51 protein-coding genes (1 of these 51 running past the window's edge) are annotated in these 57,671 nt (G+C 62.5%); 18 read left to right on the top strand and 33 right to left on the bottom strand.

Annotated features, from left to right (window positions below; translation table 11 throughout):
• The 7 genes from ltnD to GH665_RS26755 form a co-directional block, all read right to left on the bottom strand.
• Positions 1-488: the 5' portion of an L-threonate dehydrogenase gene (gene ltnD / locus GH665_RS26785; RefSeq protein WP_153140274.1), read on the bottom strand. The gene continues 403 nt to the left of window position 1, outside the view; the window shows 488 of its 891 coding nt (coding positions 1-488); the start codon lies at positions 486-488; its stop codon lies off the left edge, out of view.
• A gap of 68 nt (positions 489-556) precedes the next feature.
• A complete protein-coding gene (locus GH665_RS26780; RefSeq protein WP_153140273.1) occupies positions 557-1,261 on the bottom strand; it encodes a FadR/GntR family transcriptional regulator in 705 nt (234 codons plus the stop codon).
• 87 nt (positions 1,262-1,348) lie between these two features.
• The gene (locus tag GH665_RS26775; protein WP_153140272.1) at positions 1,349-2,695 is read right to left on the bottom strand and encodes a 2-hydroxycarboxylate transporter family protein; all 1,347 of its coding nucleotides are present in this window, start codon (positions 2,693-2,695) and stop codon (positions 1,349-1,351) included.
• Between the two features lie 40 nt (positions 2,696-2,735).
• Entirely contained in the window at positions 2,736-4,100 is a 1,365-nt protein-coding gene (locus GH665_RS26770) for a short-chain fatty acid transporter (protein ID WP_153140271.1), read from the bottom strand.
• Positions 4,101-4,166: 66 nt separating this feature from the next.
• A complete protein-coding gene (locus GH665_RS26765; protein ID WP_246216376.1) occupies positions 4,167-4,958 on the bottom strand; it encodes an amidohydrolase family protein in 792 nt (263 codons plus the stop codon).
• 67 nt (positions 4,959-5,025) lie between these two features.
• Positions 5,026-6,231: a CaiB/BaiF CoA transferase family protein gene (locus tag GH665_RS26760; RefSeq protein WP_153140269.1), complete on the bottom strand. Its 1,206-nt coding sequence runs from the start codon at positions 6,229-6,231 to the stop codon at positions 5,026-5,028.
• 44 nt (positions 6,232-6,275) lie between these two features.
• Positions 6,276-7,184, bottom strand: coding sequence for an HpcH/HpaI aldolase/citrate lyase family protein (locus GH665_RS26755; RefSeq protein WP_153140268.1), 909 nt, complete (start codon positions 7,182-7,184; stop codon positions 6,276-6,278).
• A gap of 104 nt (positions 7,185-7,288) precedes the next feature.
• Between GH665_RS26755 and GH665_RS26750 the strand changes: the two genes are divergently transcribed.
• The gene (locus tag GH665_RS26750) at positions 7,289-8,185 is read left to right on the top strand and encodes a LysR family transcriptional regulator (protein ID WP_153140267.1); all 897 of its coding nucleotides are present in this window, start codon (positions 7,289-7,291) and stop codon (positions 8,183-8,185) included.
• Positions 8,186-8,192: 7 nt separating this feature from the next.
• On the opposite strand, the gene GH665_RS26745 is transcribed toward GH665_RS26750, so the two are convergent.
• The 10 genes from GH665_RS26745 to GH665_RS26700 all read right to left on the bottom strand — a co-directional run bounded on the left by GH665_RS26745 (position 8,193) and on the right by GH665_RS26700 (position 20,787).
• A complete protein-coding gene (locus tag GH665_RS26745; protein WP_153140266.1) occupies positions 8,193-9,260 on the bottom strand; it encodes a LacI family DNA-binding transcriptional regulator in 1,068 nt (355 codons plus the stop codon).
• Positions 9,261-9,370: 110 nt separating this feature from the next.
• A complete protein-coding gene (locus GH665_RS26740; protein ID WP_153140265.1) occupies positions 9,371-10,696 on the bottom strand; it encodes an MFS transporter in 1,326 nt (441 codons plus the stop codon).
• Positions 10,697-10,765: 69 nt separating this feature from the next.
• Positions 10,766-11,500 carry a ribonuclease activity regulator RraA gene (locus tag GH665_RS26735; protein WP_153140264.1) on the bottom strand — a complete coding sequence of 245 codons (735 nt, stop codon included), beginning with the start codon at positions 11,498-11,500 and terminating at the stop codon, positions 10,766-10,768.
• Positions 11,501-11,517: 17 nt separating this feature from the next.
• The gene (araD, locus tag GH665_RS26730) at positions 11,518-13,317 is read right to left on the bottom strand and encodes an L-arabinonate dehydratase (protein ID WP_153142315.1); all 1,800 of its coding nucleotides are present in this window, start codon (positions 13,315-13,317) and stop codon (positions 11,518-11,520) included.
• A 230-nt stretch (positions 13,318-13,547) separates the two neighbouring features.
• On the bottom strand, positions 13,548-14,339 hold the full coding sequence (locus GH665_RS26725; protein WP_246216517.1) for an IclR family transcriptional regulator: 792 nt from the start codon (positions 14,337-14,339) through the stop codon (positions 13,548-13,550).
• Between the two features lie 129 nt (positions 14,340-14,468).
• Complete coding sequence (locus tag GH665_RS26720; RefSeq protein WP_153140263.1) at positions 14,469-16,010, bottom strand: AMP-binding protein; 1,542 nt, start codon at positions 16,008-16,010, stop codon at positions 14,469-14,471.
• A 26-nt stretch (positions 16,011-16,036) separates the two neighbouring features.
• Entirely contained in the window at positions 16,037-17,818 is a 1,782-nt protein-coding gene (locus tag GH665_RS26715; protein ID WP_153140262.1) for an ABC transporter permease subunit, read from the bottom strand.
• A gap of 17 nt (positions 17,819-17,835) precedes the next feature.
• The gene (locus GH665_RS26710) at positions 17,836-18,906 is read right to left on the bottom strand and encodes an ABC transporter ATP-binding protein (protein ID WP_153140261.1); all 1,071 of its coding nucleotides are present in this window, start codon (positions 18,904-18,906) and stop codon (positions 17,836-17,838) included.
• A gap of 11 nt (positions 18,907-18,917) precedes the next feature.
• A complete protein-coding gene (locus GH665_RS26705; RefSeq protein ID WP_153140260.1) occupies positions 18,918-19,979 on the bottom strand; it encodes an ABC transporter substrate-binding protein in 1,062 nt (353 codons plus the stop codon).
• A 46-nt stretch (positions 19,980-20,025) separates the two neighbouring features.
• On the bottom strand, positions 20,026-20,787 hold the full coding sequence (locus GH665_RS26700) for an enoyl-CoA hydratase/isomerase family protein (protein ID WP_153140259.1): 762 nt from the start codon (positions 20,785-20,787) through the stop codon (positions 20,026-20,028).
• A 309-nt stretch (positions 20,788-21,096) separates the two neighbouring features.
• Between GH665_RS26700 and GH665_RS26695 the strand changes: the two genes are divergently transcribed.
• Positions 21,097-21,921 carry an IclR family transcriptional regulator gene (locus tag GH665_RS26695; protein WP_028198265.1) on the top strand — a complete coding sequence of 275 codons (825 nt, stop codon included), beginning with the start codon at positions 21,097-21,099 and terminating at the stop codon, positions 21,919-21,921.
• Positions 21,922-21,963: 42 nt separating this feature from the next.
• On the opposite strand, the gene GH665_RS26690 is transcribed toward GH665_RS26695, so the two are convergent.
• The gene (locus GH665_RS26690; protein ID WP_153140258.1) at positions 21,964-23,265 is read right to left on the bottom strand and encodes an MFS transporter; all 1,302 of its coding nucleotides are present in this window, start codon (positions 23,263-23,265) and stop codon (positions 21,964-21,966) included.
• 108 nt (positions 23,266-23,373) lie between these two features.
• A complete protein-coding gene (locus GH665_RS26685; protein WP_153140257.1) occupies positions 23,374-24,564 on the bottom strand; it encodes a M20 aminoacylase family protein in 1,191 nt (396 codons plus the stop codon).
• A 130-nt stretch (positions 24,565-24,694) separates the two neighbouring features.
• Here GH665_RS26685 and GH665_RS26680 point away from each other — a divergent pair, with 130 nt between their 5' ends.
• The gene (locus GH665_RS26680) at positions 24,695-25,603 is read left to right on the top strand and encodes a LysR family transcriptional regulator (RefSeq protein WP_153140256.1); all 909 of its coding nucleotides are present in this window, start codon (positions 24,695-24,697) and stop codon (positions 25,601-25,603) included.
• A 7-nt stretch (positions 25,604-25,610) separates the two neighbouring features.
• Here GH665_RS26680 and phnN read toward each other — a convergent pair whose 3' ends face one another.
• Genes phnN through phnF form a run of 3 tightly spaced genes read right to left on the bottom strand, consistent with a single transcriptional unit; the run spans position 25,611 to position 27,681 of the window.
• Positions 25,611-26,201, bottom strand: coding sequence for a phosphonate metabolism protein/1,5-bisphosphokinase (PRPP-forming) PhnN (gene phnN, locus GH665_RS26675; RefSeq protein WP_153140255.1), 591 nt, complete (start codon positions 26,199-26,201; stop codon positions 25,611-25,613).
• A 2-nt stretch (positions 26,202-26,203) separates the two neighbouring features.
• Positions 26,204-26,926, bottom strand: coding sequence for a DUF1045 domain-containing protein (locus tag GH665_RS26670; RefSeq protein ID WP_153140254.1), 723 nt, complete (start codon positions 26,924-26,926; stop codon positions 26,204-26,206).
• Positions 26,923-27,681 carry a phosphonate metabolism transcriptional regulator PhnF gene (gene phnF / locus GH665_RS26665; RefSeq protein ID WP_025496563.1) on the bottom strand — a complete coding sequence of 253 codons (759 nt, stop codon included), beginning with the start codon at positions 27,679-27,681 and terminating at the stop codon, positions 26,923-26,925. Before phnF ends, GH665_RS26670 begins: the two co-directional genes overlap by 4 nt.
• A gap of 181 nt (positions 27,682-27,862) precedes the next feature.
• Between phnF and phnG the strand changes: the two genes are divergently transcribed.
• From phnG to GH665_RS26630, 7 genes are all read left to right on the top strand, one after another.
• Complete coding sequence (gene phnG, locus GH665_RS26660; RefSeq protein ID WP_153140253.1) at positions 27,863-28,348, top strand: phosphonate C-P lyase system protein PhnG; 486 nt, start codon at positions 27,863-27,865, stop codon at positions 28,346-28,348.
• Positions 28,348-28,971, top strand: a complete 624-nt coding sequence (gene phnH, locus GH665_RS26655; RefSeq protein WP_153140252.1) for a phosphonate C-P lyase system protein PhnH — start codon at positions 28,348-28,350, stop codon at positions 28,969-28,971. The genes phnG and phnH overlap by 1 nt, the downstream gene beginning before the upstream one ends.
• Positions 28,971-30,110, top strand: coding sequence for a carbon-phosphorus lyase complex subunit (locus GH665_RS26650; protein WP_153140251.1), 1,140 nt, complete (start codon positions 28,971-28,973; stop codon positions 30,108-30,110). Before phnH ends, GH665_RS26650 begins: the two co-directional genes overlap by 1 nt.
• Positions 30,107-31,030 carry an alpha-D-ribose 1-methylphosphonate 5-phosphate C-P-lyase PhnJ gene (locus GH665_RS26645; protein ID WP_153140250.1) on the top strand — a complete coding sequence of 308 codons (924 nt, stop codon included), beginning with the start codon at positions 30,107-30,109 and terminating at the stop codon, positions 31,028-31,030. The genes GH665_RS26650 and GH665_RS26645 overlap by 4 nt, the downstream gene beginning before the upstream one ends.
• Positions 31,027-31,797, top strand: coding sequence for a phosphonate C-P lyase system protein PhnK (gene phnK / locus GH665_RS26640; protein WP_153140249.1), 771 nt, complete (start codon positions 31,027-31,029; stop codon positions 31,795-31,797). Before GH665_RS26645 ends, phnK begins: the two co-directional genes overlap by 4 nt.
• Positions 31,798-31,805: 8 nt before the next feature.
• Complete coding sequence (gene phnL, locus GH665_RS26635) at positions 31,806-32,573, top strand: phosphonate C-P lyase system protein PhnL (RefSeq protein WP_153140248.1); 768 nt, start codon at positions 31,806-31,808, stop codon at positions 32,571-32,573.
• Between the two features lie 119 nt (positions 32,574-32,692).
• A complete protein-coding gene (locus GH665_RS26630; RefSeq protein WP_153140247.1) occupies positions 32,693-33,826 on the top strand; it encodes an alpha-D-ribose 1-methylphosphonate 5-triphosphate diphosphatase in 1,134 nt (377 codons plus the stop codon).
• Between the two features lie 9 nt (positions 33,827-33,835).
• Here the strand turns inward: GH665_RS26630 and GH665_RS26625 are convergent, their stop codons facing one another.
• Positions 33,836-34,126, bottom strand: a complete 291-nt coding sequence (locus GH665_RS26625; protein WP_153140246.1) for a hypothetical protein — start codon at positions 34,124-34,126, stop codon at positions 33,836-33,838.
• Between the two features lie 143 nt (positions 34,127-34,269).
• On the opposite strand from GH665_RS26625, the gene GH665_RS26620 reads away from it, so the two are divergent.
• Positions 34,270-34,989, top strand: coding sequence for a glycosyltransferase family 2 protein (locus GH665_RS26620; RefSeq protein WP_153140245.1), 720 nt, complete (start codon positions 34,270-34,272; stop codon positions 34,987-34,989).
• A 44-nt stretch (positions 34,990-35,033) separates the two neighbouring features.
• Here the strand turns inward: GH665_RS26620 and GH665_RS26615 are convergent, their stop codons facing one another.
• The 6 genes from GH665_RS26615 to manD form a co-directional block, all read right to left on the bottom strand.
• A complete protein-coding gene (locus tag GH665_RS26615) occupies positions 35,034-36,044 on the bottom strand; it encodes a lysylphosphatidylglycerol synthase transmembrane domain-containing protein (protein ID WP_167531011.1) in 1,011 nt (336 codons plus the stop codon).
• A 179-nt stretch (positions 36,045-36,223) separates the two neighbouring features.
• Complete coding sequence (locus GH665_RS26610) at positions 36,224-37,057, bottom strand: GntR family transcriptional regulator (RefSeq protein WP_153140243.1); 834 nt, start codon at positions 37,055-37,057, stop codon at positions 36,224-36,226.
• A gap of 80 nt (positions 37,058-37,137) precedes the next feature.
• Positions 37,138-38,430, bottom strand: a complete 1,293-nt coding sequence (locus GH665_RS26605; RefSeq protein WP_153140242.1) for an MFS transporter — start codon at positions 38,428-38,430, stop codon at positions 37,138-37,140.
• A gap of 111 nt (positions 38,431-38,541) precedes the next feature.
• On the bottom strand, positions 38,542-39,588 hold the full coding sequence (locus tag GH665_RS26600) for an L-idonate 5-dehydrogenase (protein WP_153140241.1): 1,047 nt from the start codon (positions 39,586-39,588) through the stop codon (positions 38,542-38,544).
• A 31-nt stretch (positions 39,589-39,619) separates the two neighbouring features.
• Complete coding sequence (locus tag GH665_RS26595; RefSeq protein ID WP_153142313.1) at positions 39,620-40,978, bottom strand: MFS transporter; 1,359 nt, start codon at positions 40,976-40,978, stop codon at positions 39,620-39,622.
• 92 nt (positions 40,979-41,070) lie between these two features.
• Positions 41,071-42,279, bottom strand: coding sequence for a D-mannonate dehydratase ManD (gene manD / locus GH665_RS26590; protein ID WP_153140240.1), 1,209 nt, complete (start codon positions 42,277-42,279; stop codon positions 41,071-41,073).
• A 239-nt stretch (positions 42,280-42,518) separates the two neighbouring features.
• On the opposite strand from manD, the gene GH665_RS26585 reads away from it, so the two are divergent.
• Positions 42,519-44,009 carry a mannitol dehydrogenase family protein gene (locus GH665_RS26585; RefSeq protein ID WP_153140239.1) on the top strand — a complete coding sequence of 497 codons (1,491 nt, stop codon included), beginning with the start codon at positions 42,519-42,521 and terminating at the stop codon, positions 44,007-44,009.
• Between the two features lie 48 nt (positions 44,010-44,057).
• Here the strand turns inward: GH665_RS26585 and GH665_RS26580 are convergent, their stop codons facing one another.
• A complete protein-coding gene (locus tag GH665_RS26580; protein WP_153140238.1) occupies positions 44,058-45,851 on the bottom strand; it encodes a diguanylate cyclase domain-containing protein in 1,794 nt (597 codons plus the stop codon).
• A complete protein-coding gene (locus GH665_RS26575) occupies positions 45,851-46,999 on the bottom strand; it encodes an ABC transporter substrate-binding protein (RefSeq protein WP_153140237.1) in 1,149 nt (382 codons plus the stop codon). The genes GH665_RS26580 and GH665_RS26575 overlap by 1 nt, the downstream gene beginning before the upstream one ends.
• Before the next feature lie 729 nt (positions 47,000-47,728).
• On the opposite strand from GH665_RS26575, the gene GH665_RS26570 reads away from it, so the two are divergent.
• Together GH665_RS26570 and GH665_RS26565 are read left to right on the top strand one after the other, a co-directional pair.
• Positions 47,729-48,511: an ABC transporter substrate-binding protein gene (locus GH665_RS26570; protein ID WP_153140236.1), complete on the top strand. Its 783-nt coding sequence runs from the start codon at positions 47,729-47,731 to the stop codon at positions 48,509-48,511.
• A 290-nt stretch (positions 48,512-48,801) separates the two neighbouring features.
• A complete protein-coding gene (locus GH665_RS26565; protein ID WP_153140235.1) occupies positions 48,802-49,917 on the top strand; it encodes a succinylglutamate desuccinylase/aspartoacylase family protein in 1,116 nt (371 codons plus the stop codon).
• An 81-nt stretch (positions 49,918-49,998) separates the two neighbouring features.
• On the opposite strand, the gene GH665_RS26560 is transcribed toward GH665_RS26565, so the two are convergent.
• Positions 49,999-50,805, bottom strand: coding sequence for a MetQ/NlpA family ABC transporter substrate-binding protein (locus GH665_RS26560; RefSeq protein ID WP_153140234.1), 807 nt, complete (start codon positions 50,803-50,805; stop codon positions 49,999-50,001).
• A 298-nt stretch (positions 50,806-51,103) separates the two neighbouring features.
• Here GH665_RS26560 and GH665_RS26555 point away from each other — a divergent pair, with 298 nt between their 5' ends.
• The 4 genes from GH665_RS26555 (at position 51,104) to GH665_RS26540 (ending at position 54,734) form a co-directional block, all read left to right on the top strand.
• Positions 51,104-52,267, top strand: coding sequence for a porin (locus GH665_RS26555; RefSeq protein ID WP_153140233.1), 1,164 nt, complete (start codon positions 51,104-51,106; stop codon positions 52,265-52,267).
• A 206-nt stretch (positions 52,268-52,473) separates the two neighbouring features.
• The gene (locus GH665_RS26550) at positions 52,474-52,863 is read left to right on the top strand and encodes a DUF6232 family protein (RefSeq protein ID WP_153140232.1); all 390 of its coding nucleotides are present in this window, start codon (positions 52,474-52,476) and stop codon (positions 52,861-52,863) included.
• Positions 52,864-53,014: 151 nt separating this feature from the next.
• Positions 53,015-53,368: a hypothetical protein gene (locus tag GH665_RS26545; protein ID WP_153140231.1), complete on the top strand. Its 354-nt coding sequence runs from the start codon at positions 53,015-53,017 to the stop codon at positions 53,366-53,368.
• A 262-nt stretch (positions 53,369-53,630) separates the two neighbouring features.
• On the top strand, positions 53,631-54,734 hold the full coding sequence (locus GH665_RS26540) for a hypothetical protein (protein WP_153140230.1): 1,104 nt from the start codon (positions 53,631-53,633) through the stop codon (positions 54,732-54,734).
• An 82-nt stretch (positions 54,735-54,816) separates the two neighbouring features.
• On the opposite strand, the gene GH665_RS26535 is transcribed toward GH665_RS26540, so the two are convergent.
• Positions 54,817-57,270, bottom strand: a complete 2,454-nt coding sequence (locus tag GH665_RS26535; RefSeq protein WP_153140229.1) for a glycogen/starch/alpha-glucan phosphorylase — start codon at positions 57,268-57,270, stop codon at positions 54,817-54,819.
• Positions 57,271-57,671: the final 401 nt, after the last annotated feature.

The following is a 57,671-nucleotide window of genomic DNA, read 5'->3' as shown; positions in this document are numbered from 1 at the left end:
CCCAGCCGATAGACCTTGGCGGCCATTGCGGCCAGCACGTCCTCACACGCGGCATAGGCCGTATCGGGCCCGGACGTCATCATCGTCATTTCGCCGGATGCGGCACGTGCGGCGCCACCGGACACCGGCGCGTCGAGCATCTGCAAACCGGCTGCTTCGATATGCTTGCCGAGTTCGCTCGCGAAGTCCGGCGCGACAGTTGCGCTCGCGATCACCACGCTGCCGGGTTTCATCGTGGCAACCGCACCTTGTGCGCCGAACAGCACCGCTTCGGTTTGGACCGCGTTCACGACCAGGGTGACGACCACCTCGCATTGCGCGCCAAGCTCGGCAGGCGACGCACAGCCGACACCGCCAGCCGCAACGAACGCTTGCAGAATTTCGTTGCGCAGATCGCACGCGTGGACCCGAAAGCCCGCGCGCAGCAGCGAGCGCGCGACGCCCATGCCCATCGCTCCGAGACCGATAACACCGACATTTCTGGACATGCGTGACCTCTAACCTGGTTAGCCCTATGCACCCCGATGGAGCCCAATCCGAGGCGCCTCAGTTCAGTTCAGCAGATACCCGCTTCCGCGAGCCGCCGTGCGGCATTGTTCATATGGGTGCTCGCCGCATTACGCGCCGCCGCAGGATCGCCCGCCCGGATCGCCGCGACGATGGCCGCATGCTCTTCACGCACCTGACGTGAGAAGTCGTCGCGCAGCGCCTCGTTGCGCCGCGTCACCACGGTGCCGGCTTCGAGGTACTGATTCAGGAAGATGAGCGTCTTGAGGAAATACGGATTGCCGGTGGCGACGGCGATAGCGCGGTGGAATGCGACATCTTCGGCGACACCGTTCTCGCCTTCGGCCACCGCTTCGTCGATCTTCGCGAGGGCGGAATCGATCGACATCATGTCCGCGTCGCTGCGGCGCAAGGCGGCTTCCGACGCAACTTCCGCCTCGATCGCCCGCCGCAGCGCGAGGATTTGCAGCACCGAGCCTGCTTCAACCGCTTCCGCATAGTCGATGCGCAGCGGCCGGATCGCGCCGTGCGCGGCGATGAACACACCACTGCCCTGGCGTGGCTCGACCACGCCTTCGTTCTTCAGCCGCGAAATCGCCTCACGGATCACCGTGCGGCTTACGCCGAACTGCTGCGCCAGCACCGCCTCCGTCGGCAGCTTGCCGCCACGCGCGAAAGTGCCTTTGTCGATCTGCTTGAGCAACTGCTGCGCGACGGTATCGCTCAGTGCGCGAACAGGAATCTTCTCGAACATGGATGTCCCGCTGGATCATGTTGTCGGGTCATCATACAAATTTACGAACTTGGCGGCATCCATGCAAACCCTGGGTTCGACTACGCCCTAGCGCAGATACGCGAACACGCCCAACGCGGTCATGACGGTAATCGCGCCACCGATACGCGTGGCAATCTGTGCAAACGGCATCAGTTCCATCCGGTTGGCGGCGGTCAGAATCGCGACATCGCCCGTTCCGCCCAGGCCGCTATGCGTTGCATTGACGATGGCCGCCTCGACCGGATACATCCCGACCAACCGGCCCACGAAAAACCCTGTCACCGTCAACGCCAGCACAGTGGAAACGGCGGTCACGATATTGACCCAATGAAAAGCCGTGACGATCTCGCCCCATGGTGTCATCGCGACGCTGATGGCAAACATCAGCGGATAGGTCACCGCCGTCGAAAAGAATCCATACATGAAGCGCGCACCGTTCCCCACGCGCGGCGACACCAGTTGAAACAACTGCGCCGCGACCACCAGCACGAGCATGACGACCGGCGCAGGCCAGTCGAACAACTGATGGCTCAACACACCAAGCAGATAGAACGCGATCGCCGTCGCACCTGCCGCCGCCACCGAACTCACATCGAATTCGAATCCAAGCGGCGCCCCGATGACCTCGCCATCGCCCGTCCCGTCCTTCGTCAGTTGGCCGTTGCCGGTCCACTTCGGCCGACGTGTGCCGAGATAGCTCAACAGACCCGCACAGCAGATCGCCGCAATATTGCCGAGCATGACTGCGGACAGGACCTGCGCAAACAGCGGGCCCTGCTCGACCCCCATGATCTGCGCATAGCCCGCCGACAGCGGAAGCGCGCCTTCGCCGACGCCGCCGGCCATGATCGGCACGACGACAAAAAAGAGCGCATGTTTGACGTCCATGCCAAGCGCCGCGCCGACGCCTGTCCCCACCAGCGCGGCCACCACCGAGCCACTGGCGAGCGGAATGAAGATGCGCACAAAGCCCTTGATCAGCGTACGGCGATCCATGCTGAGCACACTGCCCACGATGATTGCCGCGATGAAGAGATACAGGAAGTTGGATTGCTTCGTGAACTCGGTGACCGCCTTCACGACCGGTGCCGGCATCAGCTTGTAGTACACCAGCATCGAAGGAATGAACGCTGCAAAAATCGACGTGGCGCCAATATGGCGAATCCACGGAATACGCCTCGCCAGTTCAGCGCAAGTGAAACCGCCAACGGCAACCAGCGCAATGCCGGTAGGCAGATCGGAGGCCAGCTTGCCTCTCGCCGTCATCGCGGCCAGCACCGCAAGAAGCACGAAATACACCGGCACGGGGAGCGATCCGATGCGCGTGTCGAATAGCGCCCACCAGCGTTCTCTAAGTGTTCGCGCTTCTGAGCGCGTCCCGCCTGCTGCCTCGTGCGTCGTTACCGATTCCATTTGCCTGTCTCCGTTCATATCGTCTTATCCCGCCTGCCCCTCACGCCAGCAGCAGCAACGCAGCGCCGTAGATCACCGTCCCGACGAGGAACGTCATGACGGTAAAACCGAGCACGCGCTGCACGCCGACACCCGCCATTGCGACGACCGGCGCAGCCCAGAACGGCTGCATCATGTTCGAGACCTGCTCGCCCATGGCAACGGCCATCGTCGTGGCCGGCACGGACGCATGCAGTGCCACCGCGGCGGGCACGACAAATGGGCCCTGCACCGCCCAATGGCCGCCGCCGCTCGGAATGAAGAACGTCACGATCAGCGAGCAGATGTAACTCCAGAACGGCAACGTGTGCGCATTCGAAATAGCGATGAAGAAGTGTGAGATGACGTCCGGCAGTCCGGTGGCGTCCATCATCCCCATGATGCCGCCGTATAGCGGATACTGAAGCATCATCGAGCCGGTCTGCTTCGCTGCATTCTTCACTGCATCCGCGTAGGCCAACGGATATCCGTGCAGAATGACGCCGGCGATGAACATCACGAAGATCACTGCATTCACGCCTGAAAACGCAGTGTGCTGCACTTGCGCGAGCACGAGGAAAGCAATGCCGGCCGCGCCGATAAATGCGCTGCCCAGCCATGAGTGTTCGATCCAGCGCGCGAAACTCAGCGTGCCCTGCGGTTTTTCGCGCAGCGGCGCGTCCGGGTTCTTCTCCCTGTCGAGCGCCACGGCATCCTCGTCACGCGGCTTGAGCCAGGCCAGAACGAACGGCATGACGATCAGCATTGCGACAGTCGGAACCAGATTGAAGCGCGTGAAAACTGTCGCGCTGAACGGCAGGACTTGCCCGGTCAACTTCTGCACGACGTTCATCGCGCTACCGGGCGTCGCCTGCGCGAGTGCGATCGAACTCGAGATACCGCTTGCCCACACTACCCAGCCGGAAAAACCCGCCGCAACGATCCATGCGAAATCGACGCGCATGCGTTTAGCGACTTCACGGGCCAGCAAGGCACTCACGACGAGGCCAAGCCCCCAATTGCAGAACGACGCCACGGCGACCAGAACGAAGGTGAGCGTCGCCGCCTGAACCGGTGTACGCGCAATCGAAACCAGCGCCTTGAAGATGCGCTGCACCGGCGGCGCATGAGCGAACGCGTGACCGGTCACGAGCACCAGCGTAATCTGAAAAGCAAACGTGAGGATGTCGAAGAAGCCCTTGTACCAGCCGCCGACCAGACGCCCCAGGCTTGCATGCGGAGCGAAGAGCGCGGACAGCACCGCGACAATCGCGGTAATGAGTATGGCGAGTACGAATGGGTCTGGAATCGTGCGTTCGAAGAGGCTGATCGTCGCCTCGGTGAAGCGCGTCTTGCGCGCGGGTGCTGTTGCGGCGGCGGGTTTCATGGTTTGTCTCCAGATGTTCTCTGCGCCCGACGCGTTCTGTGCGCGTTCAGGTCGGCGGTTTCGTGTTCAGGTCGGGAAGCCGTAGAGTGTCGCGGCGTTATCGACAAGAATGCGGTGGCGGGTTGCCTCGTCATCGGCCCATGTGCCAAGCAGATCGAACAGCATGACGTCGTCCGGTTTGTCCGACTCGGTCGTGTGCGGCCAGTCACTGCCCCAGACCACCCTGTCCGGCAACGCTTCGATCCATGCACGCGCGCTCGCCGTGCTGTCGCCGTAGCCGCCGTTCAGACCGACAACAGAGTCGAGATAGGCGCCCGAGAGCTTGACCCAGACGTGACCGGCCTCGGCAAGACGCCGCACAACGGCGAACGCCGGGTGAGACGTGCCCTCCGGCAACGGCAAGCGCGCCAGATGATCGAATACGATCGTTGCGGGAAGCCGTTTGAGCATCGCCTGATGCTCGACGATCTGTGCAGCCGTCCAATGCAGTTGAACGTGCCAGCCAAGTTCTGCCACGCGGCGGGCTAGCGGCTCGACCATCTCGAAGCCGACAACGGCGTTGGCCGGCGCATAAAGCGTGAAGCGAATGCCGCGGATGCCGCCTTCGTGCAGCAAGGCCAGTTGCTCGTCGCTTACGTCGGGCCGCAGCACCGCTACACCGCGTGCGCAGTTCGGTCCGAGTTGAGCGATGGCGTCGAGTGTCACGCTGTTATCGGTGCCGTACGTGCGCGGCGTCACGACGACTGTCCGTTGCGTACCGATACGTGCCTGCACCTTGCGGTAATCGGCTACGCATGCGCCTTCCACGAAACCCGCAGCCGGTTCTCCCGAGAGGAAGCGGCGGTCGTAGACATGCATGTGGGAATCGCATGCGTCTCGTGGCGCTGCGAACCGAGGTTGCCGGACGTCCATGGCAGGCCCTCCTTCACAACACCGCGCGCGTGGCGCGCAGCGATGCGATCTGCGTGTCGGTCAGCCCGATGTCACTGAGCACCGCATCGGAATGCTGGCCGAACGCCGGCGCGGCAACCGGCTCGGGCCCCGGTGTCGCGCCGAAACGGATCGGATGCTTGAAGCCACGGTAGCGCCCGACGCCCGGATACTCGAAACTGCTCACCATGTCCTCGGCCACAACCTGCGGATTGTCGAACATGTCCTCGACGCTGCGCGCGGCCGCGCACGGCACGGCGTCGCCGAACAGCACTTCCCATTCGAGCGCCGTGCGCGCCTGCAACGCGGCGTGAAGCTTCGGCACGATCTCATCGCAATGAAGCGCGCGTTTGCGCACCGTGTCATAGCGCTCGTCCTGCGCAAGCGCTTCGAGGCCCGTCTTCTCACAGAGCGATTGCCAGAAATGCGGTGTATTCGCTGAGATATAAAGGTAACCCTCGCGAGTCGGATGAATGCCGGTGATACCGCCCGAGCGCATGTCACGGCCTACGTCCCTGGGTTCACTGTCGGCCCAGATCATGCGAGCCGATTGCATGGTGAGCGCACTGCGCAGCAGCGACACCCCGACGTACTGTCCCGCACCACTACGCTCACGCTCGAAAAGCGCGGACGACACGCCCGCCGCCACCAGCGCGGCCGCGTAGTAATCGACCACCGAGCCGTATAGAATCTCCGGCGGCCCACCGCGCTTGCCCTGCAAGGTGCACATACCGGTCATGGTTTGCAGCACCTGGTCGTAGCCGGCCTTCTCCCTGTTCGGTCCGGTTTCGCCGTAACCCGTCACCGCGCAGTAGATCAGACGCGGATTGATCTCACGCAGTTGTTCGTAGGCGATCCCGAGGCGCGCCGGCACATTCGGGCGGAAGTTGTGGACCAACACGTCGGCCGATTCGACCAGGCGCTTGAACACGGCGAGCGCGTCGGCCTGCTTCAGATCGAGAACAAGACCGCGCTTGCCGCGATTGACGCCGAGGAACGCACGACTTTCGGCTTCGAGCGTCGACGGATATTTGCGCAGGTTGTCGCCCGTGGGTGGCTCGATCTTGATCACTTCGGCGCCCTGATCGGCCAGTAGCGTGCAACCGTAAGGGCCTGCGATGTAAGCGCTCAGATCGAGTACGCGCACGCCCGCGAGCGGGCCGCGTGCTTCGACGGGCGATGGATTCGACGATCGTTGCATGGGTGACTCCGTGTATCTCCAGGGTTTCTCTACTCGCGCGCAAATCAGCGTGCAGCGTCCGCGCCCGCCAGCGTGGCGCGTTGCTGGCTCGTGAGCAACCCAAGGCGTTCGGCATTGCCGACCAGCACGCGGGCGCGCTCCACGAACGGCGGATCGATCATCCTGCCGTCGACCACGTACGCACCGAGCCCCTTGCTGTCCGCCTCGCGTGCCGCGTCTACAACGTGCACGGCGTGCTCGATCTCTTCGTCCGAGGGACGAAAAACCTCGTTGGCGATGGCAATCTGGCTCGGATGAATGCAGGTCTTGCCGAGAAAACCCAGCGCCCTTGCAAGCTGCGCCTCGGCGCGAAAACCGGCTTCGTCGCGGAGGTTGGCAAACGCCGAGTCGTACGCGAATACGCCGGCTTCGCCCGCGGCGACGCGCAGGCCGAACATCGCCTGCTGAATCGCGGCGGGCTCCCGGCGAGCCACGCCCAGCGGCTCGAACAGGTCGCCGAGACCCAATTGCAAACCGGCTACACGGGGATGCGCGCCGGCCAGTTCAGCGGCCAGGCGGAACGCTTTCGGCGACTCGATATTGAGTAGCAGCCGGACCGGTGTGGCAACGCCGTTGGCGCGCTCCGCCTGCTCGATCAGAGCAACGGCAGTGTGCACGTCAGCCACGCTTTCGGGTTTGGGAAGATTGATGAAATGCAGACCGGGTTGAACGACCGCTTCGATGTCGGCGCGGCAGTACGGTGTGTCGAGCGCGTTGACGCGCACGATCAGGACTTTGCTGTGGCCGGCGGCGGCGCCGGCGCACAGCAGATCGCGAAGCGCTGCACGCGCCTGCGGCTTGCGCTCGGCTGAGACCGCATCTTCCAGATCGAATGAGAGCGCGTCAGCCGCGCTCGCGAGCGCCTTGGCGAAGAGTTCCGGGCGCGACGCCGGCACGAATAATTTGCTTCTCATGTCTCCAGTCCTTCTTTTCTGCATGACCGGCAAGGAGTCTAAGTCTGCTCAGGATTTAGATAAACTATCCACCCCTATCTTTAAACGGTAGTAAATCTATCTTTATGGAAACCGATTTTCTTGCCAATCTGCTGCTCGTTGTGGATAGCGGTTCGATGGCCGAAGCGGCCCGCCGCGTGGGCGTGACGCCTGCCGCGGTGGCACAGCAGATTCAGTCGCTCGAGCGTGAGTTAGGCGTGCCGCTGCTGGTGCGCGCGGGGCGCACGGTCATTCCGACGGAAGCCGGGCATCGTGTGATCGAACGGGCGCGCGGCCTCGTTCGTGAATTGTCCGAGTTGAAAGCGTTCGCGCTCGAAGGCGAGGCCAGCGGGGAATTACGTATCGGCACGATCACCACGGCCCTACTCAGCCTGCTGCCCGATGCGCTCGCGAGTTTCGCCACGGCTTTTCCGCAAGCGAAGGTGCTGATTCGCGCGGGCACGTCGATGGAGTTGTACGACACGCTGCAACGCGGCGATCTCGACGTGGCGGTCTGCCTGCATCCCGCATTCGCGCTACCGAAGGCTTACGACTGGCATCTGCTGAGAGAAGAGCCGATCGTGGTCCTCGCGCCTGCGCGGCTCGCAAAAGACGACCCTCACGAACTGCTGCGCCGCGAGCCGTTCATTCGCTATGACCGCTCGCTCGGCGGCGGCAAGCAGGCGGACGACTACCTCCGCGGGGCGAAGATCGTGCCGCATGAACTGTTCGAACTGAATTCGCTGATGGCCATCGCGATGATGGTCGACCGTGGACTCGGCGTCTCACTCGCGCCCGACATCGTGTCGCCATTAACCGCCGGATTGGGCATCGCCAGGATAGCGTTGCCGGCGAAAACCGAACCGCGGCGCTTCGGGGTTCTTTGGCACCGGGCGTCGCCGAGAGGACGATTGATCGCGGGCTTCCTGCGCTGCGCGGATGAAAGCGTTGGAGCGGGTCAGGCAGGCGTGCAGATCAGGTAATGCCGCGTCAGGCCGTTTCGCGCTCGACGATCTGAAAACCGACGTCGGTCACCCTGGTGTTGCTCTCGCCGCCCAGACGATCGAGCAGGCAACGCGCGGCGGTGAGTCCGATGCGGGTACCGTCCACGCGCACGGTGGTGAGTTGCGGCGTGGTTTCGGCGGTGAATTCGAGGTCGCCGAAACCGCAGATCGAAAGTTGCGACGGCACGCTCAAGCCGAGCTGTTTGCTCGCGCCAAGCACACCGAGCGCCAGCAGATCGGAACCACAAAATACCGCGTCGAGTTGCGGCGCCTGTTCGAGCAGCGTCGGCAATGCGGCTTTGCCGAGCGCCACCGAACTCGGCGGCGACACCAGCACCTCGGCGACGTTGCGAATGCCCGCCTCTGCAAGCCGGTCGCGAAAGCCGTCGCGGCGTGCGCGTGCGCGCTCGTCGTTCGCCGACACGAGGCCGGGTGTCCGCACATTGCGTTGTAGAAAATGCCCGGCCACGGCGGCGCCGATCTGATAGTGCGAAAAGCCGACCAGCATGTCGATCGGCGTATCGGTCATATCCCAGGTTTCGACGATCGGCAGGCCCACATTGCGCAAGCGTTCACGCAAAGAATCCGTATGGGCAACCCCGGTCAGCAACACACCTTCCGGACGCCGGCTCAGCACCGCGTCGAGCAAGGCCTCTTCGCTCGAATCGCTATAGCCGCTCAAGGCCAGCAACACCTGATAACCGGCGCGCGACATGGTCTCGCTGAACACCTGGATCGTGGTGGAAAACAGCGAGTGGGAAATGGTCGGCACAATTGCCGCGATCAGCCGCGAACGCGCCGACGACAGACCACCCGCAAGGCGATTGGGTACATAGCCGAGCTTCTGCACGACCTGCCGCACGCGTTCAAGCGTTTCGGGCGCGACCGTCTCGGGGCTATTGAAAACGCGCGACACCGTGATCGGCGCGACGCCCGCCTGGGCGGCGACATCCGTGATGCGCAGACCCTTGGCGCCGCCACGCAAGCGTTTCGCTGGCGCCGCCGCCTCCGTCATATCGGGGCTGACAACGGCGGGAGGCTTGTGATTCGGCATGGCTCGGTGGCTAGGTGATGGTTCGCGCGTATTGTAGACCGCGATAGAGCGTCCGCAGCGAAACGCTCCAACGTGCCGGGCGTGCCGGACCGGAAGGACCCAAAGCAGGTCTACTCGGTCACGGGCAAATGGCTTTGCGCGATGGAGCCGCCTCGATTACGACGCAGGATAAACAGCGTGACGACGGCAAACACCAGCAGACAGGTCGCCGGAATCAGCATCGGCGTCTTCACGCTGCCCGTGGTTTGACGCACCCACGGCACCAGATTCTGCGCAATGAAGCCACCGATATTGCCGAGCGAATTGATCGCCGCGATGCCCGCCGCGGCACGCGCGCCGAACAGAAACTTTGGCGGCAGCGTCCAGAAACACGGGATCAGCAGATACATGCATGGCGCGCCGAAGCAGAGCGCGGCAAACCGCAGGGTATTGGTCGGCAGAAACACGGCGCTCAGGAAACACGCGACGCCAAGCAACGCGGACACAAGCATCGCGACGATGGCGCGATTGCCGCCGCGCAGCTTCGATGGCAGCCACGCCAGCACGACAGTCGCCATCAGCCAGGGAATGATGTTCAGCAAGCCGTTGGTCGTATTGCTGACGCCGAAGCCTTTCACCAGCGTCGGCAGCCAGTAGCTCACGCCATAGACGGAAATCGACAGCATCATGTAGTAGAGCGCCATGCCGATCACTCGCGGCTCGGTCAACACGCTCAGCAACGAGGCATGACCGGCGTAGCGTGCCTTCATCTGCGCGCGTTCCCCGTCGAGCGTGTCGGTGAGCCATTGTTTTTCGTCGGCGCAGAGAAACGCCGCCTGTTTCGGCGAAGCCGGCAGCAGGCGCAGCACGACGAAGGTCAGCAGAATCGACGGCAAACCGGTCACGATGAACACAAGCTGCCAGCCGTGCAGTCCCGCGAGGCCGCCCTTGTCGAGCAGCCAGCCGCAAATCGGCGCACCCACCATATTGCCCAGGCTGCTGCCGACGGTGAAATAGCCGAGCATGCGCACGCGATGCCGCGACGGAAACCATAAAGTCAGGTAGTAAATCACGCCCGGATACAGACCCGCTTCAGACGCGCCGAGTAGAAAACGCAGCACGTAAAACATCGTTGCGTTCTGCGTAAACGCGAGAAGTATCGTGACGATGCCCCACGTGAACATGATGCGCGCCATCCAGCGAGGCGCGCCGTACTTGTGCAGCAGCACATTGCTCGGCACTTCGAACAACAGATAGCCGATGAAAAACAGCGACGCGCCTAGCCCGTACGCGACTTCGGACAGTCCGAGACTGCCGAGCATCTGCAGCTTGGCAAAGCTGATATTGGAACGGTCGATATAGGCTACGAGATAGAGCACGCCGAGCAGCGGCATCAAACGGAGTGCCAGGCGATTGATCAGACGCGATTCGTCGACCGCCGGTGTCGTGATATTCACTATGTCTCCTGCGCTCGCGCCGTTCGCGCGAGCAATGGCTATTTGACGGCTCGCAACAGCGTCAGCGCGTTATTGTTTTTGTGCGCACCATTGCGCGTAAGCAGCCAGTGTTTCCTCGTTCGGCGGATACGTGCCGCGCAGCGGCCGGCCCTCTTCGATGCGCTGTGTGATGAACGCTTCAAGTTGCTCCTGCTCGGTGGCGTCACGGGCGATTTCAGTTGCCATTTCGCGCGGCACGATGACCACGCCGTCCACATCGGCCACCACGATATCGCCGGGATACACCGGCACGCCGCCGCAAGCGATCGGCACATTCATATCGACCGCATGGTGCCTCGCCAGATTCAGCGGCGCACTCGCGCCGGCACACCAGATCGGCAAGCCCAGTTCCGCGATCGTGCCACTGTCGCGCACCGGGCCATCCGACACCATGCCGGCCACGCCACGCCTCGCCAGACGCAGCGCGAGAATCGACCCCACCGACGCGACCGCGCGCTCGCCACGGCAGTCCTGCACCAGCACGCTGCCAGGCGGCGCCGTTTCAACGGCTTTGCGCTGCGGATGATCCGGGTCCTGAAACACGCCAACGTGGTCGATATCCTCGCGGGCCGGGATGTTGCGCAGCGTGAACGCCGGGCCGACCACATTGGGCGCGCCGGGCGCCGGTTTGACGAGTGGCGCGACGCCTTGCAGGAATACGTTGCGCAAGCCGCGCTTGAAAAGTTGCGTGGTCAGCGTTGCCGTGCTGACGTGCCGTAGCTGTTCGAGCGTGGCCTCGCTGATGGCGATGTCGGGTGTGGTCATGAAAAGTCTCGATCGAGTTAGTGGATTTCGGGTTCGGTGCGCGTCGCGGCCGGCGCGCCTGGCTCAACCGGCGCGGCGTGTGCCTGACTTTGCGGCGCGCCCAGGCTCACCGGTTCTTCAAGGAAGTCGAAGTCACAGCCCTTGTTGGCCTGCGTCACGTGCAGTTGATGCATCACGCCGAATCCGCGCTCGAACGGCCGCTTGGGCGGTTGCCATGCGGCCTTGCGCGCCGCGAGTTCCGCATCGCTCACTTCCACGTGCAAACGCCGGGCCGGCACGTCCAGCTCGATCATGTCGCCGTCCCTGACCAGCGCGAGCGGACCGCCCACGAACGACTCGGGCGCTACGTGCAGCACGCACGCGCCATAACTGGTGCCGCTCATGCGCGCATCGGAAATGCGCACCATGTCGCGCACGCCCTCTTTCAACAGCTTTTGCGGAATCGGCAACTGGCCCCACTCGGGCATGCCGGGCGCACCCACAGGACCCGCGTGCTGCAGCACGACCACCGAATCGGCGGTAACGACGAGGTCTTCCGAGTCGATGCGCGCCGCCATGTCGGCGTAGTCTTTGAACACCACCGCAGGACCACGATGTTTCTGCAGATGCGCTTCCATCGCCGCCGGTTTGATCACCGCGCCGTCCGGCGCCAGATTGCCGGTCAGCACCGCGAGGCCGTCGCTGGCGACGAGCGGATTGCTACGCTTGCGAATCACGTCGTCGTTGAATATTTCCGCGCCCGCAATGTTCTCGCCGAGCGTCGTGCCATCGACCGTCATCTGCGTGCCGTCGATCAGGTCGCCCAACTCGACCAGCAACGCACGCAGGCCGCCGGCGTAGAAAAAGTCTTCCATCAGATACTGGCCTGCGGGACGCAGATTGCCGAGCACCGGCGTGATGCGCGCCAGTTCGTCAAACCGCGCCGTCGTCAGATCGATGCCCGCGCGACGCGCCACAGCAACGAGATGGACGATTGCGTTCGTCGAGCCGGACATGGCCAGCACGGTGGTCACCGCGTTGTCGAACGACTTCGCAGTCAGGATGTCGGACGGTTTCTGATCGGTCCACACCATCTCGACGATGCGCTGTCCTGTCAGCGAGGCGAACTGCGCATGCCGCGAATCGACCGCGGGAATCGACGAGAAGCCGGCCAGCGTCAGGCCGAGCGCTTCGGTGGCGCTGGTCATCGTCGAGGCGGTGCCCATCGTCATGCAATGGCCCGGCGAGCGCGCAATGCCGCTTTCGATCCCTTTCCACTCTTCTTCAGTGATCTTGCCGGCGCGCAATTCGGCCCAGTATTTCCACGTGTCCGAACCGCTACCCAGCGTGCGGCCGTTCCAGTTGCCTCGCAGCATCGGCCCCGCCGGCAGATAAATGGACGGCAGATTCATGCTGATCGCGCCCATCAACAAACCGGGCGTGGTCTTGTCGCAACCGCCCATCAGCACGCAACCGTCGAACGGATAAGACTTCAGCAACTCCTCGGTTTCCATCGCGAGGAAGTTGCGATACAGCATCGTGGTCGGTTTCTGGAATGGCTCGGCGAGCGTCATTACCGGCATTTCGACCGGAAAACCGCCGGCCTGCCAGATGCCGCGCTTCACTTCCTCGACGCGCTGCTTGAAGTGCGTGTGGCATGAGTTGATCTCGCTCCACGTGTTGACGACGGCAATCACCGGCTTGCCCATGTAATCCGACGGGTGATAACCCATCTGCGCGGTGCGTGAACGGTGGCCGAACGAACGCAGGTCGTTCACGCCGTACCAGCGGTAGCTGCGAAGCTGCTCAGGGGTTTTGCGGGTCGATGACACGGACATCTCCATGGTAGCGATACCATTGCGCTTCATGCTTGGAATCCGGCGAAGCTTCTTGGTGGTATGCATGGTAACGCTACCATCCGGGAAGCGTCGCTAAGGGATTCCACTGATGCGAGCGCGAGTGGGCGCGACGCTCATCGCGCACCGGTCCACCGCGGGCGAAGTCCGAACGTATCAATACTCAGTTGGAGATCCGCGGCAGCGCGCCCGCCGCGGAAAAAGGCAAAGACTTAGTCGGCCCTTCGCCGCGATGAAATTGCCGAAGCCGTCGAGATCACGAGATCGGCAAAGCGGCGCTCATCGCGATCGGCCTGCCATCGCGGCCGCGCCACGGCGATATTGACCGCCCCCACCCCACGCCCTTTTGCATTGGTAATAGCCGCGGCGGTCGAGATGTCGCTGACAAAGTACTCGTCTTCCGTATGCGCGTAGCCTTGCTTGCGAATCTGGGCGATGCGTTCCTTGATCTTGCGCGGCTGGTAAATCGTGGCGGCCGTGTATGCGACGAGATTCGTACGAGCGAGAATATCGTCGACTTCGCCGTCGTCGAAGGTTGCGAGAATAGCCAGTCCCGGCGCCGTGCAATAAGCGGGCAAACGTGAGCCGGTAATGACATGCGCATTGAAGACGTTGCGGCTGACAATCCGCAACACAAAGATAATATCGGTGTCGTCGAGGACCGTGAGGTTCGTGGCCTCCTCGGTCTCGGATCCGAGTTGCTGCAAATACGGCGTGGCGCGGCTGACCAGATCGTTCGAAGTCAGATAGTGGTACGTGAAATCGAGCAGCTTCGGCGACAACTCATACTTGCGGCTTTCGGGATCCTTGAACAGATAGCCGAGCGCCGCGAGCGTGAACGTAAAACGCTGCGTCGCACTCATGTCGAAGCCGGTCAGCGCCGCGATCTCCGAGAGCGATAGCTGCCGCTTGCTGCCGTCGAAAGCCGTGAGCACGGTCATCGCTTTCTCGACCGACTGAACGTACAGCGACGAGGCTGTCGGATCAGCCGGCGCTTCTCGCACGGCAGTGGAGTCGCTCTTTTTCTTACGCGGGGTTGGCGGCGGTACAGTGGTCAAGATGAAAACCTGTTGTTCTAACAGGCTCCAATTATCGCATGAAGATATTAATCTATCTATACGCAATAACTTACCTCACACGGCTACGCTAGCCGACCGGTCCCAGGCATCGCTGACATCGCGTGTGAGCAGGTGCTTTTTAATCCGCTCGCTGGGTGTCAATTCGAAGTGCGTCACCGCCCGATAGTAACGCGGCAACTGGAAGCTCGCGAGACGCTCCGCCGCCCACGCGTGCATTGATTCCCAGTCGACGGCGACGTCGTTGAACTGCACGTTGAGCAGGATTTCCTGCTCCCCGACCGCCGAGGCAACGCCGATCGCAGCACTCGCCCGGACGGCCGGATGTTGCGCGAATACGCGTTCGATCTCCCATGCCGATACATTCTCGCCGCGCACCCGCATGCTATCCGTGCGCCTGCCGACGAAGAACAGATCGCCGTCGGCATCACGCCGCGCACTGTCGCCGGTGTGCAGCTTGCCGTTACGCAGCGCGGCGCGGGTCGCGTCTTCGTTCTTCAGGTAGGTCGGCAAGAATGTGCCTTCCACGCGGCTCGAAAGTACGATCTCGCCCGCCTCGCCGTCCGCGACCGGTTCGCCGTTCTCGTCAAGCAACTCCACGTCGATCCATGGCAGCGCCTTGCCGACCGAGCCGGGCTTGCCGCTTGCATTCAGCGTCGCGAAACTCGAACACTCCGTCATGCCATAGCACTCGCGCAGCCGAACCTGGAGCCGCGATTCGATGCCCTTCCACGCCGAAGCGCTGACGCCCGCGCCCCATGCCACGCGAATCGTATGCGCCTCCGGCTGGGCGTCGTCGGGAAGCTGCATCAGGATGTCGAGCACGCCACCGAGATAGTGCAGTTGCGTCGCCCGTGAGCGGGCAATCTGCGCCCAGAACTGCGTCGCGGAGAAGCGCGGCACGACATGCAACTCGACGGCATCGAGAAAGGGCAGCATGAGCATCTGTGCGCCGCCGATATGGCACAACGGCTCCCACAGAAACAGTTTGTCGCCCGGACGGACATCCGCGACCTGCATCGCCGCTTCGCTCGCAATACGCATCATCCGGTGGGTAAAGACCACGCCCTTCGGCGCGCCCGTCGTACCGGAGGTATAGATCACGCACAAAGGGTCGCCCGGATCGATGCAAGGGGTGGCGAGCGTCGCGCGAGTATCGCCGGGGTCGAAAGCAGGCAGTTCGATTCTGCGCGCGTTGCCGTACTCGATACCGTGGAGCACCTCGTCGAATGCGGACTCCGAGATGAACAATTTCGGCTCGGCGTGCCCGATCAGATACTCGAGCCCTGCGCGGCGCAGCTTGGTATTGACGGGCACCCACACCAGGCCGCTCAGAATCAGCGAATAGATGAGGTGAATATGCTCGGCGCTGTTGCCGAGCATCACCGCGACGCGATCACCCGCAACCAGTTGCTGGTCCGCGAACCAGCGCTGCAATTGAGCGATGCGTTGCGCGGTTTCGGCGCGCGTGACGGCGTGTTCGTCGAAATGGAGAACGGCAGCCGATAGCTTGTCGCGCAAACCGGCGGCGATCAGCGGCGCGCAGTCCAGCGCATCTTGCGGGTGACGTTGCGGGAAGTATTGGGAATAGCTGTGCATGGTCAAATAGAGTGGAAACCGTATCGTTAGCGCGTTGCGTGCCGCAGCCGGGAGGAAATGAAAACGACCAGCGCGATCAGGACGATGAGCGTCGTCGATACCGCTGCGAGCGTCGGCGTGATGGCAAGCTGGATGTCGTCCCACATCTGTTTGGGCAGCGTGGTGTTGATCCCGCCGCTAACGAAGATCGCAATCGTCAGGTCGTCGAATGAAACGATGAAGGCGAACAGGAAGGCGGCCGTCACGCTCGCCATCAACAACGGCAGCACGATCGTCGCAATGCGTCGCGCGGGCGATGCGCCCATTACCCTGGCGGCGTCGTCGAGACGCCAGTCGAACTGGCGAAAACCGGCCGCGAGCGTGACCACGACGTAAGGAATCGCCAGCACGGTATGCCCGATCACCAGGCCGAGATTGGTCCCCGTCAGCCCGAGGTTGGCGAACAGATACAGCAGGCCGACCGCAACCACGATACGCGGCACGATCAGCGGCGCGACGAGCAACGCGAAGAGTGGCTTGCTCGCGCGCTGCGACATACGGGTCAGCGCCAGCGTCGCGCCGAAACCCAGGGCAAGCGAGAGGACCGCGGTGCCGAGGCCCACCTCGAATGAACGAAGGAGTGCGCTCTGCCAGACCGGCGACTGCAGGAATGTGCCGAACCATCTGAAGCTGAACAGCTTCGGCGGAAACGCAATGAAGTCGCTGCGCGTGAAGGCATACGGGATGACGGAGAGGACCGGCGCCACCAGTACCATCAGCACCGCGACGGTATAGACACGCAGTGGGCCCACCCTCGCCCCGGAACTCAGCGAACGCATGGCGCGCCGTTTGACGAGCGGCGCCGTCAAACGGCCGAGCGTCATCAGCACCGCCAGCTTCACGCCTTGTGCGCGGGAACCGCGGCGCTTGTCCTGCACCTCGCCCGTCAGCGAGGAGAGTCCGACCAGTCTGTCGTACACGAGGAAGATGGCAATCGAACACAGCAGCAGCACCGTGGACAACGCACCGGCAAACCGCATATCGAACAGTTCGAGCACCGAAGAAATCACCAGCTGCGCGATCATCGTTTCCCGTGGCGAGCCAAGCAGCGCGGGAACGATAAAGAAACCGAGGCTCGAAATGAACACGAGCAATCCCGCTGCAGCGACACCTGGCGAAGAAAGCGGCAGAACCACGGTGAAGAAGCTCATGCTGCGCTCCGCGCCCAGCGTCTCGGCAGCTTGGGCGAGACGATCGTCAATGCCACGCATGACGGGCAGCATCGTCATCACCGCGAGCGGCAGCATGGCGTGAACCATCCCGACCAGCACGCCGGTCAGCGACGGAATGGTGCCGCTGGTTTCCTTGACGAGCCCCAGCGCGAGCGCGATGGTGGACAGCACACCCGTCTTCGACAGCAGCAGCATCCACGCATAGGTTTTGACCAGGTAACTGGTCCAGAACGGCAGCATGATCCAGAGCAGCCATCGCTCACGCGCGCGTGGCGACAGGCGGCTTAGCAGATACGCCACCGGATAGCCGAGCAGAACGGAAATAGCCGCGGTGAGAAATGAGATGGAAAACGTGATCCACAGCACCTTCGCGTAGACCGGCGTGCGGGCAATCCGCTCGAACTGTCCGAGGCCGAAGGTGCCGTCCGCGTTGAAGAGGCCGCCTTGCAGTATCTCGCCGACCGGCACGATGAAAAAGCACAGCAGGAACAGCAGCGTCGGGACGATCGGCAGGAAGCGGACCGCCTGCGCAAGCCATCTGAAACGGCGCGATCGCGCGGCCTCGTGTGAAGGCTGCGCCTCAAGGGCAATAGTCATAATCCTTCCTTCGTTCGTCACGCGCGCAGCAGCGTGGTGCGATGGGGGTCCCACACCAGACCGACCGTGTCGCCAATGCACGGCGACAGACTGCGCTCGCATCGCACGCTCAGGTGGCTGCCGTCGGACAGGGTCAGTTGTACGCGAGTGTCGCTGCCGAAAAACACAATGTCGGAAATCGTGCCGTCGAGGAAACCGCGCTTCGGTTCGACAAGGCGCGGCGCCTCGGGACGCAGCAGCAGACAGTGCTTTGCACCGGGCGAACCCGCTACGGCAGCGCCGCCTTGCGGCAGCGGCACGCGGCCGCCGGCCGTCAGCAGAATCGGTTCGCCACTGGGGCCCCGTTCGTGATCGACCGCACCTTCAAGCAGATTCGAATGCCCGATGAAACCCGCCGCGAAGCGTGTGGCCGGCCGGTCGTACAGATCGACAGGCGTGCCCACCTGTTCGACGCGGGCCTGATTCATCAGGCAGATGCGATCGGAGAGCGTCAGTGCTTCGTCCTGGTCGTGTGTCACGTAGACGAAGGTCGCGCCGAGCTCCTTGTGCAAGCGGCGAATCTCGGACTGCATGTGCTCGCGCAATTTCTTGTCGAGCGCACCGAGCGGTTCGTCGAGCAGAATCACCGAAGGCCGGTACGCGAAACAGCGCGCCAGCGCGATGCGCTGCTGCTGGCCGCCCGACAGCTCTTTCGGGTAGCGCTTCGCGTAATCGCTCATGCGTACCATGGTCAGCGCGTCGTCCACCGCGCGCCTGAGCTCCTCACGTGACTTGCGGCGCATCCGCAAACCGTACGCCACGTTGTCCCACACGCTCATATGAGGAAACAGCGCATAGCTCTGAAACACCATGCCCATGCCCCGCTTACCGGGTTCCACGTGCGTCACGTCGCGGCCGTCGATCTCGATGCGCCCCGCCGTCGGCGCGACGAGCCCGGAGATCATCTGCAACAGCGTGGTCTTGCCGGACCCGGAAGGACCCAGCAAGGTGAGAAATTCTCCGGCCTGTACGGTCAAATCGGTCGGTTGCAACGCAACGGTGTCACCGTAGTCTTTCGCAATCCCGATCGTTTCAAGTTTCGCACTCATCGCGCCGCTCCTCAGGAAATGATCCAGGTGTTGAAGCGCTCGGTCACCTTCTGGCGGTTGTCGGCCCACCACTGCGGACTCGGCAGGCGCATGTCGCGCAGATTGTCCGGCGCGGTCGGCAGAATCGCGGCGCGCGCGGCCGGGATCGAGTCGAATGCCTTGCGGTTGGTCGGGCCGTAGGCAAGCGTGGCGGTAAGCACGGACTGACGCTGCGCATCGCCACAGAAGCGCACGAACTGCCGGGCGAAGTCCGCCCGTGGCGTGCCTTTCGGAATGCCCCACCCTTCGATCGAATAGAGCCCCTGGTTCCATACGATCGTGACCGGCGCACCGCCATCGCGCGCGGCCTGGGCACGGCCGTTCCACGTCGAGATCATGTCGACATCGCCACTCTGGATCGCCTGCATGGCCTGAGCGCCGGAGGTCCACCAGATGTTCACGTGCGGCTTGATCCGGTCGAGACTGCGGAATGCCCGGTCGACGTCAAGCGGATAAAGCTTGTCGAGCGATACCCCGTCGGCCAGCAGCGCCTGCTCGAGTGTGTCCAGCGGACTGCGGCGCAGACAGCGCCGGCCCGGAAAGCGTTTGACGTCCCAGAAGTCCGCCCACGATTTCGGACCGTTCTGCCCGAACTTGTCTTGCCGGTACGCGAGCACGGTGGCATAGACGTCGACGCCGAGCCAGTTCGGCGTCACCGCTTCGGCCATCACGTCGGGAAAATCGCTACCCTTCAGGCCGATCGGCTCAAGAAAACCCTTTGATTCCAGGTACGGAATGTCCGCGGAAAGCGTGAGCGTGGTGACGTCCCACACGTAGTTTCTGGTCTGCACCATCGCGGCAAGTTGCGCAACCGGTTGGGATTCGCGCGCCACGCTCACCACCTTGATCCCGGTGGCTTTTTCGAACGGGTCGTAAAACGCCTGGCGATACGCGGTGGTGTACGGACCACCAGGATCGGAAACGACGATCTGTTTGGACTGCGCTCCGGCCAGGACCGGCATGGCGCCGGCGAGTGCAACACCACCGACGCCTTGCAGAAAGAGGCGCCGGGTCAGGTTGAAGTCTTGCGTCATGCTCAGGTCTCCCGCACAGGATGAAAAGAAACGGCCGCGGTTTGTTTTACTTCGCGCGTTCGCGGAAGAACGCTTCCATCATTCGCGCCGGCTCCCCGGAGTCGTAGGCTTCGCGCTGGATACGTGCGCCCGCCTCGATGGCGTCGCGAAAGCTCGGCTCCGTCATCTCGCGGAAACGCTGCTTGTCCAGACGCATCGCGACGGGTGGTTTGGCGGCCAGTTCAGTGGCGATTTCGAGAGCCTTGGCGAACACCTGATCCGCTGGAACGATGTGATGAATCAAGCCGATGCGGTGGCATTCCTCGGCGTCCATCAGGCGGCCGGTCAGCGTCAATTCGATGGTGCGGGACATCCCGAGCATCTCGCTCATGATCCACGGGCCGGTCGTGCTGGCGATCCCCGCGTTGATTTCCGGCTGCCCCATGCGCACCCCCGGATGGCCGACGCGGATATCGCCGAGCAAGGCGACCTGAAACGCGGAGCCGGCCGCCGTGCCGTTCAAGGCCATGACGAGCGGTTTCCTCAACCCGCGCAAGACCGTGTAGTAGCGCTCCCACTCCTTGATCCACGCGACCGCGCGTTCGCCGTCGAAGTCATGTGCCTCCGACAGATCCTGCCCGGCGGAAAACGCGCGGTCGCCCGCTCCCGTCATGACGATCGCGGCAACGCTGTCATCCGCGTCGAAACGCCCGAGGGCCTCGATGATCATCTCGCGCATCGCGGTCGTCCACGCATTCAGGCGCGCAGGGCGATTCAACGTGATGACGGCAACGCGCCCATGGTGTGAAACAAGGATGTCTTCGTTCATTTGTTATCTCATAGAGATAGTTGATGGTGTATTGCAATATACTTTTGCCAAAATACACATGCAAGGTGAAATTTTCTGGGGTTTACGCGAAGGGGATACGTCGCGGATCGGCGTACGGAGGCGAAATAGAAGAGAGGTAGGGGGAAAGAAACTGCCGGGTTGCCGCGACCTATACTGTCGGCGAGCCAGGCCAGTTTTTTGTTTGGCGAATCAGAAGGCTTAAGTTATCGTCACGCCTTTGCACCGCCTCGCGTCGGCCGAGCCACGCGAGGCCCGTGCGCCCTTCTTCGAACGCATCTTTCAAGGTCCATGAGCAAAGCCCTGCCGCCGTCTTCCGCCGTTCCTGACAACGCCGAACCGGCCTCGGACAAACCGGGCGACTCGTATGTGCAGTCGTTCGCGCGAGGCCTCTCGGTGATCCGCGCATTCAACGCCAGCCGCCCCGAACAGACGCTCACCGACGTCGCCGCGGCCACCGGCCTGACACGTGCCGGCGCACGCCGCATCCTGCTGACGTTGCAAACGCTCGGCTACGTAGAGGCCGAAGGCCGCCTGTTCCGGCTTACGCCGAAAATTCTCGACCTCGGTTTCGCGTATCTGACCTCGATGCCGTTCTGGAATCTTGCCGAACCGGTAATGGAAAACCTCTCGGCGCAGGTTCACGAGAGCTGCTCGGCGGCGGTGCTCGATCGCACGGAGATCGTCTACGTGCTGCGCGTGCCGACTCACAAGATCATGACCATCAACCTGTCGATCGGCAGCCGTTTGCCGGCGTATTGCACGTCGATGGGCCGCGTGCTGCTGTCCGCGCTCGACGACGAAACACTCGACGCGACCCTGAGTTCGGCGCCGCTCTACGCGCACACGCCGCGCACGGTGACCGACAAGGAAGAGTTGAAAAAGCTGATCGCGCAGGTGCGCCGCCAGGGTTGGGCGATCGTCGATCAGGAACTGGAGGGCGGTCTGATTTCGTTGTCCGCGCCGATTCGCAACCGCCAGGGGCGCGTGATCGCGGCGATGAATATCAGCGGCAATGCTCAGCGCAATTCGGCCAAGCAGATGGTGAAGGCGTTTCTGGAGCCGTTGCAGGAGGCCGCGCAGACCGTCTCGGAGATGGTGGCGCGGCGCGGCTGAATGGCAGGCAAAGCAGGCAGGCCCCACTGAGGGGCCGCGCGATCAATCAATCGGTTTATCCGCTGTCTCTTTCAGCATCGACACCGCAATCAACGACACGATCACACACCCGGCCACATAAGCGGCCGGCGCCAGCTTGCTGCCGGTCAGCTTGATCAGCCACGTCGCGACCAATTGCGCGGTACCGCCGAATACGCACACGCTCAGCGCATACGCGATCGAAATGCCGGTGGCGCGCACACGCCGCGGGAACGACTCGCACATCAGCGCGAATTCCGACGCCGATCCCATCGAATAGAACAGCAGCATCAGCGCGGTCGTCGACATGATGACGGGCAACTGCGGGAAGCGGTTGATCAGCATGAAGGACGGAAACAGCAGCAACACCAGCACACCGCGCCCGAACAGAATTGGCCGTTTACGGCTGCCGATACGATCGGACAGCATGCCGAACAACGGACACGTGATGAGCATGACGAGACCCGACGCCACACCGACCAGCATCGACAGCGACATCGGCAGGCCGAGCGTGTGGATCGCATAGGTCGGCATGTAGAAGGTCAGAATGTAGGTCGAGACCGTGCCGCCCATGACCGTGAGCGTAATCAGCAATAACGGCCGCAGATGCTCCGTGAAGAGTTCGTGTAGCACACCGCGCTCGATGGCGTGGCCGTGCGCGCCGACCGGATCGTCCGCGAGACGGCGGCGCAGGTAGATGCCGACCGGCGCGATCAGCACGCCGATCAGAAACGGAATGCGCCAGCCCCAGCTTTCCAGCGATTCTTTCGGCAAAGCGCCCGACAGCGCCGCCGCGATGCCCGACCCCATCAGCGCCGCGCCGCCTTGCGTCGCCAGTTGCCAGCTGGCGCGAAAACCGCGCCGGGTCCCGCCGCCCTGCTCCAGCAAAGTCGAAGTTGCCGCGCCGAACTCGCCGCCCTGGGAGAAGCCTTGCACGAGACGCGCCAGCACGATCAGCAGCGGCGCGGCGAGACCGATCTGCGCATAGGTCGGCGCAATCGCGATCGCCCCGGTGCTGGCCGCCATCAGCATGATGGTCAGATTGAGCGCCGCCTTGCGGCCTTTACGGTCCGCATAGACGCCGAGCATCACGCTGCCGAGCGGCCGTGTGATGAAACCCGCCGCGAACGTCGCCACAGATAACAGCAGCGAAGTCGTGGGATCCGCCGACGGAAAAAACAGCTTACCGATGATCACGGCAAAAAAGCCGTACACGGTGAAGTCGAAAAACTCGAGCCAGTTGCCGATCACCGCTGCGGCGATCGCGCCGCGGCTGGTGCTTCGGGGGGTGTCCACAGCGCGGCTTCGATCCGTTGCAGCGTTCATCGCAGGTCTTCCTCGTTGTTATGCTTGTGTGTCCGGCGGTGCGAACTCCATGCCCGCTCATCGGTTTGCTGTGAGCGCCGGGGATGCTTCAGCGGCGCCCCAACCCCCTCATTGCCCCAGATACCGCTCCACCAGCCGCGTCCAGAAAGCCGCGCCGACCGGCAGATTGCGATCGTTGAAGTCGTAATGGGGGTTGTGCACCATGCAGCCGTCTTCGCCCGCACCGTTGCCGATCCGCAGGAACGTACCGGGCCGCTTTTGCAGCATGAAGGCGAAATCCTCGCTGCCCATCAGGATGTCGGTCTGCTCGACCACCTTGTCGTCGCCGACCAGTTCGCGCGCCACCTGCACCGCGAAATCCGTTTCGGCATCCGAATTGACCACCACCGGATAACCTTCGATGTACTCCACCACCGCCTTGCCACCATAGCTCGCAGCCTGGCTCCCGGCGAGTTCGGTAATGCGCTTTTTCAGCAAGGTACGTACTTCAGGGCTGAAGGAACGCACGCTCAATTCCAGCTTCGCGCTGCTGGAAATCACGTTGTTCGCGGTGCCCGCATGCATCGAGCCGACTGTCACCACCGCCGGCTGCGACGGGTCGACGTTACGCGCGACGATCGTCTGCAAGGCCATCACGATGCTCGCCGCGACCACCACCGGATCGACCGTCAGATGCGGACGCGCGGCATGACCGCCCACGCCCTCGATCGTGATGATCGCCTTGTCGCCCGCCGACATGAACGGCCCCTTGCGGAACAGCATCACGCCCGGCTCCTCGCCCGGATGATTGTGCAGACCGAACACGGCGTCGCACGGGAAGCGCTCGAACAGGCCGTCGTTGATCATCTTCATCGCACCGCTGTCGATGCCGCTTTCCTCGGCCGGCTGGAAATACAGATGCACGGTGCCCGAGAAATTGCGGGTGGCGGCAAGGTGCTGGGCGGCGCCGAGCAGCATGGTCGTGTGGCCGTCGTGGCCGCACGCGTGCATCTTGCCGTGCGTGCCGCTCGCATACGGCAGACCGGTCTGTTCGATGATCGGCAGCGCGTCCATGTCGGCGCGAATGCCGATACTGCGCGTGCCCGTGCCCAGTTTCAGTGTGCCCACCACACCGGTTTGGCCGACGCCGCGCGTGACCTGCCAGCCCCACTGCTCGAGTTTCTCGGCCACCAGCGCGGCGGTTTGCACTTCCTCGTAGGCCAGTTCCGGGCGGTGATGAATGTGATGGCGGATCTCGCGCAGGCTTTCGGCGGCAGGCACCAGGTCGGACACTTCGGTAAAACGCGTGGCTTCGCTCATCTATCGCTCCATGGGAATTCAAGCCGCATCACGCGGCAAACAGGCAAGCACTATAGCCATGCCGTTTTGTTCGAATAAGATGCTGTTTTTTTCACCCTGATTAACAAGCTTTATATACGGGATTACCCGCATGAAACTGCAGCAGCTGCAAGCGTTCGTCGCCGCCGCCCATCATCGCAGCCTGCGCGCCGCCGCGCGCGAACTCGGCGTGACGCAACCGGCCGTCACGCATACGATCCGCGAGCTGGAGAGCGCGCTGAATGCCGAGTTGATGATGCGCAGTGTGCGCGGCATCGAGTTGACCGCCTGCGGGCTTGCGCTGTTGCCGCGTGCCGAACAGTTGCTGGGCGATATGCGCCGCGCTGCCGAAGCGGTCGAGCAGGTGAAGGGAGAACTGGCCGGCAAGGTGAGCGTGGGTACGATGCCGTCGATCGCGCTGACTGCGTTGCCGCATGCGGTATCGAAGTTTCGCCGCGCCATGCCGCTGGTCAGTCTGCATCTGGAAGAAGTCACGATCCCGGATGCCGTCGCGCAATTGCGTAACGGCTCGCTCGATATCGCGGCGATTCATCACGTGCAGGCACTCGACAGCGATCTGGTACAGGCGCCGCTCTACTCGACCCAGTTCGTCATCGCGATGCGCGCCGGGCATCCGCTCGCGAACGTCACGCGCCTCCATGAACTGCTCGACGCGGAGTGGATCGTGACGGTGGGCGCGGATCACTTTCCGCATAGCGTGATGATGGCGATGTTCAGCGCACACGGCTTGCCCGTGCCGAAGCGGCTGGTACGGGCGCCGTCGTCATTCGCGGTGACGCTCGGGCTGGTATCGCAAACGGATGTGATCGGCTGCTTTACGCGGCCGCTTGCACAAATGGTCGCACCGCTCGGTATCCGCGTCGCGCAGATCGAAGAAGCGCTGCCGAACTACGATCTCAGCATCATCTCGCGGCGTGATCTGCTGCCCACGCCGGCGGTGCTGCAGTTTGTGTCGTGCCTGCAGGAAGCAACCCGGGAGCGGATGGCTGCCGCCGGGTAGCCTCCGCTTATCGGGCGTTGAGAACGTTGGTCACATCGCGAACATCGCCAACGTCTGTCTGCGCCTGCAAAAAAGCAATCAGCGCGTGCCCCGCATCTTCCAGCGCCCCGGAGTTATCGATCGTCGTGCACCGGATTCCCGCCGGCAGCGAAAACGGCGCCCGGCGTGCGAGTCTCGACGCGACCTGTTCCGCCGATTCCCGCGCCCGCGCGCCGAGCCGCGCCTCGAGAATATGGGGCGCTGCGTTCACATGCACGACTTCCGCGTACGGATAGCGCGCCAACGTATGCTGCAAATGCTGACGCGAGCCATTAACGACGACCGTGCAACCACGCGCAAGCCATGCATCGACTTCGATGCCGATGCCGTAGCGCAGCGAATGGCTCGACCATTCGAGCGCGAACAGACCGAGTACCGAGCGCGCCGCGAACTCTTCTACGCTTAATGCGACATGCGCTTCACCGTTACCGCTCGGCCGCGTGATGTAGCGATGCGCAAACAGAATCGGCTCGCCCATCAGGCGGCTGCGCGCAAAATTCAGCAACGAATCCTTACCCGCACCGGACGGCCCCATTACATAGATCAAACGACCTGCCATGGTTATTTCGCCTCACGGGTCTGGAACGGCACGCGCTGCCACAAAACAAACGGCTCGCCGGGCGCGGGTTCGACAAAGAGCGCTGCGTGATCGATTGCGAGCGGCCCGAGCGCGGCTGTTCGCGCCTGCCACCATGCAACCAGCGCCGCGCGTTCAGCGGCATCGGCGAGCGAACTCGATAGTGTCATGTGAAAACGGAATTCGTCGAATACGTACGGATAGCCCCATTCGATCAGCAATGCACGCTGCCGTTCGCTCAGCGGTGCGGCGAGACGGCGAGCGAGCGCGCTGGCGGACGGCCTGGCGCGCAGTGCATCGAGCGTTTGCAGCGCGCTCGACGCAAGCCGGCGCATGTTCGCTTCGCCGTCCGGATCGGCGGGACGTAGCGCGACGAAATCGCCAAGCGTCGCGGCTTCGACAGGCAGAGCGAATCGGCTTTGAGCGCCGGCCCATTCGCGCGCTGCGTCGAGCAGATTCTGCTGGGTCACGCCTTCTGCAAGATGAAACGGCGCAACCAGGGTACCGTGCCAGCCATAACGACGCGGCGCTTCGGTGAGATCGGCCAGCGGACGCGCCAACGCTTCCGGTTGCGGCGAGATGCATGGTTCGCCGCTTTCCGCGTCGCGCGCGAGCCACGCCGACCCCGCCTGCCACCACGCCGACTCGCGCGAAGGTGCGTAATACACGGCGAAACGCACCTCGGCGCCCCACACCGCGCCGCTCACAGGTCGTGCTCCACCAGCAACTGCACACGGTCCGCCGCAAAATGCGTAAAGCCATATTTGACCGGTGTGCCTTCCAGATCGACGTCGACATTCTCGACCCACAACACCGGCTGCTGCCGGTTGATATTCAAACGCCGCGCCACTTCCGGCTCAGGCAACACACTGCCGATACGGCTCCACTTGCGCAGATAGTCGGTCACGCCGAATTCCGCCATCGACTTCGTCACGCCGCCGGTGCGCTCCAGCACTTCCGGCAAATCCGGAAAACGCGCGGCCGGGTACCAGTTGCGCGCGAAGGTGAGCGGCACGCCATCCGATTCGTGCAACGACTCGATCCGGTAGACCGACGCGCCCGCTCGCAGGCTCAGCGCCTTCGCGACGTTCGGCTCGGCCTTCACGCGCGCGGCCGACAACATCGTGCCCGCCGCCGCGTGATTCTGTTGCCGCAAGTTTTCTGTAAACCGCGTGCGCCGGCCAATCGTATAGTCGATCGCACCGGGTTGCACGAACGTGCCACGGCCCTGCTCGACGCTGACGAGACCCAACGCCGCCAGGCCGAGCATGGCGCGGCGCACGGTATGCCGGTTCACGTCGAAGCGTTTGGCCAGTTCGCCCTCGCTCGGCAAACGGCCTTCTTCGCCAAAGCCGCTGGCGGCGATTTCCGCCGCCAGAATCTGCTCGATCTGCCGCCAGACGGCAACGCCCGCGCCGCGTTCGAGCAGTGTGCCCGGCGTCGCGTTGTCGTTCGATGTCATGGTGCTGTCATTCCCTTGAGTTCAAATATTCGCTATGCCATGCATTGTAGTGCGCAAGCCGTGATGGAAATATGAATCGCTGCATATGCGCTACAGCGCCGTGCAAGCATACGCTTAAACGTCTAGACGTTTAGACGAATAGATGCTCAAATGTCCACTCGCTGGATCAACAGGAAATTCGATGAGTGCCACTCTCGCCTCGCCTTCCTCCGCCCTGCGGCGTGCATGGATGGCCGTACTGGCCCGCACGCCCCGCGCCGATCTCGAAGTCGCACTGGATCGCGCGCTGCAAGGCGTCCCGCCCCCCGCTTATGACTGGCTGCGGCCACCCGAAATCGGCCTCGCGATGGTGCGCGGCCGCGTCGGCGGCAGCGGCGACCCGTTCAATCTCGGCGAAGCCACCGTCACGCGCGCCACGTTGCGTTTGCGTGCCACGGGTGAAGCTGCCGCGGCCGTCGGAGTGGCCTGTCATCTGGGCCGCGACCGCCGCCGCGCCGAACTGGCTGCGTTAGCGGATGCACTGCTGCAAATGCCCGAGCATCACGCAGCCTTGCATCAGCAATTGATCGAACCATTTGCCGCGCAGCAGGCCGCCGAACGCGCAGAGCGCCGCCAGGATGTTGCGGCGACACGCGTCGAATTCTTCACCATGGTCAGAGGCGACTGATGGAAAACTCGCAGAATGCATTGCCGACTTCATTGGCCACATTGACGCCCGGCTTCGCCGATCCGGTTCACGACACCCAGGCGGTATTTCGCATCCTGCTCGACGCGCTGTCGCGTCCCGGCACGGTGGGTGTCGTCGAAAAGGGCTTGCCGGAAGTGCGGGAGACGCCGGCCGCGCTCGCCGCATTCGCCGCGCTGCTGACGCTGTGCGATTACGCCACGCCCGTGTGGCTCGCCCAAGCCGATACGGCGCTGGCATCGGCACTGCGGTTTCACACCGGCGCGCCGCTCGTCGACCAACCGGGACTGGCTGCCTTTGCCTATATTCACGACGCAAGCGCAATGCCGGCGCTGGAAAGTTTTCCTCTCGGCGCAGCGGAATCGCCTGAGCAATCGGTGACCTTGCTGATCCGTGTCGAAGCCCTGACGGGCGGCACGCCGGTCGTGCTAAGCGGCCCTGGCATTCAGCATACCGCAACGATCGCGCCGGCCGGATTGCCGGAGCATTTCTGGCGCGAACGCGCCGCCCTCGGGCCGCTTTTTCCGTGCGGCGTCGATTGTTATCTCGTCTGCGGCAGCACGCTGATCGGCCTGCCGCGCACAACTCAAGCGAAGGTGAACTAATGTACGTTGCCGTCAAGGGTGGAGAACGCGCGATCGAAGCGTCGTGGCGTCTGCTCGACGAGGCACGTCGCGGCGATACGCGGCTGGCCGAACTCAGCGTCGCACAGATTCGCGAGCAATTGCGCCTCGCCGTCGCGCGGGTGATGACCGAAGGCTCGGTCTACGACGAAGAACTCGCCGCACTCGCGATCAAACAGGCCGCGGGCGACCTGGTCGAGGCGATCTTTCTGCTGCGGGCGTATCGCACCACGTTGCCGCGTTTCGGCTACACGAAAGCGATCGACACGGAAGCCATGCAGGTGGCGCGCCGCATTTCGGCAACCTTCAAGGACGTGCCCGGCGGCCAGGTGCTCGGCGCGACTTACGATTACACGCAACGTCTGCTGGATTTCGCGTTGCTCGCCGAAGGCGATGCCGGAACCGATGCAACGCGCGCTTCCCAACAGACCACTCCGTGCGCAGCGGAAGCCATGCCGCGCGTGGTCACGCTGCTCGACAAGGAAGGCCTGATCGAACAGGAACGCCCCACGCCGCACGCGCCGGAACCCGGCGACCTCTCGCGCGAACCGCTTGCCTTTCCCGCGAACCGCTCCACGCGCCTGCAGAATCTCGCACGCGGCGACGAAGGTTTCCTGCTCGCCATGGGCTACGCCACGCAACGCGGCTACGCGCACTCGCATCCGTTTGCCGGTGAGATCCGCTTCGGCACGATCGCTGTCGAAATGGAACTCGACGAGTTGGGTGAGACGGTCGAGATCGGCGATATCGATGTCACCGAATGCCAGATGATCAACCAGTTCGCCGGCAGCAGCGCGGTGCCGCCCACCTTCACGCAAGGTTATGGCCTCGCGTTCGGACACTCGGAACGCAAAGCGATGGCAATGGCATTGGTGGATCGCGCGTTGCGCGCTGAAGAGCTCGGTGAAACGCTCGCCTCGCCGACGCAGGACATCGAGTTCATGCTCTCGCACAGCGATAACGTCGAAGCGTCCGGCTTCGTTCAGCATCTGAAGTTACCTCACTACGTCGACTTCCAGTCCGAACTCGAACTCGTCAGACGCTTGCGTGCAAAGCATGGCGCAGAGGATAAAAGTCAGGATAACGAGCAAGGCAAGGATCAGCAGGAGCAAGCCGCATGAACGCGCCAGACACCTCCCTCACCACCGCTTCGTACGACAGCGCCGCGGACGGCTACAACTTCGCCTACCTCGACGAGCAGACCAAGCGCATGCTGCGCCGCGCGTTGCTCAAGGCGGTTGCGGTGCCGGGCTACCAGGTGCCGTTCGGTTCGCGGGAAATGCCCTTGCCATATGGCTGGGGCACGGGCGGCATTCAGGTCACCGCGGCGATCATCGGCAAGAACGATACGCTGAAGGTTATCGATCAGGGCTCCGACGAAACCACCAACGCCGTCAACATCCGCCGCTTCTTCGCTCGCACCACGGGCGTGGCGACCACGCGCCGCACAACCGAAGCGACGATCGTCCAGACACGTCACCGGATTCCCGAAGCGCCGCTCACCGACAGGCAGATTCTGGTCTATCAGGTGCCGATGCCCGAACCGTTATTTCGCCTGGAGCCGCGCGTCGCCGAATGCAAGAAGCTGCACGCATTGGCCGATTACGGGTTGATCAGCGTGAAGCTGTACGAGGACATCGTGCATCACGGCAGCATCGCCACCACGTACGACTACCCGGTGATGGTCAACCACCGCTATCTGAGCTCGCCCTCGCCGATTCCGAAATTCGACAACCCGAAGATGCATATGAACCCCGCGCTGCAATTGTTCGGCGCCGGCCGCGAGCGGCGCATTTACGCCATTCCGCCGTACACCGCCGTGCGCAGCCTCGACTTCGACGATCATCCGTTCGAAGTGCAGAAGTGGCAGCACGCGTGCGCGCTATGCGGATCGACGGAGAGCTTCCTCGACGAAATGATCGTCGACGACGCCGGCAAGCGCATGTTCGTTTGCTCGGATAGCGACTACTGCCATGAACGCCGCGGCGATCAGGACCTCGAGTTGCCCTCATATGAAGCGCGCAAAGGAGAAACCGCATGACGCCGCTGTTGAGCGCCCGCTCGCTCACCAAACAATTTGGCGGCCGTAACGGCTGCAGGAATGTCAGCTTCGATCTGTATCCGGGCGAAGTGCTATGCATCGTCGGCGAATCCGGCTCGGGCAAGACCACCCTGCTCAATACGCTGGCCCTGAAAACCGAAGCCGATAGCGGCTCGCTTCACTACACGGCCACGCATGGCGAGAAGCTCGATCTGCGCGCCTTGTCCGAACCGCGCCGGCGTCTGTTGATGCGCACCGAGTGGGGCTTCGTGCAGCAGAATCCGCGCGACGGTCTGCGCAACGGTGTCTCCGCCGGCGCGAACATCGGCGAGCCGTTGATGGCCGTCGGCGCGCGCCACTATGGCGATATCCGTCACACGGCAACGCGCTGGATGGAGCGCGTCGAACTCGACGCCACACGTATCGACGAATTGCCGGCGGCGTTTTCCGGCGGCATGCAGCAGCGCTTGCAGATCGCGCGCAATCTCGTCACCGGTCCGCGTCTCGTCTTCATGGACGAACCGACCGCCGGTCTCGACGTCTCGGTCCAGGCGCGCCTGCTCGATCTGCTGCGCACGCTGACCTCCACGCTGCATCTGTCGGTACTGATCGTGACGCACGATATCGGCGTGGCGCGCCTGCTTGCGCACCGTCTGATGGTGATGCAAGGCGGTGAAGTGGTCGAGGCGGGTCTGACGGACCAGGTGCTTGACGATCCGCAGCATCCGTACACGCAAACGCTGGTTTCCTCGGTCCTGCCGGTTTGAGGCTCACAATGCAATCCATTGAAACAAGCAAGCAATCGCAAGCCGCTGAACGCGCGTTCAGCGAGAACAATGCGCTGATGATACGCGCGGTCGGTATCGGCAAAACATTCACGCTGCATGGCCAGGGCGGCGTGCAGATCGAAGCACTCGCAGGGGTGTCGCTCAATGTCGAGCGCGGCGAGTGTGTCGTGCTGGTCGGGCCGTCAGGCGCGGGCAAGAGTACGCTGCTGCGCTGCCTGTACGGCAACTACCTGGCCAGCACGGGCTCCATTGCGATTCGCGACGCAGCGGCGGACAACGGGCAGCCGGTCTCGATTACCGACGCCGAGCCGCACGACGTGCTGCGCCTGCGCCGCGGCGTAGTGGGTTATGTCAGCCAGTTTCTGCGCGTGATTCCGCGCGTGCCGACGCTCACGCTGGTCGCTGAACCGCTGCTGTCGCGCGGCGTGTCGGAAGGCGAAGCCGATGAGCGCGCCGCGGCCCTGCTGGCGAGGTTGAATGTGCCGAGGCGTCTGTGGACGCTCGCGCCGGCGACCTTCTCCGGCGGTGAACAACAGCGCGTGAACATTGCCCGCGGCCTGATCGCCGGTCATCCGGTGTTGCTGCTCGACGAGCCCACGGCCTCGCTCGACGCGGAGAACCGCGACGTGGTCGCCGATCTGATCGTTGAAGCACGCGAGCGCGGTGCGGCGATTGTCGGTATCTTTCATGACGAAGATACCCGCAACAAGGTCGCTACGCGCCGCCTCGAACTCCAGCCGCCGCTACGGCACTAATTGACACGAAGCGGCACTACACTGAGCCACCAGACTGAACCAATAAGCTGAACCACTGAGTTGCACACTGAGTCGAAGCACTGCGGTGCAATACTCAAGACTGACTACGGAGCAAGTCGATGTTGATCAGGAACGCTCGCATCGTGACGCGAGACGAAGTATTTACCGGTGTAATACGCATCGAAGACGGCGTGATTCGCGACGTCGAGCGTGGCACGACCGCGGCGCGCGAAGCGGAAGATTGGGACGGCGATTATCTGTTGCCGGGCCTGATCGAACTGCATACGGACAATCTGGAAAAGCATCTGGCACCGCGCCCGGGCGTGCAATGGAATACCGACGCCGCCTTCGTGATCCACGACGCGCAAGTGGCGGCGGCCGGCATCACCACGGTATTCGATGCTCTCGCAATCGGTTCGCGCTCGAATGTGGGACTGCGCGGCCGCGATCTGCAAACCCAGTGCGCCGAGTCCCTCACCCGCTTCTCGGAGCGCAAGCTGCTGCGCGCCGACCACTTTCTGCATCTGCGCTGCGAGATCGCCACCGCCGACGTGGTCGAGGTGTTCGATTCGCTGTGCGAGCATCCGTTGCTGCGGCTCGCCTCAGTGATGGATCACACGCCTGGCCAGCGTCAATGGCACGACCGCGAACAATGGCGCCGCTTTCAGGAACGTAACGGCAAGCTGACCGACGAACACGTGGCGACCGCGCTGGCCGAACTGACCGTCGAACAGGAACGTTATGCCGATATGCACCGGCGCGAGATCGTCGCGCGCTGCAACCGGCTCGGCATTCCGGTGGCAAGCCATGACGACACGCTGATCGAACACGTTGAACAGGCCAAGGCCGAAGGTATCGTCCTGGCGGAATTTCCGACCACCCGCGTCGCCGCCGAGACAGCACGCGAGCACGGCATTTCGACCATCATGGGGGCGCCGAATATCGTGCGCGGCGGTTCGCATTCCGGCAATGTGTCGGCGCTCGAACTGGCGAAAGCCGACCTGCTCGATATTCTGTCCTCGGATTACGTGCCTTCCAGCTTGATGACGGCCGTGTTCGAACTCGTCAGCAAGGCCGGCTGGACACTGCCGCGCGCCATGGCGACGGTCTCCGCCGAACCGGCCCGTACAGCGGGCTTGCATGACCGCGGGGCGATCGAAGCGGGTTTGCGTGCGGACTTCGTTCGAGTCACGATGCTCGACACCCTGCCGGTGCCGCGCGCAACCTATCGCGCCGGAGCGCGGATCGTTTGACGAGCGGGTTCAGGCCTCGCTGGGTACGGGCAGCAGCGGTTCCACCGCTGCCCAGCGCGTCCAGCGGGGCGTGCGGTCAGGGGCTTCGACGCGCAGGGTGCGTGAGCCGTCGTCGAAAACGAGGGATTCGATATTGAACGCGCTGCCCTCTTCAACGCCGGCGTCGCGCACGTGACCGGATTGGTAGGTGAAACTGAGATTGCCTTCACGCAACAGGTCGAGGTAGGTATCGAAGTCAGTTGTTGATGAACGTGTGGCCCAACGATTCAGGAGGGTGGCGGCGATTTCGGCGTCGTACATTCTGGACCTCTCTGGGCATAAGCCGTATCCCGACTATAGCTGAAAATTCAGTATTGTGCTGCACCGCACCATTGCCCGTCCACTATCGCTCCACTCAACCGCTCTCCATGACAGATCTCGCTCCAAACAGGCATTCTCCGCGCATGTCTTGCGTCATCTGCGCCTACAACGAAGCGCCCCGCATCGGCGCGGTGCTCTCCGTAGCCTGGGCTCACCCTTTGCTCGGCGAGATCATCGTGGTGGACGACGGTTCGACCGACGGCACCGCTGAAATAGTCGAACGCTTTCCGTCCGTGCGGCTGATTCGAGGCGGCGAAAACCGCGGTAAAAGCGCTGCAATGGCAAGCGGAATCGCTGCGGCCACAGGTGAGTGGCTCATGCTGCTCGACGCCGATCTGAAAGGGCTAACGGCCGAGTGCATCAGCGCGCTCGCCCTTCCCGTTTTACAAGGCAAGGCGCAAGTCAGCCTGAGCCTGCGCCAGAACAGCCTGCTCGCATTTCGCGCGATCGGCCTCGATTTTGTTTCAGGCGAACGGGTTGTCAGAAAAACGCTGTTGAGCGAAGTTCTGCAGGAAGTTCACGGCATGCCGCGTTTCGGGGTCGAAGTGTTCATGAACCGCCGTATCATCGAACGCCGCCTGCCGATCGCGGTCACGCACTGGCCGCGCGTCACCCAGGCTCGTAAAACCGAGAAACTCGGCTATTGGAAAGGCCTGCGCGCGGAGTGGCGCATGATCGCGGACCTCTTCAAGGCGGTCTATCCGCTCGCGCTGATTTCGCAGACCTTCCAGTTACTCCGTCTGCGTATCGACGATCACCCACGGGCGAGTTTTGCGGCACGGATGAAAAAAGTGCCGGACTAGTCCGCACTGAAACGCTCACGTTCCCAGCGCCGGATCTCGACGTTTCATTCCGTTGCCGCCGGCAATGCGCTGCGCCCTCTAGTTGCCAGCGCAGCGAAACTCACCGCACCGAGCATCAACGGACAGTAGAGCGTCGCGAAGCGCCACAGTACCAGTGCCGTGGCGATGCTCGCTCGCGGCACCCAGTTGGCGAACGCTGCGGCGAGTGCAATATCGCCGGTGCCGCCGCCTGCGGGCACGCCGGTCCACAGCGCGGCATGCAGGGCAACCGCCTGCACGGCCAGAACAAAACCCAAGGGCAGATGGTAGCCAAGCTCGCGCAAAATAAACCACAGCGCGCCATAGCGAAGCAGCCATTGCTGGGTAGTCAGCACCAGTAGCGCGGCAAGCCGCCACTTGGAGCCGCCCACCAGTTCCCGCCATTGCCGGCCGACGCTGTGGCAAAAGCGCGATACCCTCGCCCGGCGCTCGTGCAGCCACCGGACCCGCCGGCCCGTGGCATCCAACGTTGCCGCCACGCGCTGACGGTACAGCCAGCAGACACCCGCGAGACACGCACCGCCGGCAAGAACCGCCAGCACGAGCGGTGCGCTCGCGTGCGGCATCAATTGCATCAGTGGCCCGAAAGCAAACAGCAAGGAGACCGGCACGGCGGTTGTGAAGAACGCGAGATCGAGCGCCTGATCCGCGCTGACCACCGTTGTCGCCAGCGACCACGACGCCCCGGCGCGCTGCAGCAAGCCGATATTGACGCCATAGCCTGCCGCGCCCAACGGCGAAACCAGAAACGCGAAATCGGCCAGCAAGGTGATGCCGACTGTGCGCAGGAAACTCACGCGCAATCCGAGCGCGGTTTGTATCAGATGCAGTTTGCCGGCCTTGGCGAGGCCACTGAGCGCGGCGCTCGCGGCAAGCGCGACAAACACATAGAGAGGAACGCCGCCCAGCCCCGCAAAGGCCGCATGCGAATTGAGAGCGAATGGCGCGCCGACGGCGAGGCCGATACCGGCCAGCGCCACCAGCACTGCTGCTTTACGCGTATGAGATCTGATCAACGAGTGCCCCGGCAAGTGCGGCAAGGCCCGGTTTTCCGCACGCGAAGCAAGGCGAGCGCTGCTTCGCGTGTGAAATCGAGGCCGTCCGAGGCCTCATGATAACCACTCGACGCTGCGGTTTCGTGACTAACGACTAGCTAACGCTGCGGGACTGGAGACACCGCGAAACACGCTTGCGCTTAACTCGAAAGCGGCACGCGCTCCGGTTCGTCCGCATCGAACCACGCTGGATTACGCTCGGCAATGGGACCGAGCGACATCAGAATTTCGCGCAGGTGGTTGCGCATCGCCTCTTCAGCAGCGCTCGGGTCGTGCGCGCGCAGGCCGGCCAGAATCCTGGCATGCTGGCGGATCAGCAGATCGAACGGCGACACGTCGGGCATGCTCAGATAGCGCACGCGGTCCATCTGCGCCTTGATGTCCTGAATCGTTTCCCAAGCCGCCGTGCAGTCGATCGCCTGCGCAATCGCGTAATGAAACGCCTCGTCGAGCGCGAGGAAAGCGGCCGTGTCGTTCGCTTTCGCCGCAAGCCGCTGGTCGCGAAGATTGTCAGCAAGGGCCTGCAACTGCTCGTCGGTGATCGACACGGCGGCCTTGCGCACCACCGCCGTTTCGATCGCCTCGCGAATGAAACGCCCTTCGCGCACCTGGCGCGGTGAAATGCGCTTCACGAAAGTGCCACGCTGCGGCAATACCTGCAGCACGCCCGCTTCGACCAGCTTGATGAACGCTTCCCGCACCGGTTGCCGCGACACCTGAAACATGTCGGACACTTCTTTCTCCGAAAGTGGCGTACCCGGCACCATCTGACCGGCGAAAATCGCCTCGCGCAGCGCGCGGAAAATCTGCTTGCCGATCGGCTCGTGCGAGTCGAACGAGACGCTCCCGGTCAGGTCCGGCAGTTCGACGCGCGCGCCGGCCTGGACGCTCGCGCGGCGCCGCGTGCGAGGCGCAACGGGCGTGGCATCGGAGGAGAAAGGAGACGCGCTGGCGTGGAGGTTCTTGGTCGGCATCGGGAAAACAGCGAATAGCGGCGAATAAATAGCAGGGCGACGGCGCACCAGACATAGCGGCTCAGGTGTGCTGCACCATACTACCATGCACGTTTTATCTCCAGCGGAGCCACCCGCGGCTCACGAATCCACACCAGCGAACACACCGCGCCGAGCACCGCAATCGCACCCGCCAGCACGAACGCACTGGTGTAGTTACCGTGCGTCGCTTCGACGATAAAACCGGTCACCGCCGGTCCGATCACGCCGGCCAGATTCGCCAGCAGGTGCACAAAGCCACCCACGCCGCCGACGTGCTCGCGCGGCACGGTGTCCTGAATCACGGCCCAATACACCGCGCCCGTCACATACAGGAAGAAGATCGACACCGACATCAACGCGACCGCACTCTGAGTGCTGGCGACGCGCCCGGCCAACGCCACGCACACCGCCGCTGCGCCGAGGCAACTACCCAGCACGAGCTTGCGCGACAGCAACGGTTTGCCGGTCAGGCGCAAGATGAAGTCCGAGATGAAACCGCCCGCCGCGAGGCCGATACTGCCAAGCAGCCACGGAATCACCGTGGCGAAACTCATATCGCGCAAACTCAGGTGGTGCGCTTCGGTCAGATAGGTCGGGAACCACGACAGGAAGAAGAACAGTACGTAGTTGTATGAGAAGAATGCAAAGGCGGTCGCAAGAATGATCGGTTTCTTCAGGAAGTGCCGCAGGCCGAGCCGCTCGCCGTCAGCCGAATGTGCGATCGCCTGTTCGTCTGCCTGGCCGGCGCGGATCAGTTCGATCTCGTCAGGTGTGACGCGCGTGTTTTCGTGCGGGTGTTCAGTCGTCGTTGCCGCCCACAAGACGAGCCACAGGAGCCCCAGCAACATGATCGCGACAAAGGCCCAGCGCCAGCCGAACTGCACCGCCATGAAGCCGACCACCGGGCCCGCCAGCGCGCCGCCGAGCGGGGTCCCCGAACTGATCACGCCAATTGCGCTCGCGACTTCCTTGCGCGGGAACCAGTTGTTGACCATCTTGCTGTTCGATGAACTGAACGGCCCCTCGCCCATGCCGAACAACACACGCAGCACGATCAGTGAACCGATGCCGCTGGCTAGCGCGGTCGCGCCGCAGAATACCGACCACACGCCCATCGCCGTGCCGAATACGCGTTTCGCGCCGACCTTGTCCGACAGCACGCCGCCGACAAAGTTGAACAGCGCATAGCCGATGAAAAAACTGCTGAACACGATGCCCATTTGCGCATGCGAGAAGTTCAGGTCTTTCTGGATCAGCGGGGCGGCAATCGACAGCGCTGCGCGGTCGAGGTAGTTAATGACGCCGGCCAGAAACAGTAGCGCGACAACGAACCAGCGTTGACTCTTGATCATCAGGTGTCTCCTTCGGGTCGCCTCTTGATGGGCGTTTGATTAGCTTAAGTCGTTTGATTGGCCTGGCAGCGCGCAGGAGGTAAATGCGACGCCTCTGGCCTCGATCGGTGTCTAGTCGAAGTTCAGATGCACCTTCATCGACTGCGAGCGGTCGAGCGCCACTTCGAACGCACGGTTCGCGTCGCTCATCGCGAATGCATGAGTCATCAGCGGTTTAAGGTCGACCTTGCCGGCGGCGATCTCTTCGGCGGCAATGGCGTACTCACTGGTGAAGCGGAACGAGCCTTGATAGCGGAGTTCTTTCGACATCACGAGATTCGCCGCCACCGGCGACTGACCGGCAGGCAGATTGCCCACCTGAATCACCGTGCCGCCCGCGCGTGCCGCACGCAGCGCCGTATCGAGACCCGCGGGACTGCCCGATGCCTCAATAACGACGTCGAACGTGCCGCGTTGCGCGGACCATTGATCGATCGTCGCGCTATCCGCGGCGTTCACGATCTGATCCGCACCGAGTTGCTGCGCGACCTGCAACGCACGATCCGACAGATCCAGTGCGACCACGCGATGAGCACCCGCGCGGCGCGCCACGCTCAGCAGAATGCAACCGATCGGCCCGCACCCTACCAGCAACACGCTCGCACCGACGAGCGAGCCGGCCTGCTTCACCGCATGCAACGCGACGGCGAGCGGCTCGGCCATCGACGCCTGCGCAAAATCGACGCCATCCGGCACAGGCACGCACTGCCGCGCCGCGACGACGATGTACTGGCGAAACATGCCCTGGGTGTGCGGGAACGTCGATGCACTGCCCATGAAGCGCATGTTCAGACAATGATTCGGCATGCCGCCGACGCAAAAACGGCACGTTCCGCAGGCGAGGCCCGGATTGACCGCAACACGCCGCCCAGGCATCAGGCCGCTCTCCGCGCTCACCCCCTCGCCGAGCGAATCGATCTCACCGGCCACCTCGTGTCCAAGCACGAACGGCTCGCGTACCGCGAAATCGCCGCTCTTTCCTTTGAAGTAGTACGACAGATCCGAACCGCAAATACCGCCGGCGCGCACGCGCACACGCACCTGACCGGGACCGGGCACGGGCGGATCGACTTCGTCGATGCGGATCAGTTTAGGTTCGTGAAGTACGGCTGCAAGCATGGTGAACTCCGGTATGGCAAAGATCGCGCGCTCAGTGCTGCGCGATGGAAGACGAAGATGAAGATGGCAATGCTTGCGCTGCTGTTTGCGCCGATGCGGCCCCGCCGCCGCTCCAGTCGTGCAGATCGCCACCGCGCCGCAAGGGCGCCGTTTCGGGCAACGCAAAGAGCGAGACAGCCGAGACGATGCCGAGCACCGCCACGTAAATGATTAACGCGAGCGAATTGCCATGCGTGGCCTGAATCAGTTTGACCGCCAGCAGACCGAGTACCCCGCTGCCGAGCAAAGAGCCGATCTGCCAGATCAGTGCAATACCGCTGCAACGCACGCGCGCAGGGAACAGTTCGGGGAACAGCGCTGCCTGGGGTGCATAGCAGAGACTGTGGCCCACACTAATGGCGAGAATCATCACGAGCTGGATCGCTGCGCGATTGCCGCTGTCGATTGCCATGAAGAACGGCACCACCAGCGCCACGTGCAATAACGCTCCCGCAATAAAGGTCGGCCGCCGCCCAATCCGATCGGACAGCGCGCCGGCGAGTGGAATCGTCACGAGTTCGAGCGCTACCGCCACGATCACCGTTTCGAGCAGCATGCTTTGCGCAATGCCGTGTGCCTTGCCGTAAGCGAGCACGATCATCGTGTACATCGCAAACGCGCACGCCTCGATCAATTTGGCGCCGACGCCTTTGACGATCGTCGGACCGAACTGCTGCACCACTTCCACCACCGGCCGCGAAGCAACCGCCTTGGTTTGCTGGATCGTCGCAAAGATCGGCGACTCTTCAGTGCGCAAGCGGATATACAGACCCACGGCGACCAGCAGCGCGCTGGCGAGAAACGGAATGCGCCAGCCCCAGTCGAGCAGTTGCGCCGGCGTCAAGCTCACGCTGAGCAGCGCGAACAGACCCGACGGAATCAGAAAACCGGCCGGTGCGCCGAGTTGCACGAGACTGGCAAAGAAACCGCGCCGCGCCGGCGGTGCGTATTCGGCGGTGAGCAACACGGCGCCCGCCTGCTCGCCCCCCACGCCGAAACCTTGCAGCACGCGAATCACGATCAGCGCGATCGGCGCCCAGATTCCGATCGACTGATAGTCAGGCAGCAGCCCAATCACGAACGTGCCCAAACCGACAATCAGGATCGTCACGATCAAGGCCTTCTTGCGGCCGACGCGATCGCCGAAATGACCGAACACGATGCCGCCCAGCGGCCGCGCGAGGAACCCGACGGCGTAGGTAGCAAAGGCGGCGAGCGTGCCGATCAGCGGGTCGGCGGACGGGAAAAACTTCTGGCCGAATACCAGCACGGCCGCCGTACCGTAGACGAAGAAATCGTAGTACTCGGCCGCGGTACCAATAGTCGAGGCGAAGGCCACGCGGCGCAGCATGGCGGTGCTGGCCGGCGCGGCGGCTTGCGGACGTGCTGGGTTCACGCGTGTCTCCCTGATTGTGTAGTTAGGGTTGGTCTGGCGAAATCAGATCACCAGTTCCACAGCGTCCCGTCTTCAAGACGCGCGACGGGCAAATAGGCCGGGTCGTACGGATACCGCGCGGCAGCGGCTTCGTCGATATCGACACCATGGCCCGGCGCTTCGCCGGGGTGCATCATGCCGCGCTCGAAGCGCCATGCATGCGGGAATACGTCGAGCGCTTCCTGCGGAAAACCCATGTATTCCTGCACGCCGAAATTCGGCACCCACAGGTCGAAATGCAACGCCGCGCCCATGCACACCGGCGACAGATCCGACGGTCCGTGGCAACCGGTTCTCACCTGGTAGAGCGAAGCAAAATCAGCAATGCGCCGCAGATGCGTAATGCCGCCCGCGTGGGTCAAGGTCGCACGGATATAGTCGATCAACTGCTCCTCGATCAACTGCTTGCAATCCCAGATGCTGTTGAATACTTCACCGACCGCGATCGGCGTAACCGTATGCTCGCGAATCAGCCGGAAGCCGGCCTGGTTTTCGGCGGGCGTGGGGTCTTCCATCCAGAACAAGCGATACGGCTCGACCGATTTACCCAGACGCGCGGCTTCGATCGGTGTCAAACGGTGATGGACGTCATGCAGCAAATGCGTGTCGAAGCCGAATTTTTCGCGCACCGCATCGAACAGCTTCGGCACGAAGTCGAGATACTTTTCCGACGACCAGCTCTGCTCCTCGACCGCGCCCTTGGTGGCCGGCTCATACATGCCACTGCCTTTCGATACGCCGTACACCGAGCGCATGTTCGGCACGCCGCATTGAATGCGAATCGCCTGATAGCCGGCTTCGATGTGTTCCGCGTAACGGTCGAGCGCTTCGGGAATGTCGCGGCCGGTGGCGTGGCCGTACACCATCACGCCGTCTCGCGAGGCGCCGCCGAGCAGCTTGTACAACGGCATGCCGGTTACCTTGCCCAGAATGTCCCAGAGCGCCATATCCACGGCGGCGATTGCGGTCATCGTGACGGGACCGCGACGCCAGTACGCGCCTTTGTACAGGTATTGCCAGGTGTCTTCGATACGGCCGGGATCGCGCCCGATCAGCATTGGGCAGACGTGATCTTTCAGGTATGAGGCGACCGCCAGTTCGCGGCCGTTCAGCGTGGCATCGCCAATGCCGTGCACGCCTTCGTCCGTGACGATTTTCAGCGTGACGAAATTGCGGCCCGGGCACGTGACGATCACGTCGGCGCGAACGATCTTCATGACATCTTCCTTGCAGAAACGAGCCGCGAACCGCGCGGAACGCGCAGCATGCGACTGGCAGTTTTTTCATGTCGGCTTCGAGCCCGGGTTGAGGCGGAAAATCACCTTTATCAACCTGTCTTAAACCGTTTGAACGATGCTACCATACAAGTATATCAACACGTCAAATCAGGGTTTTCCCGCTGAACGGCGTCGTTCGCAGCCTTTTCCGCTCTGTTCCGATACATGGATTTCATGACATGACCGCAGCCGCCACCTTGCCCCGCCTTGCCCGCCACGCACTGCCCACGCTGCAAACGCATCTGCTGTCACCGCAATGGCAGGAACCGCGCATCGGCATCATTCATCTGGGGATTGGCAACTTCCATCGCGCGCATCAGGCCCTCTATACGGAAGAAGCCATGCTTGCCGCGGGTGGGGACTGGGGCATTTGCGGCGTCACGCTGCAAGGCGATGTCGGCAAGCGTGATGCGTTGATGGAACAGCAAGGCCTGTATAGCGTGGTGGAACGCGGGCCGCAGGGCGCCAAAGTGACGGTTGTACGGGCGCTGCGCGAGGTGCTTGCCATGCCGCACGATCGCGCCGCCCTGTTCGCGCGACTCGCGGATCCGCTGGTGCGGATCGTCTCGCTCACGGTCACCGAGAAGGGCTATTGCCGCGACCCGAAAACCGGCGACGTCGCGCTGGACGATCCCGCCGTCGCGCACGATCTGGCTCACCCGCTCGAACCGCGCACAGTGCCGGGCATTCTCGTCGCGGCCTTGCGCACGCGGCGCGACGCGGCGAACGCTCAACCGTTCACGGTTCTCTCGTGCGACAACCTTTCTCATAACGGCGCCGCGCTGCGCCAGGTGGTCTGTTCGTTCGCACGCCAGACCGATCCCGCGTTGGCCGACTGGATCGCCGCTGAGGTCGCATTTCCGTCGACGATGGTCGACCGTATCGTACCGGCCACCACCAGCGCCGAATGCGCCACGGTGGCCCACGAGATCGTTTATCAGGATGCCGTACCGGTGCCCTGCGAACCGTTCCGCCAATGGGTCATTGAAGATCGTTTTCCGGCGGGACGTCCTGCATGGGACGCAGTCGGTGCGCAGCTCGTCGAAGACGTCACGCCGTTCGAACTGGCGAAGCTGCGCATGCTGAACGGCACACACTCCACGCTGGCTTATCTGTCGATGCTCGGCGGCTTCGAGACGATCGACGCCGCGATCTCCCACCCCGCCATGCGCACGCTCATTCACTCGATGATGACGCAGGAAATCGCACCGACGCTGACCATGCCCGCATCATTCGACCTGCCTGCCTATCGGGACGCCTTGCTCGAGCGTTACACGAACCCGGCACTGAAACATCGCTGCGCGCAGATCGCAATGGACGGCAGCCAGAAGATTCCACCGCGTCTGCTCGCCACGATTGCGGCGCGGATCGACGCGGGTCAATCGTTCACGCGTCTGGCGCTGGCCGTAGCAGCCTGGATGACGTTTTTGCGCGGCCATGCGGACGATGGCACGCGGTATGAAATCAGCGATCCGCTGGCCAGCCGGTTGAAGTCACTCGCGGCTTCCGCGCATGGCGAGCCGCAGGCGCTGATGGACACTTTATTGTCGGTACGCGAAGTGTTTCCGCCTGATCTGGCCGCGCTGCCGGAGTTCAGAAAAGCGCTTCGACACGCCTTGCAGTTGCTTCACGAAAACGGCGCACGGGGAGCCATAGCCGCTTCGCAATGACGCTTGCTGTTCGGCGGCGCTCTGCATAATCAGCAACCGAGCAGCGCCTCAGGCCGTCGGCTCCGCCTCACGGCCTTCCGTTGCCCCTTCGCGCGCCTGTTCCAGCTTGCGTGCATCGAGCACGTCCTGATAGCGCAGATACCCGCACCGTCCACCGGATTTGGCCGCATACATTGCCGCGTCGGCATTGAGCAGCAACTCCTCGACCGTGGCGCTGTCGTCCGGAAACTGGCTTATGCCGATGCTCGCGCCCACCGTCATCCTTTGTCCGTCGATCAGCAATTCCTCGTTCAACGCGTCCATGATCCGCGAGGCAATCCCCGGTGCGGCCTCGGCGGAACGCGGTCCCTCGACCAACACGATGAACTCGTCGCCGCCGAGGCGCGCGGCAACATCCGCCGAACACAGCACCCGCTTCAGCCGGTGCGCCACCGCGGCTAACACCTTGTCCCCAATCGAATGACCGAACTGGTCGTTGATCTGCTTGAAGCGGTCGAGGTCGACGAACAATACTGCGATCCCTTCCTCACGCCGCGTGGCCTCCTCGATAGCGGCCCCGAGTTTCTGCATGAACAACATGCGGTTCGGCAGGCCGGTCAAGCCATCGTGCGTGGCGAGATGCACGAGCTCGCGCTGCTTGGTATGCAGCGCGTCCATTTGCGACTTGATTTCCCGGCGTAGACGATCAAAGCAGCGCGCCAGTATGCCGATCTCGTCGGTCCGTTTGAGCGGCAGTGTTTCCATTGCGTGCTCGGCGAACAGATGCGTTGCGGCGTGCGCGAGAATGTGCAAAGGCTTGGTCAGCGCACGTGCAAACAGAATTGCCAGAAACAGCGCCAACACGCTGAAGATCAACACCATGCGAATGATTCTATTACCCAATTGGGTCGCGCCGGACAGTACGTTATCGAGCGGCTTGCCGAGACCGATGACGATAAAGCGGTTGCCCTCGGAGGCGCCGAACGGCCTGCGTACGAAAGCCAGCACCTGACCGGCCGCCTGCCGCGGCCGCACCAGACCGTTCAGCAGAACTTCGCTTTCTGTCTGTTCGAAGAGCGGCTTGGTGGCGGAGAAACTGTCCTGCATCAGCACGCGGCGCCCCCGATCGAAGCCGAACGTTTTCGAAACATCCGGATGAACCAGGAAGTCGCCCCATTCGTTGGCAAGGTAAACCTGATAATCGCTCGGCAAATCGCTCTGTAAACGGTTGAGCAGGCGGGCCAGATCGATATCGATAATGACCACGCCCACCACCGCCCCACTCGCGTCCGCCACCGGCGTGCCGAGCCGCAGTGTGGGTTTGCCCTCGGCGGCATGCGTACCGTACTCGTGATTCACCAGGATCGGCGAGGTGTAAATGCGCCCAGGCGAGAACGCCAGCGTATCGAACACATACGCAAACTGGCCTTTCTCCTGCAAGCTGTTGCCCTCGACCCGCACGAGGCCGTCCCCATCGCGATCGAAACGGATCAGTTCGAGTCCGTAGTGCTTGCGGGTAATCAGACGGATTTGCAGATACTCGGGATGGTGAACCATGAAGCTGGCATACACCTTCGCCAACTGCTCGCGCGGCGCATTCGCCCCCATGCCGTTGTCCGTGCGCACGACGTCCGCTGAAAACGGCAAGCTCGCGAGGACCAGCGCGTCCGCGCCGACGTCGTCGATCGCCATGGAAAAGCGCTGGCCCAGCAGCTCGGTAGATGTCAGCAGGCTGCGTTCGGCTTCGTTCACCAGCATCGTACGGTTGGCACGATACGTGTAATAACCGGTCGCGCCGGACGCGAGCACACCAATGCACGCAAGCAGAATCGATAACTTGAACGTCAGGCCGGGACGTATCATCAAAAGCGCTCCGACCTGTCACCGGACACGATTCGGGTCCATAGTTCTTCGCGCCGCTGAATATCTTCCACTGGACCGATCCAGACGATGTGCGCCTGGTCGTTGCCTTCCGCCGGCGCCGTCAACGTGTTGGCGAGCCCCTGACGTTGCGTCAGCAACGCACTGACGTCCGGTTCGATCATGTAGTTGATCCAGGCAAGCGCGAGCTCGCGATCCTTGGCCGAACGCGTCATCGCCCAGCAGTCGAGCCAGGCGAGCGCCCCTTCGTCGGGGATCACGTAGCCCACGTCGGCACCGGCGCGGCGCAACGATTCAACCTGCTGGGTGCCATAGTTACCGAACATCAAGGCAACTTTATGCTGGACGAAGTACGCGGTCGCTTCTTCCGGCACCGTGTAATAGGTCAGCAGGTTACGGCGCAGATCGACGAGCTTGCGGGCAATCACGCGCATCTGCGTAGCATCGAGCTGGAACGGATGGGGATATCCGAGCGCCAGCGCGGTGAACGAGAAATTATGCTGGGCGCTATTGAAGTCCAGAACCTTGCCGCGGTAACGCGGGTTCCACAATTCCCGCATCGAGCGCGGCGCAACGGCGAACTGCTTACGGTCATAGATCAGCCCCATCGACGAATACGTGAATGGAATCGCGTACACCTTGCCCGCTGAGGTCAGCCCTTCAATCGATGAGCGCGCCTGAAACCGCGCCAACTGTTTCTTCGTATTCGGCAGACTGGCCAGGTCGAGCGGCGCCAGCAGATTCGCGCGGGTATAGCGCTCGATTTCGGCGGTGTTGGCCGCGAGCACATCGAACGGCGGCGTATCCTGGGCATGCATCTGCGCCCACAGCGCCTCGTCGGAATCGACCCACGTGACTTCAACCTTCGCGTTGTAGCGCGTTTCGAAAGTCTTGACGACGTCCGTGTCGGCATAACCTGGCCAGGCCAGCACCCGCAAAACTTTGCCGGCCGCCGCGACGGGCGCTGACGACAAAAGGCTAGCGCAAATAGCGGCATTTATCAGCAACGTCAAAAAACCAGAAACCCCGCGGCCGCGCAACGCATTCACGCGCGCCGCCACGACTGCAATTCGACACCAGAGCGATGGTTTGAAACAGCGCATTTCATCTGCCATCGAAATCGTTAGCATATACAACACCGCTTAGCAGAATGTCATTAAGACGAACGCAAACAGACGCGCCGCGTTTAACTGCGGACCTCGTACTCAATGACTTTGTTCAGACAGAAACCGATACATTCGCACGCTGCGAAGCCAGATGTGCAAAGCGTTGATAATAGCGCCAAGTAATGCATTTTTGGTTCCGGCCGCTGCCCAATCGATAAAAACAATCGGTCAGGCGTGGTTTGACAAATTTAACAAATGCGCTCAACTGTATTTAACGGTAGTTCAAGGGAAATCTTTAACTTATCGACAGTCAATTGAAACAATCGCGAGCACTGTAATAATCCGCAATAATCAACGGAAAATAAGCGCCATTCAATACCGGTTTTGTCGGCACCACGCATCCTGCGAACTATCCGCCGAGTTTCTCCATTGACCATCCCTGACTAACCCCCGCCTAACATTAGCCAACTTGTTTACGACATCGTTACAAGACCGGTAGCGGCGCATCAAATCAATGCAATGCGCATGACGTCCTGTCGAATCCTCACCACATTCAAGCCTTAAAAGCTATTGCCATCCGCCATCCGGTGTTTCACTAGCTACCCAATCTTTTTGAACTGATAAGCTTGGCGCGCGCTGCTGGCCGCCCCGGCCGGCAGCTTCAACCCAAGCCCGGTCGTAAGTCGCACCGGGCGTCCCGCAGCGGCACAACCGCATACGGGAGTATTTGAACTACCACCGAGGAGTTAAACAGTGAAAAAACTGCTAGCGGCTTTGACGGTTGCTCTGCTTGCCACCGTCTCGATTGGCGCACACGCTAAAGATTGGTCGACTATCCGTTTCGGCGTTGACGCCAGCTACCCCCCGTTTGAGTCCAAGGGCTCGGACGGCAAGCTCGTTGGCTTCGACATCGACCTCGGCAATGAAATCTGCGCGCGCCTGAAGGCCAAATGCGTGTGGATCGAAAACGACTTCGACGGCATGATCCCGGCCCTGAAGGCGAAGAAGTTCGACGGCGTGCTGTCGTCGATGTCCATGACGCCGCAACGCGCTGAACAGATCGCTTTCTCGTCGAAGCTGTTCAATACGCCGACGCGCCTCGTCACGAAGAAGGGTTCGGGCATCCTGCCGACCGCCGATTCGCTGAAGGGCAAGGCGGTTGGCGTCGAGCAAGGCACGATTCAGGAAACCTACGCGAAAACGTACTGGGAACCGAAGGGCGTGAAGGTCGTGCCGTATCAGAACCAGGACCAGGTCTACGCAGACTTGCTGTCGGGCCGTCTTGACGCATCGCTGCAGGACGCGGTTGAAGCTGAAATCGGCTTCCTGAAGACGCCGCGCGGCGCGGGCTATGATTTCGCGGGCAAGGATCTGGTCGACGAGAAGGTCCTCGGCAACGGCGCGGGTATCGGCATGCGCAAGGAAGACACCGATCTGAAGGCGAAGGTCGACAAGGCAATCGCCGACATCATCAAGGACGGTACGTACAAGAAGCTCGAGAAGAAGTACTTCGACTTCGACGTGTACGGCAGCTAAGCCGGCCACGCGCGCCTGAAGGCGCGCTTGTTCAGGCTTGCAAGGAACGGGCTCCGCAGCATACGGAGCCCGTTTTGTTTGGCGGCGCGCTTTGCACTCCGATTGCCGCGCCCGCCGCGCGAATCACGCACGGCGCCGCAGAAAACCACGCGCCGCGTCATATCGGCTAAGATCGTGCGACAGCGGCGCCGCACAGCGGGCCGCCGGCAACCGGCCATGAAGCACCCCGTTTCCTCCTGTAATCAACGACATAGCGCGGCACGCTCGCCATGCCCGCGGATTTGAAAACCATGCAAACCCAAACCCATCCGCTGATTGCCCCGACGCTCGGCACCGCCCGTAATCTGACGAGTTTTCACTATGGTCCCGGCGGCGGGCAGAAGATTTACATCCAGTCGTCGCTACATGCCGACGAGCTGCCTGGCATGCTGGTCTCGTGGGCGCTGCGCCGCAAGCTCGCCGCGCTGGAAGCCGCCGGCAAGGTGCGCGGCGAGGTCGTGATCGTGCCGGTGGCCAATCCGATCGGTCTGAACCAGCACTTTCTCGGCCATCTGACGGGCCGCTTCGAGACCAACACCGCGCAGAACTTCAACCGCAACTTCTACGAGCTGTCGGCGCTGATCCAGCCTGGCATCGAAGCGCGCCTGAGCGACGACATCGACGCCAATCGCACGGCAATCCGCGCGGCGATGCGCGAAGCGCTCGACGCACAAGCGCCCGCAACCGAACTCGAATCGCAACGGCTGGCGCTGCAAAAGCTTTCGTATGACGCCGACGTCGTGCTCGATCTGCATTGCGACTGGGAAGCCGCGATGCACGTGTACACGAATCCCGACCTGTGGCCGGAAGTCGAGCCGCTCGCCCGCTACCTGGACGCCAAGGCGTCGCTGCTGGCGCTGAATTCGGTCGGCAATCCGTTCGACGAAATCCACAGCTTCTGCTGGTCGGATCTGCGCGGCCGTTACGGCGACCGTTTCCCGATTCCGAACGGCTCGGTCTCGGTCACGATCGAACTACGCGGCCAACGCGAAGTGTCATACGAGTACGCCGAGCAGGACGCTCAGGCGATCATCGAGTATCTGACCTCGCGTGGCGTGATCGACGGCACGGCGGCGCCGCTGCCGGCGCTCGAATTCGCCGCGACGCCGTTGGCCGGTGCCGAGCCGATCGTCGCGCCCATGAGCGGGGTGCTGGTTTACCGCTGTGAAGTCGGCACCTGGGTCGACGTCGGCCACGAGATCGCCGATATCGTCGATCCGTTGACCGATCGCGTCGTCACTATGAAGAGCAGCGTGGCCGGCGTGCTGTACGCGCGGCATTTGACGCGCTTCGCGACGGCCGGGCTGGAATTCGCCCGTATTGCCGGTGCAAAGGCGTTCCGCAGCGGATCGTTGTTGAGCAACTAGGACCGGTTCCCGCCAGACAAATCGCCCGCTATTGCAGCGGGCGATTTGCGTTTACGGGTCTGTTGCGAAAGAACCGGTTATTCAGAAAGCGGGGATGATCGCGCCTTTGAATTGCGTATCGATGTACTTGCGCACTTCATCCGATTCGTAGGCCGCGACCAGCTTTTTGACCCACGGCTTGTCGCGATCCTGCGCACGCACGGCGATCAGATTCGCGTACGGACCTTTGAGGTCTTCGATCGCGATCGCGTCTTTGGTCGGCTGCAAGCCGGCCTTCACCGCGTAATCCGTGTTGATCGACGCCGCGTCGAGGTCGTCGAGCGAGCGCGGCAGTTGCGCGGCGTCGAGTTCGATCAGCTTGATCTTCTTCGGATTCTCGGCAACGTCGAGCGGCGTAGCGTTGACGCCGTTCGTGCCGACACCCGGCTTCAGTTTGATCACGCCGTACTTCTGCAACAGCAGCAGCGCGCGGTTGCCATTCGACGGATCGTTCTGGATGCCGACCTTCGCACCTTCCGACAAGTCCTTCAGCGACTTGAGCTTCTTCGAATAGAAGCCCATCGGCGAAACGTAGGTTAGACCGACGTTGACGATTTTGTAGCCGCGCTGCTTGATCTGGCTATCGAGAAACGGCTGGTGCTGAAATCCGTTGGCGTCGAGGTCGCCGGCATCGAGCGCGGCGTTCGGCTGCACATAGTCGTTGAATTCGATGACCTTCACGTTCAACCCCTCACGTGCCGCGACTCTCGTCACGACCGACCAGATCTGCGAGTCCGGGCCGCTCATCGTGCCGACCTTGAGTTGTTTGTCGTCGGCATGCGCAAACGTTGCCGTGAGCGAAACGGCGGCAATAGCGAGCAGATTCTGGATGATTTTGCGGCGTTGCATGCGTGTGCCCTCGAGCGATTCTGATTGATAGGCGCGGATCGTCGCATGCAGCCGAGGCCCCCGAAAACCAATCGTTTTTCACACGCTTATATGCACGATCAGGAAAAAGCTTATGAGTGCGGGCCCTTGTGCGATTCCAGGCAGCAAAGAAATAGGAGTGTCGCGCGGGCGCGACAGTTTTTAAAAAATCCGAAGCTGTCACATACCTTACTCTGCATTCCCTTAAATTTCGGGCCATCCCGCGACCGAGCCAAAGAGCATGGCGTGGCGATCGCTTAATTTTTAATCGGAGAAAGTCTTGAACAAGAAAGTATTGACCGCCGCTACTCTCGCCGTCTTCGCCAGCGCCGCTCACGCGCAAAGCAGCGTCACGCTGTATGGCCTGATCGATGCCGGTATCAGCTACGTGAACAACGCGAAGACCTCTTCCGGCCACGACAGCCTCGTCAAGTACGACGACGGCGTGGCATCGGGCAGCCGTTGGGGCCTGCGCGGCACCGAAGACCTCGGTGGCGGCCTGAAGGCACTGTTCGTGTTGGAAAACGGCTTTAACAGCGGCACGGGTGCTGCAGGCCAGGGCAGCTCGATGTTCGGCCGCCAGGCGTTTGTGGGTCTGTCGCAAAACAACGTCGGTTCGCTGACGTTCGGTCGCCAGTATTCGTTCTCGACGGATTATCTGGGCGGCAATTACTCGACGGGCGGCCAGACCGTTGCGGGTAACTACGCTTACCACATCAACGACGTGGACCAACTGACGTCGAGCCGTATCAACAACTCGATCAAGTTCAGCAGCGCGAACTTCTCGGGCTTCACGTTCGGCGCGTTGTACGGCTTCTCGAACCAGGCTGGCGCATTCGCAGGCGCACCGGCAACCGGCCCGGCTACGGCACAGGTCGCAGGTTCGTCGCGTGCATACAGCTTTGGCGTGAACTACGCGAACGGCCCGTTCGGCGTGGGCGCAGCGTACACCGACATCCGTTATCCGAGCCAGGCAACCACGACGCAATCCTCGACGTCGATGGCCAACGTGGCGACGGGCAACATCCGCGATCTGCGCACGTTCGGCGTCGGCGGCCGTTACTCGATCGGCGCGGCGACGCTGTGGGCGTTGTACACGAACACCCGCTTCGCTCCGATCACGGGCGCTTCGACCACCTTCGCTGCATACGAAGCCGGTGCAAAGTACGCATTCACGCCGGCACTGACGGCGGGTGCGGGCTACACGTACATGCACCTGAGCGGCGCCAATACGGGCCACTGGAACCAGGCTGACCTGAGCGTCGACTACGCACTGAGCAAGCGCACGGACGTGTACGCCCTGGGTATCTACCAGATCGCTGCCGGCCACAACGGCACGCAGGATCTGCAGGCAGAGATCGGTTCGAGCTCGAGCTACTTCGGCAATTCGGGCACGGCTGACAACCAGCTGGCCTTCCGCGTCGGTATCCGTCACAAGTTCTAAGCGATCTGACCTTGCCGGCGAGGAGCGCAAGTTCCTTGCCGTCCTGAGGTTCCGGAAAACGCCCTGCGGGGCGTTTTTCTTTTGGGGAAAGCGGTTTTTTCAACGACCTGCATTGACGTAACGCCGTCTCGCGGCGCCCCGCCACTTCCAGCGCTGCCGCCGCATCTGGTACGCTGCGCCCTTTGCTACCGCTTGCATTGGACCCGATGGATACCCCTTTCAACGATCGCGGCGTGTCGGTCACGCGTAACGCACTTTCATCGGCCGGCCAGGTCTTTCCGCTACGCGACATTGTCGACGTGCAGGTCGTCACCGTGCAGAAGAACCGGGTCCTGCCGTACACGATCTCGCTCCTCGGACTCGTGGGCGCGATTGTCGGCGGGATCTTGCGCTCGCCCGTCGGCATGGTGTGCGGCACGATGCTGATCGTGGTCGGCTGGCTCACGTGGGCAACCCAGGACATCACGCACCGGTTGATGGTGCAGACCGGCAATGGCGTACGTGAAGCGCTTATGAGCACCGACCGCGAGTTCGTCGAGCGCGTTGCGGCGGCCGTGCATGAGGCGAAGGCAGCTGCTGCGGCGCCCAGGGCCTGAGTGGCGGACGCGCGCAGAACGCCGAGCGCCGGGCGCCGCGTTAACACAATTTTGATTCGCGACGCGGCAGCTTTTGCGCGTCGTTGAGGCGCGCGCCGCTAGAGTGGTTGGGTATCAACAACGCGCGCCGCCTCGCCGAATCGGCGCAACCATGATGCTCACGTCAGTAGCAACGCCTGAAATCTCCGCCACTCGCGCACCCCGTGCACCGCGCGAATCACACATTCCCCGCCGCACGCATATCGTCGTCCCGCTCGTCATCATCGACGTCACCGTGCCAGGCACCTCGTCGGCCAATGGACGGCGCGCGTTGCATGCCGCGCTCGGAGACGATCTGCGTCTGTACGTCGTGACCGTCGATCAACAGCACGAGCGCGTGACCTTTCGTGTCGAAGTCACCTCGCGCACGCTCGACGACGTGATCGGCCTGTTGGCGGCCACTCTCGATCGCGCCACGCTCGGCCGCGCGCAAGCCACCGTGATCCGCCGCCCGCGCGTCTTTTGACATAGATCAACGTTTGCACGGGCGACTGGCTAGTCGTCCGCAGACCTTTACACATCTTTGCAATTGCCTGCGGGTGGCCATGTAGAGTCGCCGCTCCTGTTACCGCGTGTCCCCTCCCGCAGGCCCCCGCAAGCGTCCCGGTTTCCCCGCCCACGCCACGGCAATCCAGTGAGATTGCCGTCAGTGCTGTTCGAGTTGTCCACCCCGCAGCTCACCATGCATCGCCTTCGCCAGGGACCCGCCTTTTGCAAAGCGTGATCCTATGCCCTTGTCGTCTCTCGATGCCGCACGCCGGCATGCCGGTTCTGATTTCCTTGCTCAACTACGTCGTTCAGCCGCAGCAGCGCTGATCGCAGCGGGCGCGCTCGCCGCACTGACCGGCTGCTCCGTCACCTTCCCCACCCCCACACCGCCGCCCCCTCAGGCCGCGCTGATCAACGGAGGCAACGACGGTATGCTGATCCCGTTGCATGTGGAGCGCGCGGACGAAGATCACGCACGTCTCGGCCTGCCGGTCCAACTCGACGGCAAGCCGTTGTACATGGCGCTCGACACCGGAACGCAAGGCACGCGGGTGCTGAAGTCGGTGCTGCCCGGTTCGAACTATCCGAGTGCCGGCGGGGTGAGCTCGCTGTCGTTCGCGAACGGCGTGGAGATTCTCGGCTCGTCCATCAAGCTGCCGTTCAGCGTGGCCGGCACCAAGCCAGCGCTAATCGACGCGCAAGCGGTGGACGTCGTGCGCTGCCTGCCGAACGCTCGCAAATGCGCCGGGATGGACGGCTACACCGGTGAATTCGGCTGGGCGTTTTCCGGCATCGTCGGCGTAGGCGCGGCGCAGCCGGACGATAGTTGCTGCACTCAACCCTTGCGCGCGTTGCCCGGCAACATCGGTCAACGCTATCTGGTGCACGCGAACTTCACGAAGCCGTATATGGTGTTGAGCCCCTCGAATACGCTTACCAAAAACTACACGATGGTGCCGATGACAGTCTCGAAAGACGGTACGGCGCAATGGCCGCGAGGCTGCGTGAACGTAGGCGGCAAGATGACCTTCTGCGCGCCGCTGGTATTGGCCACCGGCAGCACGGGCATGATCCGCATCGAAACCGACAAAGCGCCCAACTGGACCGGTGACGGCGAAGTGGGCAATGTGCTCGACCAGGGCAACTATGAAGCGGCTATCGGCACGGGTTCATGGGTGCATCGTTACGAAAAAGCGCAAGTCACGATCGTCAAGGCAAAACCGGATGCGAACCGGATCGTAGTCGGTTTGATGGCTATGCAAAATATCGACGTTCTATTCGACTTCGCGAACCGGCAGCTCGGTTTGTATGCGGCCCAGCAAAGCGAACGATTCGCCCCGTGAGATTCGTCGCTCGATAAAAAGGCCGTGCGAAAAAATCGCACGGCCTTTTTTCTTTTAAACACGCACCACAACCGCGTTCGTATCACGCCATATTGAGCGGATTCACGTGCCAGATGTTGCGTGCATATTCGCCGATGGTGCGATCCGACGAAAACTGCCCCATGCCCGCGACATTCTCGATCGCGCTCTCGGCCCATGCGCGCCTGTCGATGAAACGCGCATCCACTTCATCCTGCGCTTTCGCAAACGCGGCGAAATCGGCAAGCACCATATAGTGATCGCCCCAGTCCACCAACGTGTGAAAGATCTCCGAGAAGCGCAGCGGATCGTCCGGCGAGAAGAAGCCCGTGCGAATCTGGTCGAGCGCCATGCGCAGTTCCGGATTCTCCTCGTACAGTTGACGCGGCCGGTAGCCGGTGGCACGCAGGCTGTCCACTTCGTCAGCGGTGTGGCCAAAGATAAAGATGTTGTCGCGCCCTACGGCGTCGCAGATCTCGATGTTGGCGCCGTCCATCGTGCCGATCGTCAACGCGCCGTTCAGCGCGAGCTTCATGTTGCCGGTTCCCGAGGCCTCGGTGCCGGCCATCGAAATCTGCTCCGACAGATCGGCCGCCGGAATGATCAACTCAGCCACGCTCACGCCGTAGTTCGGCACAAACACCACTTTCAGGCGATCGCCGATCAACGGATCGTGATTGACCTTCTCGCTGACGTCGCCGATCAGCTTGATGATCGTCTTCGCCATGCGATACGCGGACGCGGCCTTGCCGGCAAACAGCACCACGCGCGGCACCCAATCGCGCTCAGGATTTGCGCGAATCTGGTTGTAGCGGACGATCACGTGCAACACGTTCAGCAACTGCCGCTTGTATTCGTGAATGCGCTTGACCTGCAGATCGAACAACGCATCGGGATCGAAATGCAGCTTCGTGTGATGCGCGAGCCGCTGCACGAGCCGCAGTTTGTTCTGCCGTTTGGCTTCGCGGAAAGCGTCGATAAACGCGCTGTCGTTGCGCAGCGTGCGCAGTTGGTCCAGCTCGAGCAGATTGCTGCGCCAATCCTTGCCGATCTGTTGGTCGATCAGCGATGACAGTGACGGATTCGCCTGCGCCAGCCAGCGCCGCGGCGTGATGCCATTGGTGACGTTAGTGAAACGGTCCGGATAGATGCGCGCGAAGTCGGCGAAGATATCGCGCGTCATCAGTTGCGAATGCAGTTTCGATACGCCATTCACCTTGTGACTCGCGACAATCGCCAGATACGCCATCCGCACACGCCGTTGGCCATATTCGTCGACCAGCGAAATGCGGCGGATCATCTCGCCGTCATGCCCCGATTGCTCGCTGACATGCTTGAGAAATCCTGCATTGATCTCGAAGATGATCTCCAGATGCCGCGGCAAAAGCCGCGCGAGCATCTCGACGTCCCACGTTTCGAGCGCTTCGGGCATCAGGGTGTGGTTCGTGTACGAGAAAATCTTCGTAACGTGCTGCCACGCCTTGTCCCATGGCTGATGGTGAACGTCCACCAGCAAACGCATCAGCTCCGGAATCGCCAGCACCGGGTGCGTATCGTTCAGATGCACCGCGACTTTTTCGGCGAAGCGCCCGAACGCGCTGTGCGTGCGCTGATAGCGGCGAATCAGATCCTGCATCGTCGCGGAAACAAAGAAGTATTCCTGACGAAGCCGCAACTCGCGCCCGGCCGGCGTCGAATCGTCCGGATAGAGCAGTCGCGAGACGTTCTCAGACATGTTCTTGGTGTCGACCGCGTTGCGGTAGTCGCCGCGATTGAACGCACCCAGGTCGAGCTCTTCGGTGGCGCGCGCGGACCACAGGCGCAGCGTGTTCGTTGCACTGGTCGCGTAACCGGGGATCACCGTGTCGTAGGCCGTGGCATTCACATGCTCGGTGTCGATCCATTCGACATGCTCGCCGCGCTGCACCGTACGTCCGCCGAAGTGCACCATGTACTTGATCTCAGGCCGCGGAAACTCCCACGGATTGCCCGCCCGCAGCCAGTAGTCCGGCGCCTCCACTTGCTCGCCGTCGACGATCTCCTGGCGGAACATGCCGTATTCGTAACGGATGCCGTAGCCGAAACCCGGAATGCCGAGTGTCGCCATCGAATCGAGAAAACAGGCAGCGAGCCGCCCGAGGCCACCGTTGCCGAGGGCCGCGTCGGGCTCGATATTGACCAGCATCTCCATATCGACGCCGAGACTCGCGAGCGCTTCCTTCATCTGATCGTGAATGCCGAGCGCGAGCAACGCGTTCGTAAACGTGCGGCCGATCAGGAATTCCATCGACAGGTAATAGACGCGCTTGACGTCCTGTTCATATTGCAGGCGCGTGGTCTTCATCCAGCGCGCGACCAGCCGGTCGCGCACGGCGAGTGCGGCGGCGTGCAGCCAGTCATGCGGGTGAGCGGTAACGGCGTCCTTGCCGACACCGTACATCATGCGATTGGAAATTGAGCGCCGTAGCGCGTCGACGGTACTGTTGAGCTGGTCGAATTCCAGATCGACGGCTGTCATCGAAGCCTCCGGGAAAAAACGACGCGACATACGCAAACCGCATGGATGACGGACGGGAGGCGCGTGCCGGTCTGGCGGGTTAATAAACAGAGTAGGACATTTTACGGCCCGCGGACATCGGCGAGCGAGAGCGGGGGTTCACGCACATGCCATGCCCACTGAAATGCGGCACTTCACGGATTTTGCGCACGGACGCGGTGCAGGCCGCCTGCGCGCGGCACTGCGTGCGTGCATCGGCCCGCAAAACAGGCAGGCGATGGTGAGGGGTGAAGGCCGCCTGCGTCGCAGAAGCATGCACGATTATTTTTTCGATGTGTGACTGGCCGATGAATGCGTTGACTGGTTCGATGCATGGTCAAATCGGAGCACCTCGTCTGCTGAACGGTTATATGAAGTGAGGT

Source organism: Paraburkholderia agricolaris, assembly GCF_009455635.1.
Classification (GTDB): domain Bacteria; phylum Pseudomonadota; class Gammaproteobacteria; order Burkholderiales; family Burkholderiaceae; genus Paraburkholderia; species Paraburkholderia agricolaris.
This window is presented reverse-complemented; position numbering and strand designations above follow the sequence as displayed.

What these genes read in the sequence shown, in the direction of transcription:
- GH665_RS26780 (WP_153140273.1), bottom strand. Translation starts at nt 1,261, where the DNA reads ATGTTCGAGAAGATTCCTGTTCGCGCACTGAGCGATACCGTCGCGCAG.
- GH665_RS26775 (WP_153140272.1), bottom strand. Translation starts at nt 2,695, where the DNA reads ATGGAATCGGTAACGACGCACGAGGCAGCAGGCGGGACGCGCTCAGAA.
- GH665_RS26770 (WP_153140271.1), bottom strand. Translation starts at nt 4,100, where the DNA reads ATGAAACCCGCCGCCGCAACAGCACCCGCGCGCAAGACGCGCTTCACC.
- GH665_RS26765 (WP_246216376.1), bottom strand. Translation starts at nt 4,958, where the DNA reads ATGCATGTCTACGACCGCCGCTTCCTCTCGGGAGAACCGGCTGCGGGT.
- GH665_RS26760 (WP_153140269.1), bottom strand. Translation starts at nt 6,231, where the DNA reads ATGCAACGATCGTCGAATCCATCGCCCGTCGAAGCACGCGGCCCGCTC.
- GH665_RS26755 (WP_153140268.1), bottom strand. Translation starts at nt 7,184, where the DNA reads ATGAGAAGCAAATTATTCGTGCCGGCGTCGCGCCCGGAACTCTTCGCC.
- GH665_RS26750 (WP_153140267.1), top strand. Translation starts at nt 7,289, where the DNA reads ATGGAAACCGATTTTCTTGCCAATCTGCTGCTCGTTGTGGATAGCGGT.
- GH665_RS26745 (WP_153140266.1), bottom strand. Translation starts at nt 9,260, where the DNA reads ATGCCGAATCACAAGCCTCCCGCCGTTGTCAGCCCCGATATGACGGAG.
- GH665_RS26735 (WP_153140264.1), bottom strand. Translation starts at nt 11,500, where the DNA reads ATGACCACACCCGACATCGCCATCAGCGAGGCCACGCTCGAACAGCTA.
- araD (WP_153142315.1), bottom strand. Translation starts at nt 13,317, where the DNA reads ATGTCCGTGTCATCGACCCGCAAAACCCCTGAGCAGCTTCGCAGCTAC.
- GH665_RS26720 (WP_153140263.1), bottom strand. Translation starts at nt 16,010, where the DNA reads ATGCACAGCTATTCCCAATACTTCCCGCAACGTCACCCGCAAGATGCG.
- GH665_RS26715 (WP_153140262.1), bottom strand. Translation starts at nt 17,818, where the DNA reads ATGACTATTGCCCTTGAGGCGCAGCCTTCACACGAGGCCGCGCGATCG.
- GH665_RS26710 (WP_153140261.1), bottom strand. Translation starts at nt 18,906, where the DNA reads ATGAGTGCGAAACTTGAAACGATCGGGATTGCGAAAGACTACGGTGAC.
- GH665_RS26705 (WP_153140260.1), bottom strand. Translation starts at nt 19,979, where the DNA reads ATGACGCAAGACTTCAACCTGACCCGGCGCCTCTTTCTGCAAGGCGTC.
- GH665_RS26700 (WP_153140259.1), bottom strand. Translation starts at nt 20,787, where the DNA reads ATGAACGAAGACATCCTTGTTTCACACCATGGGCGCGTTGCCGTCATC.
- GH665_RS26695 (WP_028198265.1), top strand. Translation starts at nt 21,097, where the DNA reads ATGAGCAAAGCCCTGCCGCCGTCTTCCGCCGTTCCTGACAACGCCGAA.
- GH665_RS26690 (WP_153140258.1), bottom strand. Translation starts at nt 23,265, where the DNA reads ATGAACGCTGCAACGGATCGAAGCCGCGCTGTGGACACCCCCCGAAGC.
- GH665_RS26685 (WP_153140257.1), bottom strand. Translation starts at nt 24,564, where the DNA reads ATGAGCGAAGCCACGCGTTTTACCGAAGTGTCCGACCTGGTGCCTGCC.
- GH665_RS26680 (WP_153140256.1), top strand. Translation starts at nt 24,695, where the DNA reads ATGAAACTGCAGCAGCTGCAAGCGTTCGTCGCCGCCGCCCATCATCGC.
- phnN (WP_153140255.1), bottom strand. Translation starts at nt 26,201, where the DNA reads ATGGCAGGTCGTTTGATCTATGTAATGGGGCCGTCCGGTGCGGGTAAG.
- phnF (WP_025496563.1), bottom strand. Translation starts at nt 27,681, where the DNA reads ATGACATCGAACGACAACGCGACGCCGGGCACACTGCTCGAACGCGGC.
- phnG (WP_153140253.1), top strand. Translation starts at nt 27,863, where the DNA reads ATGAGTGCCACTCTCGCCTCGCCTTCCTCCGCCCTGCGGCGTGCATGG.
- phnH (WP_153140252.1), top strand. Translation starts at nt 28,348, where the DNA reads ATGGAAAACTCGCAGAATGCATTGCCGACTTCATTGGCCACATTGACG.
- GH665_RS26650 (WP_153140251.1), top strand. Translation starts at nt 28,971, where the DNA reads ATGTACGTTGCCGTCAAGGGTGGAGAACGCGCGATCGAAGCGTCGTGG.
- GH665_RS26645 (WP_153140250.1), top strand. Translation starts at nt 30,107, where the DNA reads ATGAACGCGCCAGACACCTCCCTCACCACCGCTTCGTACGACAGCGCC.
- phnK (WP_153140249.1), top strand. Translation starts at nt 31,027, where the DNA reads ATGACGCCGCTGTTGAGCGCCCGCTCGCTCACCAAACAATTTGGCGGC.
- phnL (WP_153140248.1), top strand. Translation starts at nt 31,806, where the DNA reads ATGCAATCCATTGAAACAAGCAAGCAATCGCAAGCCGCTGAACGCGCG.
- GH665_RS26630 (WP_153140247.1), top strand. Translation starts at nt 32,693, where the DNA reads ATGTTGATCAGGAACGCTCGCATCGTGACGCGAGACGAAGTATTTACC.
- GH665_RS26625 (WP_153140246.1), bottom strand. Translation starts at nt 34,126, where the DNA reads ATGTACGACGCCGAAATCGCCGCCACCCTCCTGAATCGTTGGGCCACA.
- GH665_RS26620 (WP_153140245.1), top strand. Translation starts at nt 34,270, where the DNA reads ATGTCTTGCGTCATCTGCGCCTACAACGAAGCGCCCCGCATCGGCGCG.
- GH665_RS26610 (WP_153140243.1), bottom strand. Translation starts at nt 37,057, where the DNA reads ATGCCGACCAAGAACCTCCACGCCAGCGCGTCTCCTTTCTCCTCCGAT.
- GH665_RS26605 (WP_153140242.1), bottom strand. Translation starts at nt 38,430, where the DNA reads ATGATCAAGAGTCAACGCTGGTTCGTTGTCGCGCTACTGTTTCTGGCC.
- GH665_RS26600 (WP_153140241.1), bottom strand. Translation starts at nt 39,588, where the DNA reads ATGCTTGCAGCCGTACTTCACGAACCTAAACTGATCCGCATCGACGAA.
- GH665_RS26595 (WP_153142313.1), bottom strand. Translation starts at nt 40,978, where the DNA reads ATGCTGCGCCGCGTGGCCTTCGCCTCGACTATTGGTACCGCGGCCGAG.
- manD (WP_153140240.1), bottom strand. Translation starts at nt 42,279, where the DNA reads ATGAAGATCGTTCGCGCCGACGTGATCGTCACGTGCCCGGGCCGCAAT.
- GH665_RS26585 (WP_153140239.1), top strand. Translation starts at nt 42,519, where the DNA reads ATGACCGCAGCCGCCACCTTGCCCCGCCTTGCCCGCCACGCACTGCCC.
- GH665_RS26580 (WP_153140238.1), bottom strand. Translation starts at nt 45,851, where the DNA reads ATGATACGTCCCGGCCTGACGTTCAAGTTATCGATTCTGCTTGCGTGC.
- GH665_RS26575 (WP_153140237.1), bottom strand. Translation starts at nt 46,999, where the DNA reads ATGCTAACGATTTCGATGGCAGATGAAATGCGCTGTTTCAAACCATCG.
- GH665_RS26565 (WP_153140235.1), top strand. Translation starts at nt 48,802, where the DNA reads ATGCAAACCCAAACCCATCCGCTGATTGCCCCGACGCTCGGCACCGCC.
- GH665_RS26560 (WP_153140234.1), bottom strand. Translation starts at nt 50,805, where the DNA reads ATGCAACGCCGCAAAATCATCCAGAATCTGCTCGCTATTGCCGCCGTT.
- GH665_RS26550 (WP_153140232.1), top strand. Translation starts at nt 52,474, where the DNA reads ATGGATACCCCTTTCAACGATCGCGGCGTGTCGGTCACGCGTAACGCA.
- GH665_RS26545 (WP_153140231.1), top strand. Translation starts at nt 53,015, where the DNA reads ATGATGCTCACGTCAGTAGCAACGCCTGAAATCTCCGCCACTCGCGCA.
- GH665_RS26540 (WP_153140230.1), top strand. Translation starts at nt 53,631, where the DNA reads ATGCCCTTGTCGTCTCTCGATGCCGCACGCCGGCATGCCGGTTCTGAT.
- GH665_RS26535 (WP_153140229.1), bottom strand. Translation starts at nt 57,270, where the DNA reads ATGACAGCCGTCGATCTGGAATTCGACCAGCTCAACAGTACCGTCGAC.